The sequence below is a fragment of the Campylobacter gracilis genome (genome assembly GCF_018374135.1).
Lineage (GTDB): Bacteria > Campylobacterota > Campylobacteria > Campylobacterales > Campylobacteraceae > Campylobacter_B > Campylobacter_B gracilis_A.
Genome location: NZ_JAHAFS010000006.1, coordinates 56,354 through 98,355, shown reverse-complemented (window position 1 = coordinate 98,355; position 42,002 = coordinate 56,354). Strand labels below are relative to the sequence as shown.

Annotated in this window: 33 protein-coding genes, 1 tRNA gene and 1 pseudogene (1 of these 35 cut by a window edge); 14 read left to right on the top strand and 21 right to left on the bottom strand. The window is 46.8% G+C overall.

Annotation, left to right across the window (positions count from 1 at the left end; translation table 11 throughout):
• Positions 1-109: 109 nt before the first annotated feature.
• From selD to nspC, 4 genes are all read right to left on the bottom strand, one after another.
• Positions 110-1,132: a selenide, water dikinase SelD gene (gene selD, locus KH703_RS04365; protein WP_304294472.1), complete on the bottom strand. Its 1,023-nt coding sequence runs from the start codon at positions 1,130-1,132 to the stop codon at positions 110-112.
• Complete coding sequence (gene yedF, locus KH703_RS04360) at positions 1,129-1,725, bottom strand: sulfurtransferase-like selenium metabolism protein YedF (protein ID WP_304294470.1); 597 nt, start codon at positions 1,723-1,725, stop codon at positions 1,129-1,131. Before yedF ends, selD begins: the two co-directional genes overlap by 4 nt.
• A gap of 84 nt (positions 1,726-1,809) precedes the next feature.
• Positions 1,810-2,769: a formate dehydrogenase subunit gamma gene (locus KH703_RS04355; RefSeq protein ID WP_304294467.1), complete on the bottom strand. Its 960-nt coding sequence runs from the start codon at positions 2,767-2,769 to the stop codon at positions 1,810-1,812.
• Positions 2,770-2,864: 95 nt separating this feature from the next.
• Complete coding sequence (gene nspC, locus KH703_RS04350) at positions 2,865-4,019, bottom strand: carboxynorspermidine decarboxylase (RefSeq protein WP_304294465.1); 1,155 nt, start codon at positions 4,017-4,019, stop codon at positions 2,865-2,867.
• Between the two features lie 87 nt (positions 4,020-4,106).
• On the opposite strand from nspC, the gene KH703_RS04345 reads away from it, so the two are divergent.
• Both KH703_RS04345 and KH703_RS04340 read left to right on the top strand, forming a co-directional pair.
• Complete coding sequence (locus KH703_RS04345; RefSeq protein WP_304294463.1) at positions 4,107-4,328, top strand: MoaD/ThiS family protein; 222 nt, start codon at positions 4,107-4,109, stop codon at positions 4,326-4,328.
• Between the two features lie 15 nt (positions 4,329-4,343).
• Positions 4,344-4,853: a molybdenum cofactor biosynthesis protein MoaE gene (locus KH703_RS04340; RefSeq protein WP_304294461.1), complete on the top strand. Its 510-nt coding sequence runs from the start codon at positions 4,344-4,346 to the stop codon at positions 4,851-4,853.
• Between the two features lie 433 nt (positions 4,854-5,286).
• Here KH703_RS04340 and KH703_RS04335 read toward each other — a convergent pair whose 3' ends face one another.
• The 5 genes and pseudogenes from KH703_RS04335 to KH703_RS04315 form a co-directional block, all read right to left on the bottom strand.
• Positions 5,287-7,089 (bottom strand): hypothetical protein, encoded by a 1,803-nt coding sequence (locus KH703_RS04335; RefSeq protein WP_304294460.1) that lies wholly within the window; start codon positions 7,087-7,089, stop codon positions 5,287-5,289.
• Between the two features lie 156 nt (positions 7,090-7,245).
• The gene (locus tag KH703_RS04330; protein ID WP_304294459.1) at positions 7,246-7,881 is read right to left on the bottom strand and encodes a protein-L-isoaspartate(D-aspartate) O-methyltransferase; all 636 of its coding nucleotides are present in this window, start codon (positions 7,879-7,881) and stop codon (positions 7,246-7,248) included.
• Positions 7,882-8,028: 147 nt separating this feature from the next.
• Positions 8,029-9,051 (bottom strand): ribonucleotide-diphosphate reductase subunit beta, encoded by a 1,023-nt coding sequence (locus tag KH703_RS04325; RefSeq protein ID WP_304294457.1) that lies wholly within the window; start codon positions 9,049-9,051, stop codon positions 8,029-8,031.
• A 319-nt stretch (positions 9,052-9,370) separates the two neighbouring features.
• Positions 9,371-10,093 (bottom strand): anaerobic ribonucleoside-triphosphate reductase activating protein, encoded by a 723-nt coding sequence (locus KH703_RS04320; RefSeq protein WP_304294455.1) that lies wholly within the window; start codon positions 10,091-10,093, stop codon positions 9,371-9,373.
• Between the two features lie 17 nt (positions 10,094-10,110).
• Positions 10,111-12,423: pseudogene (locus KH703_RS04315) on the bottom strand (ribonucleoside triphosphate reductase).
• A gap of 171 nt (positions 12,424-12,594) precedes the next feature.
• Here KH703_RS04315 and KH703_RS04310 point away from each other — a divergent pair.
• The 5 genes from KH703_RS04310 to KH703_RS04290 all read left to right on the top strand — a co-directional run bounded on the left by KH703_RS04310 (position 12,595) and on the right by KH703_RS04290 (position 16,647).
• Entirely contained in the window at positions 12,595-13,227 is a 633-nt protein-coding gene (locus KH703_RS04310) for a hypothetical protein (RefSeq protein ID WP_304294453.1), read from the top strand.
• A gap of 51 nt (positions 13,228-13,278) precedes the next feature.
• Complete coding sequence (gene rpsU, locus KH703_RS04305) at positions 13,279-13,491, top strand: 30S ribosomal protein S21 (protein WP_005869392.1); 213 nt, start codon at positions 13,279-13,281, stop codon at positions 13,489-13,491.
• Positions 13,492-13,761: 270 nt separating this feature from the next.
• Positions 13,762-14,355 (top strand): hypothetical protein, encoded by a 594-nt coding sequence (locus KH703_RS04300; protein WP_304294449.1) that lies wholly within the window; start codon positions 13,762-13,764, stop codon positions 14,353-14,355.
• A gap of 76 nt (positions 14,356-14,431) precedes the next feature.
• The gene (locus KH703_RS04295) at positions 14,432-15,421 is read left to right on the top strand and encodes a hypothetical protein (RefSeq protein WP_304294447.1); all 990 of its coding nucleotides are present in this window, start codon (positions 14,432-14,434) and stop codon (positions 15,419-15,421) included.
• A gap of 68 nt (positions 15,422-15,489) precedes the next feature.
• Positions 15,490-16,647 (top strand): hypothetical protein, encoded by a 1,158-nt coding sequence (locus tag KH703_RS04290; protein ID WP_304294445.1) that lies wholly within the window; start codon positions 15,490-15,492, stop codon positions 16,645-16,647.
• A gap of 576 nt (positions 16,648-17,223) precedes the next feature.
• On the opposite strand, the gene KH703_RS04285 is transcribed toward KH703_RS04290, so the two are convergent.
• From KH703_RS04285 to KH703_RS04270, 4 genes are all read right to left on the bottom strand, one after another.
• Complete coding sequence (locus tag KH703_RS04285; RefSeq protein WP_304294444.1) at positions 17,224-17,604, bottom strand: CrcB family protein; 381 nt, start codon at positions 17,602-17,604, stop codon at positions 17,224-17,226.
• A 384-nt stretch (positions 17,605-17,988) separates the two neighbouring features.
• Positions 17,989-18,720, bottom strand: coding sequence for a sulfite exporter TauE/SafE family protein (locus KH703_RS04280; protein WP_304294442.1), 732 nt, complete (start codon positions 18,718-18,720; stop codon positions 17,989-17,991).
• 694 nt (positions 18,721-19,414) lie between these two features.
• Positions 19,415-19,618 (bottom strand): hypothetical protein, encoded by a 204-nt coding sequence (locus KH703_RS04275; RefSeq protein WP_304294440.1) that lies wholly within the window; start codon positions 19,616-19,618, stop codon positions 19,415-19,417.
• A 57-nt stretch (positions 19,619-19,675) separates the two neighbouring features.
• On the bottom strand, positions 19,676-20,407 hold the full coding sequence (locus KH703_RS04270; protein ID WP_304294438.1) for a YaaA family protein: 732 nt from the start codon (positions 20,405-20,407) through the stop codon (positions 19,676-19,678).
• 126 nt (positions 20,408-20,533) lie between these two features.
• Here KH703_RS04270 and KH703_RS04265 point away from each other — a divergent pair, with 126 nt between their 5' ends.
• From KH703_RS04265 to KH703_RS04240, 6 genes are all read left to right on the top strand, one after another.
• Entirely contained in the window at positions 20,534-22,216 is a 1,683-nt protein-coding gene (locus KH703_RS04265) for an anthranilate synthase component I family protein (RefSeq protein ID WP_304294437.1), read from the top strand.
• 284 nt (positions 22,217-22,500) lie between these two features.
• Complete coding sequence (gene trpD, locus KH703_RS04260; protein WP_304294435.1) at positions 22,501-24,114, top strand: anthranilate phosphoribosyltransferase; 1,614 nt, start codon at positions 22,501-22,503, stop codon at positions 24,112-24,114.
• On the top strand, positions 24,115-25,236 hold the full coding sequence (locus tag KH703_RS04255) for a DNA adenine methylase (RefSeq protein ID WP_304294433.1): 1,122 nt from the start codon (positions 24,115-24,117) through the stop codon (positions 25,234-25,236).
• A complete protein-coding gene (locus tag KH703_RS04250) occupies positions 25,220-27,028 on the top strand; it encodes a hypothetical protein (RefSeq protein WP_304294431.1) in 1,809 nt (602 codons plus the stop codon). Before KH703_RS04255 ends, KH703_RS04250 begins: the two co-directional genes overlap by 17 nt.
• Before the next feature lie 62 nt (positions 27,029-27,090).
• A complete protein-coding gene (locus KH703_RS04245; protein ID WP_304294429.1) occupies positions 27,091-27,999 on the top strand; it encodes a hypothetical protein in 909 nt (302 codons plus the stop codon).
• A 16-nt stretch (positions 28,000-28,015) separates the two neighbouring features.
• Positions 28,016-28,897 carry a hypothetical protein gene (locus KH703_RS04240; protein WP_304294426.1) on the top strand — a complete coding sequence of 294 codons (882 nt, stop codon included), beginning with the start codon at positions 28,016-28,018 and terminating at the stop codon, positions 28,895-28,897.
• A 284-nt stretch (positions 28,898-29,181) separates the two neighbouring features.
• On the opposite strand, the gene yedE is transcribed toward KH703_RS04240, so the two are convergent.
• A complete protein-coding gene (gene yedE / locus KH703_RS04235; RefSeq protein WP_304294424.1) occupies positions 29,182-30,243 on the bottom strand; it encodes a YedE family putative selenium transporter in 1,062 nt (353 codons plus the stop codon).
• 478 nt (positions 30,244-30,721) lie between these two features.
• Here yedE and KH703_RS04230 point away from each other — a divergent pair, with 478 nt between their 5' ends.
• Positions 30,722-32,812: a TonB-dependent receptor domain-containing protein gene (locus tag KH703_RS04230; protein ID WP_304294422.1), complete on the top strand. Its 2,091-nt coding sequence runs from the start codon at positions 30,722-30,724 to the stop codon at positions 32,810-32,812.
• A gap of 220 nt (positions 32,813-33,032) precedes the next feature.
• Here KH703_RS04230 and KH703_RS04225 read toward each other — a convergent pair whose 3' ends face one another.
• From KH703_RS04225 to uvrC, 7 genes are all read right to left on the bottom strand, one after another.
• Positions 33,033-34,184 carry a hypothetical protein gene (locus KH703_RS04225; protein ID WP_304294421.1) on the bottom strand — a complete coding sequence of 384 codons (1,152 nt, stop codon included), beginning with the start codon at positions 34,182-34,184 and terminating at the stop codon, positions 33,033-33,035.
• A 10-nt stretch (positions 34,185-34,194) separates the two neighbouring features.
• A complete protein-coding gene (trpA, locus tag KH703_RS04220) occupies positions 34,195-34,941 on the bottom strand; it encodes a tryptophan synthase subunit alpha (protein ID WP_304294420.1) in 747 nt (248 codons plus the stop codon).
• Positions 34,934-36,115 carry a tryptophan synthase subunit beta gene (gene trpB / locus KH703_RS04215; RefSeq protein WP_304294418.1) on the bottom strand — a complete coding sequence of 394 codons (1,182 nt, stop codon included), beginning with the start codon at positions 36,113-36,115 and terminating at the stop codon, positions 34,934-34,936. Before trpB ends, trpA begins: the two co-directional genes overlap by 8 nt.
• Before the next feature lie 249 nt (positions 36,116-36,364).
• Positions 36,365-36,441, bottom strand: a tRNA-Arg gene (locus KH703_RS04210).
• A gap of 12 nt (positions 36,442-36,453) precedes the next feature.
• Positions 36,454-36,834 carry a PleD family two-component system response regulator gene (locus KH703_RS04205; protein ID WP_304294416.1) on the bottom strand — a complete coding sequence of 127 codons (381 nt, stop codon included), beginning with the start codon at positions 36,832-36,834 and terminating at the stop codon, positions 36,454-36,456.
• A gap of 14 nt (positions 36,835-36,848) precedes the next feature.
• Complete coding sequence (locus KH703_RS04200; protein WP_304294414.1) at positions 36,849-41,402, bottom strand: ATP-binding protein; 4,554 nt, start codon at positions 41,400-41,402, stop codon at positions 36,849-36,851.
• 165 nt (positions 41,403-41,567) lie between these two features.
• A protein-coding gene (uvrC, locus tag KH703_RS04195) for an excinuclease ABC subunit UvrC (RefSeq protein WP_304294412.1) crosses the window boundary here: on the bottom strand, positions 41,568-42,002 show its end. The gene runs 1,368 nt beyond the window's last position; 435 of the gene's 1,803 nt are visible here — the last part of the coding sequence; its start codon lies off the right edge, out of view — the gene reads right to left on this strand; its stop codon occupies positions 41,568-41,570.

Here is a 42,002-nt window from a genome sequence, read left to right as displayed (position 1 = left end):
GCTAAAACTACTAGGACTTAAGAGTTAAGAAAGCAGGTTCGGCTCGGTGCGAAACAGAATTGTGATTATACAAGAGCGATGCTTAAAGGGGGCTGAATAGATAAAGATTTTAAACTAAATAAATTTTATGCTCGGCACGCGCTACTACTTCGCCGATGATAGCGCTACTAGCGTAGCCTGCGTTTTTTAAATTCGCAAGCGCTCGCGCCGCGTCCTTTTCCGCTACGGCAAGCAGAAGTCCGCCGCTGGTTTGCGCGTCGCAAAGCGTTATGTCCGGCTCGGAATCGACGCCAGGTGCGATAAATTTTAAATTTTTATAGCTTCCGGCGGGGATCAGCCCCTCATCAAGGCATCTGAAGGCGCTTTTTAAAAGCGGAATTTTGCTAGGATAAATTTTAAAACTCACGCTCTCATTTATCATTTCAAGCGCGTGTCCGAGCAGCCCAAAGCCCGTTACGTCGGTTGCGGCATGTATTTTTAAACCCGCTAGCGCGCCCACGGCATAAAAATTTAACAAAATCATGCTCTCTATCGCGTCACGAAATTCTTCAAATTTAAGAAATTTCGCCTTTATAGCCGTAGCGATGATGCCCGTACCGAGGGGTTTTGTTAGGATCAGCAGGTCGCCTTCGCGCGCAGTGTTATTGCTCCAAAATTTACGCGGATTTACGCGCCCCGTGACGCTAAGCCCATAATAAATTTCGGGGGTAGAGATGGTGTGACCGCCCACCAAAGCCCCTCCGCACTCTTTGATTTTGTCTTTGCCGCCGCACAGAATTTCGCGCAGAATTTCGTTTGAGAAATGACAATCGTCAAAACCCACGATGTTTAGGGCATTTATCACTTCGCCGCCCATTGCAAATACGTCACTTAGGGAGTTTGCCGCCGCGATCTGTCCGAAGATAAACGGATCGTCCACCAAAGGAGTGATAAAATCGAGCGTCTGCACGAGCGCAAGATCGTCGCTTATGCGAAATACGCTCGCATCTTCGTTGCTGCAGGTGGACGAAAGCAGGCTTGCATTGGGCTCGATTAAATTTCCAAGATTTTCGGTTAGACCCGCCGGGTCAAGCTTGGCGGCTCAACCGGCGGCTGCAATAAATTTCGTGAGGTTAAAATCTCTGTAGATCATAGCTTGATTACTTCGTATTTTGATAGGACGTCCATGATTTCGTATGCGTTTGAAATCTCGCCGATCGCGAGCTTATCGACTAGTTTATAGCTCTCCAGACAGCTTCCGCAGCTTAAAATTTCAGCTCCCGCTTCGCTTAGCTTTTTAATCGCTTCGAAGCATTCGTGGCCGCGGTTGGTGGTTATGCGCACGGCGTTGTTTACGCAGATGACCTTTACGGGCTTTTCATCTAAGCTTAGCGCCGCACCTAAAAATTTAGCAAGCAAGCTCTTTCCGATCGGGCCGCTTCCGCACTGCTCCTCGTTTAGGAATATCACCTTGCCTCTTTTTGGCGCCGTGACATTACAATAAATATCGTCGATACTTTCATCTTTTAGCTCGTCCGTTTTTACGGTTTTTATAAGCGTGTCGGCGCCTGCTTGTGAAATTTGCGCCTCAAAGCCGTTTTTAGCCAAAAAGCGTTTTATATTTTCGCGCGGCGCTACGTCGTTTACTAAAATTTCTAAATTCTCTCCGATTTTTAGCTCGCCGAAGGCTTTTTTAGCGCGCAAAAGCGGCTCCGGGCAATTTAAATTGCGACAATCTAGTTGCATATGTAATCCTTAAAAATAAAATTCTTTGAACCTCAAAGCTAATGCGAGCCGCGCGCAAGCAGGCCCGCATAAAATTTACCCAAGTTATAAGCGCGGGTACTTCGCTTCGAATTGCGATTTAGCGATCTGCCCCTTATCCAACAGCTCGCGATACCAGTAGTGGTGAAGTACGTAAACTTCCTCCTCCGGCTTGTGTCCATCGATCATCGAGTGGATGGCACCGCTGATCGCAAAGACCGCCATGTAGATATGCACGAGCAAAAATACCGCGCAGACCGCGCCCAAAAAATTATGAATAATCGCGCTTGCTCTTAAAATTTCGATCTGACTCATACCTAGCGCACTTCTCATTGCGGGGATATCGTAGTCTAAGAAAAACATCGACGCGCCCGTTGCTATCATCACTATACCACCTAAAGTCGCGACCCAAAACCACGCCTTTTGGCCTGCGTTAAATTTACCCGCAGGGATCGTGCGCTTCTTTTTGCTTAAATAGCCGCCCACGATCATCATCCATTTGATATCGTAAGCTCGCGGTAGCATACGCCAAAACCATAGTAAAAACATCGGCACGACGGAGATTGCAAACGCTATCGTAGCCAGTCCGTGAGCGTTTTTACAAAACCTCACGAAAGCGCCGCCGCCGAATTCTTCGCCAAACATCATAATCAAGCCTGTCGGAACCAAGACCGCCCATGCGACGGCCGCTACAAGATGGTATAGTCGTTCAAATTTATTAAACGCATAGATCGGCTTGCCCGCATGATGATCGAAGTGCTTCGGTCCTATGATCGCGTAGTGCCCAATAAAAGCTATGATTACGCCCAAAACCGCACCCAGCGCCAACCAAGCAAAGAAGCCCGAGCTTTGCAGATGTCCTTGAAATTGCAGAAAAATCGGACCGAAGCCGTTGCCGTAACTATCGATGTTTTCAAGCCTTGCATTGCCCCAAACATCGCTATTCCCCTGCACGATATCGGCATATTTTTTCTCCTCAGCCTGCGCATAAATACAGGCGAAAAGCGCGAGAAACAATCTTTTCATGGATTTCCTTAGATATAAAATTCGAGCCGATTATATCATTTTTTGCAAAAAATTTTCTTACAAAGCAAAATTACATTTTTGCATTAAGTGCGGCGCTAGTTTCGCCTCGCATACTCGTCGTAGCCGAATTTTTTGATTGCCAAAACCTCTCCGCGCTCGTCCGCTAAGACGAGATCGGGCAGCTTGATGCCGTTGAAGGTCGTGTTTTTAACGATCGTATAGTGGATCTGATCCTCGAAAATGACCCGATCGCCGATGTTTAGCGGCGCGTCAAATTTATACTCGGGCTGCCCGCTCTCAAGCCCCGCGACGTCGCCTGCGAGGCAGGTATTGCCGCCGAAGCGATAGCTAAATTTACCGCTCTTACTCTCGCCGCGTACCGCAGGACGATACGGCATCAGCACGGTATCGGGCATATGAGCTTCAGCGGAAGCGTCTAAAATAGCGATTTTAGCGCCGTTCTCTACTATGTCAAGCACACTAGCGACCAAATATCCGCACTCCCAGCCTACCGCCTCGCCGGGCTCGAGATAAATTTCGACTTCGTATTTTTCGCGAAATTTTTTGATCAGATCTATCAGTAGCTCCACATCGTAACCTGCGCGCGTGATATGATGACCGCCGCCGAAATTTAGCCACTTTAGAGCTCTAAAATACTTGCCGAATTTCGCCTCGAAAACCTCAAGCACCCGCTCTAGGCTCTGAGCGCTTTCTTCGCACAGCGCGTGAAAATGCAGCCCAGAGATGCCGTGCAAAAACTCGTCGTCTTGCAAGATCGCCCGCTGCAGCGCCTCAAGGCTCATCCCTAGCCTGCTAAAGCTGCCGCACGGATTATAAGCGTCTTTAGGCGCGAAGGAGGTCTGCGGATTTATCCGCAAGCCGCACGATGCTCCTGCAGCAAGCGCCTTTGCGCGGTATTTTTGCCACTGCGAGGCACTATTGAACACGACATGGTTTGAAATTTTTAAAATTTCATCCAAATCATCCTCTTTAAACGCGGGCGAGTATGTGTGGATTTCGCCGTTTTTGATAAATTCCGCGGCGAATTTCGCCTCGTGCAGGCCGCTGCAAGTAGCACCCCAGAGGTATCTGTCAACGTAGGGCATCGCTAAGCTAAACGCAAAGCCTTTTAGTGCGCACAGAATTTTTGCGCCGCTTCGCTCACCTACGCCGCGTAAAATTTCTAAATTTTTTACCAGTTTTTGCTCCTCGCACACGTAAGCGGGAGTCGAAATTTCATCGATTTTCATCGTTTTTTCTCATTAAATTTTTACGCAATTATATAAAATTTTATGAATTTTTGGTTAAAATCGCCCAATCTTTAAAAAAGGATAAAAATGGTAGAGGTAGAATTTCTAGGGCCGATCGGGCGCGAGCCACTGCGTCTAAACGCAAGCTCCTTGCAAGAGGTAGAAGCGGAGCTGCAAAAGGATGAAGGCTTGCGCGAGTGGCTTGCAAACTGCGCCGTAGCGGTAAATGATAAGATGATTTATGATGCGAATTTTGCGCTTAAATCCGGCGATCGCGTGAGCCTTCTGCCTCCCGTTTGCGGCGGCTAAGCTTAGAAGGCGGCTATGAACGAGGCTAAATTTAATCCGGAAATTTTAAGCGGGATCAAGCCTGAAATTTATGAGGGCAGCTTGGACGTGAACGCGATTTTATCGCGCTGGTACGCTAAATTTAAGGACGCAAATTGCGGCGCGTTCATTACTTTTGTAGGCATCGTGCGCGAAGAGGGCGGCATCTGCGCGCTGAGCTTCGATATCTACGAGCCGATTTTGCGGACCTGGTTCGAAGCGTGGCAGCAAAAGGCCGCGGCACAGGGCGCATTCGTGCTTTTTGCGCATTCAAACGGGGGCGTGCCGATCCACGAAAGCTCCTACGTCGCAGGCGTCGTAAGCCCGCAGCGCAAGGTCGCTCTGGCGCTAATAAACGAGTTTGTGGAGGATTTTAAGGCGGCCGCGCCGATCTGGAAATACGACGTAAAGGGAGGCAAAATCGAGGGCAGCAAAGTAGTAGGCGGGAAGAGGATCTACGCGGCGGATCGCTCGCAGAGGATAAAAGGCGCAGGGCTTTTGAGCTAAATTTAAAAGCACGCGCTGTTTTAGCCCCACAGGTTTGCTTCAATTCAATCAAATTTAATCAAAACAGAAATTGCACCAGCAATCAAAATTCCGTGTAGAAAATACTGCAGAATTTCAAAATAAAGATTTTGTGTAAATTTAGCGGCTGAGGCTAAATTTAAAGCTCAAAATTTCAATCCAACTCCGTGCCCGCGCTCCGATAAACATGGCAAGCGAGAACTAAAATTTCAAGTCTAAATTTACAGCAAATTTAATCAATCCAATGGGTGTGTTGCACAACAAATAAAATGGCGCTACAATCGTCTTGCAATCCCGCGCAGCATAAAATAAAATTTAAACCCAATTTCGCGCGCCGTATCTGCAAGCACAAACGAAACGCAGTGCAATGAAATTTTAAAATTTCATTGCAAATAGCATCTCCGGTAAGCGGCGACTAAAATTTAAACACGCTCCTGGCTTCAGTGATGCGCTCGCTAAGGCTCGTAGCGGTATCTTCGCCGCTTGACGCACACCTAAAGATCGGATCAAGCACCTCGGCGAAAAAGCCGTTTAGCCCCTCCTGCATGATCTGCGCGCCACTTTGATAGCGCGTAAGCCCCATAAATACGCCGTGCCCGATCGCACACAGGCCCTTTGCCTCATCGGCGATAAATTTATTCAGCGCCTTGCAAACCGCAACGACCGCGCTTGCATTTACGATCTCGCGATCTCTTAAATAATCCTCAAGCACGCCGTAATCACACTCGCATCTGATCCATCTAAACGCCTTCGCAATCGACGGCGAAACGCATTTGTGCTCATTCAGAGTGCATAGGACGTATAAATTTTTAGGTACCGCAAAATATGAGCGGCCGTCCTTTAAAACGACGCTAGCGCGCGCTTTTTCGCCCTCTTCAAAGCTGTCGATTACGTGGGAATTTTTCGTGCGGATCAGTGAAAGCTCATCTTTCTCGTCGTAGCGGCGATCCAAAAGCACCGCGGCTTCGCCTAAAATTTTATCCAAGCTCGCGGCACTTACATTGTCGATCAGAAAATAATACTCACCCTTCGGATCGTTTAGCGCCTCTTTGCAAAGCGCTTTAAACTCGCCGTCTATGAAACTTTTGCCGTAAAATCCGTCGATGAAATCGCGGTATTCAAAGCCTTCGTGCAGGCAAACGTAGCGGAAATTTTTTGTCGCGAGCTTCTTTTCGGTGATCAAAGATCGCAATCTGCGGGTCTTGCCGGTACCGATCGCGCCGTAAAATATCGTATTTTTCGCGACCTCTTCGCTTTTGTAGTTTTTGATGTATTCAAAAAATAGCGACGAATACACGATCCTAGCCGCTCCCACGACGTCCTGCGGATACGGGGTAAATTCCGCGATAAATCGCGAACTTACTTCGTAAAATTCTTCAAAAATTTCAACTTTTTCGTCGTAGAGCAAGGATAAAATTTGCGCGGTTTCATCGCGATAAATGAGAGTCGGGAACTCATCGTTGCACTGCGCAAATATGCTAGCTAGCAGATAGAGCTTCTCGCGCGAAATTTGTGCGAAATCGCCGCCCTCGGCAAGTCCTAAATTTAGCATCCCGTCGTCGCTTAGGTAGCTGTCGATCAGATAGAAATTATCGGCATTTATCGCGGATTTTAAAAATTCCATCAGCACGAAGGGCTGATTATGCAGAGCGACGTCGAAAAAATCGATTGCCAAAGCGCTATCCACCACCGTAAGAAGCCTGTAAAGCTCGTCGTAGAAATTGACTAGCTTTTGTTTAAAAATATCGCGCGCGGTGCGCTCTTGAGAGTAGCTATTGAAATTTTTAACGATATTTTCGATAAAAACATAAAGCGAGACGATGTTTTTATCCTCGCCGCTAAGCACGCTAGCTACGCTTTTTACGGCATTTTTAGGAAACAGCTCCTTTTTGCCGACGATGCGGTCTTTAAAAGCGAAATCGTAATAAAACGCGCTGATATTGGAATCAAAAAACTGATCCATAAAGAAATACTCGGCGTGCGCGAACTTCTCGCCCAAAGATAAAATTTTGCAGCTTCTAAGATTGCCGTCGCTGAGATTTATATACAGAGTTTGCAAAAACTCGTTCTCGGCCTCATCAAAGCTCGCCAAGCAGCGCTTTATCTCGCCTAAATACTTTGAGATCGCGGTTTGTTTTTTAAGCCAGAATTGGTTTTTGTTGTGATTTTTCCAGCTGGCGACCAGCGACTCTATCTTTTCCTTGCTAAAATCTTGCATGACTCATCCTTGAAAGATTAAAAATTGTGTATTGTACTTGAATTTAAATAAATAATTAATAAAACTCTGATCTCGCAGTGGAGCGCGAAAGCAAATTTTATTAAATTTACGCGCTAGGAAGCGGTAGGAAATTTTAAAATTTACTGCGCGCTAGATCTATCCGCGACCCTGCACCAGCGGGACGAATTCGCAGGCGCCAAGCTCCTCTTCTTTGATCTCGCTTGGCGAAATTTTACTAAATCTAACGATCTTTTGCGAGCCGCCTCTATTCATCGGAGCGACCAAAATTCCGCCGATTGCCAGCTGCGCAAATAGCCGCTCGTCTATCCGCTCGGCGCACGCGGAGAGCAATATCCTATCGAAAGGGGAGAAATTTTTCCATCCCGCGTTACCGTCGTCATGACGCAGGCTGATGTTTGAAATCCCAAGATTTGCAAAGTGCCTTTTCGCCTCACCCACCAGCCGCTCGACGCGCTCTACGGCAAAGACGCGGTGAACCATCCTGCTTAAAATCGCCGCTTGATAGCCGCTGCCGCAGCCGATCTCTAAAATTTTCTCGACCTTCGGATCCACGCTTAGCGCCATCGTCATGCGCGCGACCGTCAGCGGCGAGCTGATCCACTGGCTGGCTAAAATGGGCTGCGCGTTAAGGCTGAAAGCGTGCGCGCCAAGCGGGGCAAACTCGCTTCTAGCGACGCTACAAAACGCCTCAAAAAGCGCCGGATTTAAACTTACCTGCTCGGCGATGTCGTTCGCCATCTTTTCGCAGCGAAGTCGCTCTAGCGAGACCATGGCGCGCTCCCGCCCAGCCAGGCGTTAAATTTAAAGCCGCGAAAGTTTCTGCCATGCCTAAATTTAAGGCTGATAAAATTTTTAAAAATGCCGTCCAAGCGCGGGCGCCGCGATGCGGCGGAGCAAAATTTCAAACCGCAAAATCCGCTAAAAATCATCGAAACTCAAACTTCCTTTGCTGTAGTTCGTGACCTTGCTCTCGAAAAAGTTGCTCTTCTGATCGTTAAATTTAGAAAAATCATCGACCCATTTTATCGGATGTTTCGCGCCGTATCGCTTCTCAAGCCCGATAGCAAGCAGGCGCTGATCGACCAGGTAGTGGATGTATTCTTCGATGATATCGTCCGTAAAGCCCATGATTTGGTTATCCGTGATATATTTGCCCCAATCGATCTCTAAGTTTCCCGCCGTCTCGAACATCTCGTAAATTTTATCCACGTTGCGCTTGTTAAACAGATCGGCGCGCTCTTTGCGGACGGAATTTATCATGTTTTGAAAGAGAAGCAGATGCGTGATCTCGTCGCGCTGTATGAAGCGGATCATCTGCGCGCTGCCTAGCATCTTGCCCGCGCGCGCGAGCGCATAGATCGACGTAAAGCCGCTATAGAAGTAGATCCCTTCTAAAATTTGATTCGCCACCATCGCTAGCAGCAGCTTATCGTCGCTAACCTCGCCCGCAAGCTCCTCATAGACGCTTGAGATGTAGTTGTTTTTCCTGCGGAGCATATCGTCGTGCTTCTCCATCTCGTAAATGAGATCGGTATTTTCACAGATCGCCTCGACCATGACAGCGTAGGACTTGCTGTGGTTGGCCTCCTCGTAGGCTTGGCGAGCGAGCACGGCGTTGATCTCCGGAGCCGTGATGTAGGGGTTGATATTATCGGCGAGATTGTTGGTCTGAAAGCTATCCATCGATATCAGCTGGCTCCATACGAGATCATACATCCGCTTCTCGGCGCTTGTGAGATTGAAGTTATAATCGCGCACATCGTCCGTGGTATCAACCTCTTTTGGAAACCAGGTGTTGGCCTCCATCAGATCCCAAAGCTTCAGCGCCCATTGATATTTTGCCTTGGTAAAATTTAAAATTCCCTGCGGATTGCCGCTGAAGACCTTGCGATCGGTAAGCGTCTCGTCGGAGAAGGGGTTGTAGATTTTTTTCCTATCCATTTTTTGCCTTTTTAAAAATTTCGGCGTATTTTAGCCAAAGCAAGCTAAATTTACCTTTTGTTTTGAAGCGGCAATGGCTACGTGGCATGAAATTTTACGGGGAGCTAAATCTGCGCGGTATAAAATTTTAAGCGCTTGATAAAACAAAATTTTACGCTGCGAACGGAGTGAAATTTAAACATGGCAAGCGGCGGCAAGGCAAATTTTAAAGCTTTCGGCGGGGCGAAATTTTATCGCAGCTCAATATACGCCGGACAATGCGCGCTAGATTAAAATTTCATCGCATTCATCGCGGCAAGACGCGCGCGATGGCGCAAATTTAATCAAAATTTCGAAGTTCGATCTTTAGATCTGTGCGGATTTTGCTCGGATCAAAACTCGCAAGCGGCGCGTTTAAATTGCCGAAATTATCGCCGGTAGACAGGAAGTTTTGCAGATAATAGACGCCGCGGTAGCCCTCGCTGTATAGAATTTGCGCCATCTGCTCGATCTTTGCTTCGTTTAAAAAGTCGGCATGCACGGTCGTGCGCACCTCAAATTTAAAATTTCGCCGCAGCAAAAGTCTAAGAGTTTGCAGAAATTTATCGTATAAGCTTGATTTCGTGACGAGCTCAAAATCCTGCCGCGGCGCCTTAAAATCAAGCGCGATATAATCGATCAGCCCTAAGCTTAGCGCCTCTTCGATCTTTTGCGGATTTGAGCCGTTGGTGTCGACCTTGAGCAAAAAGCCGCGCCGCTTAACTTCGTGCGCCAGCGAGATAAAATCGCTCGCACAGGTGCATTCGCCGCCGCTAAATACGATGCCCTGAAGCTTGCCCGCGCGCGCATCCAAAAAGCGCAGAAACTCTTCGTTTGAAATTTTACCCAGTGAAGTAACGATTTGTGGGTTGTAGCAGTATATGCAGCGCATATTGCAGCCGCAAAACCACACAATCGCGGCGATGTGATCAGGAAAATCAAGCATCGTAAACGGCGTGATCTCGTAAATCTGCGCGTTATGCAGGTTTAAGGCTTGCGGCGGCTTCGTATGCGTTTGTTGCATTTGGCCGGTAACGGCGACTAGGCGATCTGCTTTTTGTCTTTTTTCTCTTCAAAAAAGACGCGCTCTTTGTGTTCGCCCTTCTTTCCGATATTAAAGCTCTCTACCGGGCGCAAATAGCCCATCACTCTTGTGTAAACGACGCATTTTGTGCGTTTTGCTTCTAACTCTTTTGGAAATTCCATTCTCCATCCTTTCATTAAGATTAAAATTTAAATCACTATTTAGGCGCCCTTGCTCTGCTTGGCCTTGTATTCCGCCAGTAGCTCCTCATCGCATTTCGGGCAGTATTCATGCTCGCCGCTGATATAGCCGTGCTTATGACATACGCTGAAAATCGGCGTGATCGTGATATAAGGAAGTTTGTAGTTTTGCACTACGCTTTTTACGAGCTGTTTGCACGCCTGAGCCGAGCTGATGCGCTCCTTCATATACAGATGCAGCACCGTGCCGCCTGTATAGGAGCTTTGCAGCTCGTCCTGCATCGCCAGCGCCTCGAACGGATCGCTTCCGAAATTTGCCGGAAGCTGCGTCGAATTGGTGTAATATATATTTTTATCAAATCCCGCTTGGATGATATCTGCGTAGCGCTTCTTATCCTCTTTGGCGAAGCGATACGTAGTTCCCTCGGCAGGCGTGGCTTCGAGATTATATAAATTTCCGGTCTGCTCCTGAAACGAGCGGATCTTCTCGCGCAGATACTCAACCATTTTAAGGGCAAATTTACGCCCGAATTCCGTCGTAATATCTTCTTTGTTGCCGCTGAAATTTCGTATCATCTCGTTTGCGCCGTTAATACCTATAGTGCTGAAATGGTTGTTAAAGCCCGGCAGATAGCGCTTCGTATATGGATACAGGCCGCGCTCGAACATCTCGGTAACGAATTTTCGCTTCTTTTCAAGCGTCGATTTGGCAAGCTCCAAAAGCTCATCCAGCCTCGCATACAGCGCCTCTTCGTTATTTTTATACAGATAGCCTAGGCGGGCTAAATTTATCGTTACGACGCCGATACTTCCCGTCATCTCCGCGCTTCCAAAAAGTCCTCCGCCGCGCTTAAGAAGCTCGCGCAGATCAAGCTGCAAACGGCAGCACATCGAGCGCACAGCGCCAGGCTTATACGCCTTTGGATTGGGTACGCGCTCACCCTTTTCGTTCGTGATATATTGCGAACCGATAAAATTTTGAAAATAGCTAGAGCCTACCTTAGCGGTGTTTTCAAAAACCGCGTCGGCCGCAGGCGTATCCCAATCAAACTCCTCCGTCAAATTTACCGTAGGGATCGGAAAAGTAAAGGGTTGACCGCACTTATCGCCCGTAGTTAAAACCTCATAAAATGCAATCACGATGCGGTTCATCTCAGGCTCGAAATCGCCGTAAGTCATTGCTTCGAGCGAGTCCTTGCCACGCCTTTTAGCCTCAGCCAAAAGCTCCTCGTCGCGTAAATTTTTAAACAGATGCTCGTTATTATGCGTAGGAATCTGAGTCTTTAGATCATCCGGGCAGGTCATATCGATGGTGACGTTGGTAAACGGGCTCTGCCCCCAGCGCGCCGGGACGTTTAGGTTGAACACGAAGCTCGTGATCGCCTTTTTAACCTCATCGTCGCTTAATTTATCGCGGAAAACGTATGGCGCCAGATATGTATCAAAGCTACTAAACGCCTGTGCGCCCGCCCATTCGCTTTGTAAAATTCCAAGGAAATTCGCCATCTGATACAGCGCTTCGCGGAAATGCTTCGGCGCCTTGCTCTCGACTCTGCCGCGCACGCCGTTAAAGCCCTCATTTAGAAGCACGCGCAAGCTCCAGCCCGCACAATACGCCGTAAGACAGTCCAGATCGTGGATATGATAGTCGCCGTTTCGATGCGCCGCGCCCTCCTCGCGAGAGTAAATTTTATCTAGCCAGTAGTTTGCGATAACCTTGCCGGCAGTGTTATTGATCAGGCCTGCGTTTGAGTAGCTGGTATTGGAATTTGCTAAAATTCGCCAATCCTGCTTGCTGATGTATTCATTGACCGTTTGGGTGCAGTTGATATAGGTCGTATCCTCCTCAAGCCCCAGGATGTGCTCGCGCTGCATCTTATGCGTGTGACGGTAGATCATAAAGCTTTTCAAAACGGCGAAATCGCCCGCTTCAAAGAGCTTTTTCTCTATGAGATCTTGAATATCTTCGACGCTTAATTTGTCTTTAAAAACGATCGCGCTCATTACATTATCAAAGACTTTTTCGTCAAACTCGCTACCCACGCTTTTGTAGGCTTTTTTGATAGCATCTTTTATTTTGTAGGATTGAAATTCTTGAAAACTTCCGTCTCTTTTAATGATTTTTTTCATAAGCACCCCGAGAACTTTCTGAATAAATTGACAGAAAGTATATCAAGGAATCTTTAACTCAAAATTAAAGGAACGAGCGGAATATCCGTTACAAATTTTGCTTATAAAAAACGAAATTTAACCAAATCTCGCTATAATCGCGGAGTTTATTTTATAAAATTTGGAAATGCTATGAAAAATTTTAAAATAAGTTTTTTCGTGATCTTGCTGTGTGCCTTTTTAGCGGGCTGCGCTGCGCTTAAAGGCTCTAAAAGCACGGATAATTCAGCACTTACCGGAGGCATCGACCACGCAGGATATCCAAACGCGTATCTGGAGCGAATCGCGGGCGAAAGTATCGCTGATCTACTCTCAAAGCGTATCGTCGGTAAGAAAGGCGGTAGATTCAGCGTCGTCGGCATCGAGCCACTGGACGGAACAAACGCGCACGGCGTGGATGCGGAATTTTTGAGTAAAAAAATTAGAATTTCGCTGCTGCATTCAGGCAAAGCAGTCGTCACCGACGCCCCAAGTAAAGATGAACTCGTATTTAGCAACGATGGCGTAAGCCGTGGCTATCACGCCGTAGAAAGCGGCTCGATCTACGCGCCGGATTACATTTTGGTAGGCAAAATTTTACCGCAAAGTCCCGCTGCGGCAAACGACGGTAAGGCAGGATCTAAAAAAGCAAAAAGCTTAAATTCTGCAGCTAAAAATTCTACCGCACAAGCAAGCGAGAGCCTACTTTTAGAACTTTCGATGATAGATACTCGCAACAACAAAAGCGTGTGGAAGTATAAAAAAGCGCTTCAAAAGCAAATTTAAGGAATTTTTCGCTAAACTCACGACTTATTTTTTTGAAAGGCGGTGAGGAAAGTGCCTGGAGTAAAGGTATATCCGAACGAATCATTTGACGAAGCTTACAGACGCTTTAAGAAGCAGACCGATCGTAACCTAGTCGTTACTGAGGTTCGCGCGAGACGATTTTTTGAGCCGATGACGGAAGTCCGCAAAAAGCAAAAAATTTCAGCTCGCAAAAAGATGCTTAAACGTCTTTACACGCTACGTCGCTACGAGTCCCGCTTGTAGCAGCTTGCGCGGATTTGTAAATTTTAAATTTGCAGATCTGCGCGAAATCTATCTCAAATCTTTTTAAATTTAAAGCCCGTTTAAAATTTATCCGCCGTGCCAGCGCCGAAATTCCAATCTAAATTTTAAAAATTTACCTCTTAAATTTACCCGCCTTTACGCGGCGCCTGCTTTATACAACATATCCGCCTGCGAGCCACTAAATTTTGAAATTTATTTTTACCTATTCGTTTTTTAGATATACTTTTGCTAAATTTTAAAGGAGCAACCATGGACTTAAACGACTACCTCCACACTCAAGATCAGCAGCCCTCAAACCCTCAAGAAAAAGAGGTGGCACTCATCAAATACACCTTTATCGCGGCCTGCGCCTTAAAAGCTATAGCCGAATTAGTGCTATTGCTATTAGGAATTTACGGCGGATTAGGAGTACTACTAAGCGCAGCGGCATTCGTGCTTTTTATCTTTAGCATTTATAATATCTCTAAACTTACCGCAAGCCGCAGCCTTTTGCGTAACGCAGCCATTGCCTTTGCGGCAATATTTATAGGTGTATTGTTATTTATATTTTTAGCGGGCGGCATCATCGCTCAAATACTACTTGCATTGGGATTTATAGCATCGTTTCTGTTTTTTTATAGATTTTATCAGGAGCTTGCCGATACTAGCGGCGTCGCGATATTTTTATATTGCTTTATTGCGCTTGTACTTGCAGCTATTGCAAATGCATTTTTGGCGCGCTTTTCACTGCCTGCTACGGTGCTGCTCAGCTTAGCAGCTCTTGCACTTAATGCTTTTGCTATGTTCAGCGTAGAGGGTTTTTCTCGTTCGTATTATTCTTATGATCTTAGAGGCAAGAGATAAATTTTGATTGCTTGATCGGCTGATAAAAAATCGGCAGAGAGCTAAATTTTTAAAATTTAAAATCAAGGAACAAGCCGTGGTCTATTTCAAACACATATTTCTCGCGTTGTTTTGCGGGGTGCTGTTTTGCGGCGTACTTTACGGCGAAAATTCAAACAAAATTTCAAAACAAAATTTTAAATCTGACTTCATCTGGGGCGTTACGATCGACGACGGCTGGTACGAGGACGCGCAAGACGCCTCGGGCGCGAAGCTGCAAAGCATCGTGCGCGCCCTGCAAGCCCTACCCGTAAAGCCCACCGTGCGCGTCGTGATGTCAAAAGAAATTAGCCCGCGCGAGTACGAGCTCCTTTTTAAGCGGCTTAGCGAGGTTTCGTACGTGATGGCCTGCCCCGTGGACTCCTACGAGATGAGCTCGTACAAAAGCGTGAAAAGTTACGAAAAGAGGTTCGCGGACGCCTTCGCCGCGCTCGCGCCCTACGTCGCGATCTGGGAGATCGGCAACGAAATAAACGGCGAGGGCTGGCTGGGGGATGATGCGAATTTCATCGCCGCTAAGATGATCGCGGCATTCGAGTTCATCCACAAAAAGGGCGCTAAAACGGCGCTTACTGCGTATTATACGCCGAGCGGAGCGCAGAAAACGCAGATGCGCGAGTGGCTGCGAAAATTCGTACCGCAAGATATGAAAGAGGGGCTGGATTATCTTTTCGTAAGCTACTACGAGGACGATAACGAGGGCTTTGCACCTGATTGGAGCGAAATTTTTACCGATCTGCAAAGCGCCTTCCCTGCTTCGAAACTCGGCATCAGCGAGTGCGGAAACACGGCAGCAGACGCTACGCAGGCGAGCAGAAAGGCGATGATAAGGAGATATTATACGATGCCGCGCTACGCGAAAAACTACGTGGGCGGGTATTTTTGGTGGTATTTCGTGCAAGACTGCGTAAGCGGGGCGGGACTCGGCGCTTCAAACGGCAAAAATCGCAGCGCGCGCGATAAAGCGAAAGCCGCGGACGAACTGCTAAAAAGCCTTAGCGAAGCAATAGGCGAAGCGTACAGATAATGCGCGGAGGATTTCAAATTTAAAGCGAAATTTTATGCTTTTTAAGTGCAACGAGGTAAAATTTAGATATGAAAACTTTTATAAAAATTTTAAAAATTACCGCCTTGGTCGTGAGCGTTGCATGCGTGCTTTTTGTGCTGTATATATTTGTGATTTTAAATTTGCTTTTTTCATCCGATACGCCCGAGGGTTGCGATCCTAGTATGCCCACTAGCGCTTGCGATTATATCGATGAAAAATTTGAAAAAGAGCTACAAAATTTGCCTCCAGTCGCCGCTTCGCCGAACTTAGAAAAAAGACCCGTATTTTGGCTAGGTGAGAAAAAATTCGCAGGAGGCGCGAAGTTTGATTATCTATACATTAAGGACGATTTTGGAGTCTGGCTTAGGTATAAAGACAGCGATAGCGACGACTTTTTGCTACAAAAAGATATGCCAGAGCGCTACTATGGATACGACGAGATCGATCGTTCGCCGGACGAAAGGTGGGTAAGTAGAGAGCTTGGATATTATAGCTACGGCATCTACGATATTTCGCTTTTTGAAAACGAAGCCAAGATATTTTCTCAAACGGCGTATAAGGTCGTGAGAAAATTTATCGGCTTCTTTAATCTACACTCTATGGAGGGTACCTCTTTTGCGGCTCCACAAGGCACCGAGGAAAATTTAAACGCTATAAGCGAGCTTCAAACTCCGCTTGCGGATTTTCCGCAAAAGCAGAACTACTCCGCGCTCGGTTGGGCTGATCAGTCCGAAGCTGAAGGTTATGTCGGAGATGAAATAGCCAAAAAGCTCGCTCGCAATATCTTTGAGATCAAAGGCGAGGGGTGGCGACAAACCATACGTATAAACAGCAGCGCCAAAGATATAAAGGTAATCTGCGGAGATGAAATTTGCCTCGCGCTTGCCTTTGGCGAGAGCCAAATCAATAGCTGCGATAACGGCGCTGCATCCACGGCAATTTATACGCTAAATTTAAAGCAAAAATTTAATAATTTTCATACGCTTACTAGCGAAAATTTTAACTACGTCAAGCTACGCGATAAGTATACTTTAGACGATGTGGAATCCTTTAAAATAGTTTTATCGAGATTCAGATATATCAAGGGGTATAACAAAGATCGCGAAATCACGGACTACGAGGTTATCTTGCGAAATAGCGAGGGCGAGCAGGTTAATGAAATCTGCAGAAACGAAATTAAGAGGGCTCGCAGCCGCTTGCGATAAATCTAAGATAGCGCTACAGGATTTGACACATAAGGTCGTGATTTCGGCGCGCTTTAATTTAGCTTTTAAAATTTACGCGAGAATTTTAAAATTCTAAGCTTCAAGCTTTAAAATTTGCCCGCGGAGCTTTTAAAATTTATCGCTCGGCTTAGGTTTATTTTATCCGCGCCAAGACAGCGAAATTTTTAGGGCGTCGCGATAACTAAGCGCAAGATAGCGAAATTTCACAAAGCTGCGGCGAACAAGATGCGCAGAGAATGCACGCAAATTTCAAATTTATCTGGATTTTACCAGCCTGCCCGACGCCGAGCACAATTATTTAGCCACAATTCCTCTTGCTCGCTTTACTTTTTCGCTCGTCTTACGATTTGCTCGTCTTGATAGCTATTGAACTTTGCCGAAGCTACTGCGCGCCCTTTCGCAAAACTGCACTGCATGTCGGATTGTGCCCATCGCTCGCAAATTTTGCAGCACATGCGCGTGATAAAATTCCGTAGCGCAGGTATTTTAAATAAATTTTGATTTAAAAACGCAAGCTTAGAGGCGATTTAAATTTAAAGCTCACGTGCTCCACGGCTAGCCTGCAAGCGCTCTGCCCGCGAGCAGCCCAGCGTAGCAAAACAGCATACAAACGCATACGCTTAAGACCGCGTTTAGCACACCGATAGCAAATTCTCGCGCCAGCAACAATTGCAGCGTATCGTAGCTGAACGTAGAAAATGTCGTAAAGCCGCCCAGCGCGCCTGCGACAAAAAATACCCGCAGGCTCTGCGTTAAATTTAGCGCGAGTAAAAACCCTATCAGCAAGCTTCCCAGTGCATTTACGCAAAAAGTAGCGATCGGAAACGCGCTCCAAAACCCGGCGTGGTCCATTGCGCGCGCGATCGCTCCGCTTAAGCCTACTCGCGCCATCGCGCCTGCACAGCCGCCTAGACCTGCTAAAATCAAGTTTGTCAATCCAAGTCCTTTTAAATTTTGTAAATTTTATTTCGCTATCTAGCCTCCATAGGACGAAAGATGTGCGACTTCGCTATTTTAACGCGATTATTTAAAATTCCGCTTTTAAAATTTGCTCGCTCTTTTTGAAATTTCGTTTTAAAATTTTACTCGCGCGACGAAACGCGACGTTTTACGCGCCGCTGCAAGACGGCAATCAAACGCGCGCAATGTAAGAGGACGGCAAAGCAAAAACTACGAGACGCAAAAGGGCGGCATAGTAAAACAGCGCACATAGAATCGCTCTGACGCGCCCGTAGCAGGCGCCTAAATCACGCTTGTAGCGGAACGATCGCAAAGCAAAACAATAGCGCGGCAATCGCTGCAGCGCTACTACAGCGGGCGCTACTGCAGCACTTTTTTTAGTGCCAGCACAAATAGCACGACGTAGAGGACGAGCAGCCATTTTTTCTGCGTTTCGCGCCTTGCGCGGTGAGCTTGAGAGGTGCCGAAATACACGCCCAAAAGCCCACCCACGGCTAGCAGCGCGCCGCGTTCGTAATCCACATGGCCGTTGTACGAAAGGCTCAAAAGCGCGCTAAATGAGCCGAAAACGATGAAAAATAGCCCCATGCAGACCGCTCTTTTGATATCGACGCCCAAAAATCCGACCAAAATCGGCGTCAAAAATACCGCGCCGCCCACGCCCATGCTAAGCGCAATCGCGCCGATAGCAAAGCCGATAAAAAACAGCACCGCGCCGTGGGGATTGGCGTTGCCGCCGCTTGTTACGTTCGTGCTAAAGAGTTTGAGAAATGAGATCGCAAGCGTCAGCAGAAGGCCGATCTCAAGCACGATTTCAGGCGAGTATTTTACGATGAAGCCCGATAGGCTGGCGCCGCACAGCCCTCCGAGCCCCACCGCGATGCCGCTATCTAGGCGGAGTCTGCCCGCGCGGTAGTTCAGATATGAGCCGAAAAGCGAGACGATGAACATCTGCATCACCGAGATGCCCGCGGCGGTCTTGACATCATATCCCAGAGCCATCATCACGGGCATTACGACCGTGCCGCCGCCGATACCGAAAAAGCCCGATATGAAGCCCACGACGGCGCCGACAAAGGGGAGTTCTAGCATTTATAATCCTTGAAATTTGAGATGAAGTTTATAGCTTTAAAATTTAAAGCTTGCTAAATTTGCGGAATTTTGGATTTGGAAGCGGGGGATTTTGATCGCGGGATTTCGGTTTGAAATTTTATGTGTGGGATTTGTGAAATTTGGAAATTTACGGGATTTTAAAGCGTGAAATTTCAGAGCGTAGAATTTTAATTGCAGATTTCGGCTAGAAACTTTATGCGCTGGAGTTGCTGAAGTTTGCAGCGACGGCGTATTTTGCTGCGTTTGCGGATTTTTGGAATTTCAAAGCGTGAAATTTTGGCTCAAAATTTTATCGCAATGAAATATAAGTCATAATTTCGGCTTAAAATTTTATACGGGGCTGGCTCGATCTGCATTTGTTTGTGTTGCGGCTTCGAAGTATAAATTTTAGATCATAATTCTGCGCTTATACTGCGGCGGTTTAGCGTAAATTTGGATTAAAATTTCACGTTTAGATCGCGACGCAGTATTTTTGTCGCGATTAAATTTTCGATAGGATTCTATCGCGGCAAAATTTCATACGGCAAAACCCCGCACAGCAAAATTTTAGACAAAATTCTGCGGCGAAATTTCCGCGCTCCGTATCCTAAAAATCGCCGCGAAATCGGTGCAAAGTCACGGCAAGATCGCCGCAAAATTTTATACGGAGCGAGCAGACGCAAAGAGCGCGAATTTATTGCAAAAATTTATGACGAAATTTCGCCGCCAAAAGCCCGTCCCCCGTCCAAAGCCCGCTAAAAAAGAGGTAAAAGACCAAAAAAGCCGCCGCAAATTCCTCCCGCCAAAATTCCTCCCGCAAATTTCTCGGGGTAAAACCGCTTTGGATATGGGGCGGGATTTGAACTCGCAGCAAATTTTCCGGGCTAAATTTACGCAAAAATCCGCATTAAATCTGCAAAATTTATCGTAAATTTCTCCGAGCGGTTTTCGCGCCTTATGAAATTTCCAGCACGATCTCCTTTTTTATCCCGATCTGTTTGATCTCGAGCACGGAAGCGCCGCCCAAACGCAGCGCAAGCACCTCCGCCTCGCTGCAAGCGCCTGCCAGAGCTATTTCGCGCAGCACCTTGCCGCGCCAAGCCTTGGCGTAGTGGCTTAGCACCTTGCCGCCTTTTATGAAACTAAAACTCAAATATTGGCGCTTCATCTCATAAAATTTTTCGTAAAATCCCGCGCGCAGATCCACGACGCACTCATCTGCCAGATAGCGATCCAGCGCGGCGGAGAAGCTATTGCGATAAAATTTCGCCGCGTCTATACCGCCGAATTTTTCGCCCTGCTTGAGCTTGTAGTTCGGTAGCGCGTCGCCGCCCAGCACGGGGCCGAAAAGGTTTGAGAAAATTATCGTGTTTCGCTCCGCAAACTCCCGCGCCGCAGCGCTTAGCGACGCGTAGCCCAGCGCGCGATACGCAGTACCCGTATAACGCAAAAGTGCCTTGACGCAGCCTTTTTCAAAGATATTTTCGCGCAGGGATGCATCCCATTTTTTCAGTCCGAAAAGCTTGCAAAGCTCCGCCTCGCTCGCTCCCTCCGTAAAATCCGCGTAGGCGTGCAGCATCTGCAGGCGCTTTTCGTAAAGATCTGCAAAGATGAAATTTTGCTCGCAAATGCGCGGACCGCCGCTTTGCTCGCTTTTCATCTCGCTTGGGGAAAATAAAATTTTCATACGCTCTCCTTAAATTTCGCCCATTTTACTAAAATTTTGCTTGCATTCAAGCCTGATCTAGCTCGCGCCGCCCGCTAAATTTAAGCTAAGCAGCGTATAATGGCGCTAAAAATTCCAAGGACGAAAATGCTTTTAGAAGAGCCGCTTTTTTACTACCGCGAAATTTTAAAGACGCATCCGCAAAGCTACCTCGCAGAGGACGACGCTCAGGTCATCATCGGCATCGATTGCGATTATTTCGATGGATTTAAGATGAGCTTTGAGGCGCTAAAGCTTAAATTTGATGAGGTAAAAAGCGCGAAAGCGGGCGCGAGTGAGTTTAAAAACGCGAGCTTTGCCGGGCTTTTCGGCGTTTTGGGCTACGACATCGTGCGCGCGTTCGAAAATATCGGCGCGCCGAAGCAGGCGCTGTATGACTTCCCGTCGTTTTTTTACGCCGACGCCGCAAATTACCTGCACTACGATAAAATCAGCAAAATTTACGATTTTTACGGCAAAGACGCCCAAATTTATGAAAGCCTGCGCGAGCTTAGTTCTCAAGCCTCGCAGCAAGGCTTCGCCGAAGCGGCAGGCGCGCCGCAGAGCGCAGCAAGAACGGATGCCGCGATAAAAAACGAGGCAAAATCGCAAAACGCGGCGAAGCCCGCGCCGCAGAAAAAAGAGCTTAAATTTAAAATTTTAACCAATCTTGGCGCCGAGGAGTCGCATTTTAGCGCGATGGTCGAAGCCGCAAAAGAAAAGATAAAAAGCGGCGACGTTTTTCAGGTCGTGCTGGGCGAAATTTTAAAAATCGGCACGAATCTCGGCAGCTTGGAGTTTTACGAGCGACTCAAAAAGAACAATCCAAGCCCCTATATGTTTCACTTCCCGACGCCGTACGGCTGCGTCGCGGGCTCCAGCCCCGAGCTGATTATGGAGATCAAAAAGGACGAAATTTTTGTAGCTCCCATCGCGGGCACCCGCAGCAGAGGTGCGAATGCTGAAGCCGACGCGGCGCTTGAGCGCGAGCTTTTAAGCGACGAAAAGGAGCTTGCGGAGCATCGGATGCTGATCGATCTAGCGCGTAACGACATCGGCAAATTCGCCGCGCCAGCCTCAGTGCGGGTGCAAAACGCAATGCGCATCGTGCGCTACGAAAGCGTGATGCACATCGTAAGCGAGGTCTACGGCAGCAAGTCGCGCGGGGTAAGCGCATTTGAGGTGCTTAGCACGATCTTTCCTGCCGGCACGCTAAGCGGCAGCCCGAAGATCCGCGCGATGCAGATCATAAACGAGCTGGAGCGCTACGAGCGCGGTATATACGGCGGCGGAATCGGATTTTGGCACTTTAGCGGCGACGTGATGCAGGCGATCTTGATTCGCTCGGCGATCTTTGTAAATCGCGACGGGCAAGATTCCTGCTCGGACGAGGATTTCAAACGAAATTCCAACTTAAATTTAGACGCTGCTTTCGGCGGGATAAATTCCAAAGCGACGGAGCTTCGCGGTGCTGCGGCGCAAAAGGACAGCGGCGAGGCGCAAAATTTAGCTCGTGCGAGCGAGTGCGACGCGAGATTAAATTTAAAAACTCGCGCAGACCGCGGGACGCTAAATTTAGAAAGCGGGCCGAGCTTTAGCCGCGCGATGCGGTTTGAGGCTGCTAAATTTAATGCGGAAAATTTCGGCTGTGAAGGGCTAAGCAATCTCGTATTTATCGGCACGGGCGCAGGCATCGTTTACGACAGCTCGCCAAAGAGCGAATACGCGGAGATCTGCAAAAAGCGCAAAAGCCCGCTTAAAGCGATCGAGGAGCTATGCGAGGAAGTTTAGACGCTTTAAATTTAAGCAGCCAGACGCGCCGCTTGCTTCGGTACGCTGTTCGCTTCGGCTAAATTTAAAAGCGTGATCGCTACGAGAGCGTTAAAATTAACGGCTAGCTTCATTCGGCGCCGCAAAACGCGCAACGTCGCGACGCGGCAATGTCGCAGACGGAATTTTAAATTTAGCCCGCTAGCGGCGTTAAAGCGGCATCGGATTTGCTCGCCGCAAAGCGGCTAAATTTAAACTATTTAGAATTTTAAAGAGGCACAAATGCCCTAAAAAAGGATTAAATTTTGATTTTAATGATAGATAATTACGACAGCTTCGTTTTTAATATTTATCAATACATTTTGGAGCTCACGGGTGAGGAGGTGCGCTACTTCCGCAACGACGAGATAACGCTGCAGCGGGTGCGCGAGCTTGCCCCGTCGCACATAATCCTAAGCCCCGGGCCAAATCACCCAAAAGATAGCGGCGTTTGCTTAGAGATTTTGCGCGCGGATTTGGACGTGCCGATTTTGGGCGTGTGTTTGGGGCATCAGGCGATCGGATATGCGGCGGGCGCGGAGATAAAGCAGCTGGAGGTGCCGCTGCACGGCAAGAGCTCGGCGATCGAAATTTTCAATGACGGTGTGCTTTTCAGCGGGCTACCGCGTAAATTTGAAGTTATGCGCTACCATTCGCTTTATGTGGACGAAGCCACGCTGCCGCGCGAGTTTGAAATTTTAGCAAAGAGCGAAAACGACGGCATTATAATGGCGATGAAGCACCGAAGTAAGCCGGTTTTCGGCATTCAATTTCATCCCGAGAGCTTTTTTACTCAATACGGTAAAAAGATCATCGAAAATTTCATCAATTACGGCAAAAAGATAATTTTAAAGGAGAAACTCGTGGTAAATTTCGCCCCATTTATGCTGAAGCTACAAAAGGGCTTCCCGCTAGATAGCGACGATTACGCCGTCATTTGCAAGGCGCTTTACGAGCAGGATTACGACATCGTGCAGCTTGCGGGGCTGCTCGTGCTGATCAGCGAAAAATCGCTCTATCCAAGCAGCCTTACGGCGCTCGTGCGCAGTATCTTAAAATACTCGATCACCTACGACGATCCGAGTCCGATGTTTGACATCGTGGGCACGGGCGGCGATAGGCTAAAGACGATCAATATCTCTACGACCGTGGCCTTTATCGCGGCAAGCTTCGGCGTACGCGTCGCCAAGCACGGCAACCGCGCGATTACTAGCAGATCGGGAAGCTCCGATGCTCTGGATGCTTTGGGCGTGCCGCTACTTAGCGATCTTGCGCAGATTAGGGCGCTGCTAGATCGCACGGGGCTAGCGTTTTTTCACGCGCCGTTTTTTCACAAGATCACCGCCGAGGTCAAAGAGGTGCGAAACCGCCTAAAAATCGGAACCGTCTTTAATATAATGGGGCCGCTTTTAAATCCAAATTTAAGCCTAAGCAATCAGATCGTAGGCAATTATCTGGAGGAAGTAAACGGGCTCATCGCCGAAACGCTGATGATTTTAGGGCGTAAGCACGCTCTGGTAGTACACGGCATGGACGGCATGGATGAGATCAGCCTGTGCGACGAGACGCTAATCCACGAGGTCAAGGACGGTAAAATTTTAGAATACCGCGTAAGTCCCGAGCAGTTCGGCTTCACTCGAGCATTTCACAGCGATATCGAAGGCGGCGACGGCGAGGCTAATGCCGAGATTTTAAAGCAAATTTTAAAAGGCGAGCTTAGCGGGCCGAAATTTGATATCGTCGTGCTAAATGCGATGTTTGCGCTGTACTGCGCGGATGTCGTATCAAGCCCTGCGGAGGCTAAGCCGCTCATTTTAGAGGCGATCAGATCGGGCAAAACGTGGAAATTTTACGAAAACTACATAGGGGCGAGAGCTTAGATGGCTAGCGGCGAAAAGAGGGAGTTTTTAAGCGAGCAGCTCATCAGCTATCTGGGCAACAAGCGCTCGCTGCTAGCGCCGATAGAGCGGGCGATCCGCGAGATTAAGACGGAGCTTGGGCAGGGCAAGATCAGCTTCGCAGACGTCTTTAGCGGCAGCGGCATCGTCGCGCGACTGGCTAAAGCGCACTCAAACCTCGTGATCGCAAACGATCTGGAGGGCTACTCGCGCGCGATAAACTCCTGCTATCTTTCAAATTTCAGCGACGAGCTGTGGCGGGATTTGACCGAGCTACACGTTGAAATTTTAAGAAATTTTACGCCGAAGGAGAGCTTTTTTAGCGAGCTGTACGCGCCGAAGGACGATGAGAATATCAAGGCGGGCGAGCGCGCTTTTTACACGCGCCGAAACGCCCTGATTTTGGGCGGGCTTTGCGAGCAGATAAGCAAAATCCCGCAAGAATTTCGCGATTTTTTCACCGCGCCGCTACTTAGCGAAGCGAGCATACACTCAAACACGGGCGGCGTTTTTAAGGGCTTTTACAAGGACAAAGCGGGCGTGGGCAAGTTCGGCGGCAGCGGCGAAAACGCGCTAGCTCGCATAATGGGCGAAATTTCTCTGCGCCTGCCCGTGCTTTCAAATTTCGCCTGTGAAAGCGCGGTCTTTCAAGAAGACGCCGCACGCTTTGCACAGAGTGCACGCGAGCGCTTTTCGCAGCTTGACGTCGCGTATTTCGACCCCCCTTACAATCAGCACCCATACGGCTCGAACTATTTTATGCTAAATTTGATCACGGATTTTATAAACGAGGGCAAGAGCCCAAATGCTACGGGGCTTAGCAGGGTCTCTGGAATCCCCGCAGGCTGGAACCGCTCAGCTTACAACAAAAAATCAAGTGCTGCGGAGGAATTTTTTGCGCTACTGGCGGAATTTCCGGCGAAATTTTTAATAATCTCTTTTAATTCCGAGGGCTTCATCTCGAAGGCGGAATTTTTAAAAAACCTCGCACACATCGGCTCCGTGCGCACGATAGAGATCCGCTATCCGACCTACCGCGCGAGCAGAAATTTAAGCGCGCGCGAGCTTTACGTGACGGAATTTTTATATGTCGTACAGAAGTAAGATCAAAATTTGTGGTATCAAAACGCCTGCGGAAGCTCGTGCGGTGCTGGCGTGCAGTTCGGCTTTATGCGCAAATTTAGAGTGCGCGGACGACGCCAAAAATTTACCGCAATCGGGCGGCGAGAGCTCAATGAAAACTCCAAATTTTTGCGGCGAAAATTCTGGACGGAATTTTAATTCGGATGCTGAGAATTTTACGCGAAATTTCAATTCTGACGGCCAAAATTTCGCACAAAATTTTAATCAGGGCAGCAAGAATTTTACCTACCGCGCACAAAATCATGCAAATTTTACGTGCGAGCAAAATTTTGATTGCGATAAAAATTTTGGCAGCGATTCGCGAAATCTGGGCGACGGCTCGGGCGCGCGCGTGGAATTTTTAGGCGTGATATTCGTATCAAGCTCCAAGCGCCGCGTCAGCGTAGAAACAACGCGCGAGATCGCACGTATCGCGCACCAAAACGGCGCAAAGTGCGTCGGAGTTTTTGCTTTGAGCTCTGAAAAACACAGCGTCGCCGCGTGCGAATGTAAAAATTTTAGCGGCAAAACTCGCGGCGATGAAATTTGCAAAGATAAAATTTACGCGAGCAAGAGCGGCGGCGTAGAATTTTACGAAGCCGCGGAATTCTGCGAAAAGCAGCGCGAGGATTTGAGCGTAAATTTAAACGCAAACCCTGCCGCGCCTGCTTCGATAAAGGATCTAAATTCTAAAATTTTAGACGCGGAAACTCTAAACGAGGAGCAAATTTTAAAAATTTGCGGCCTTTGCAAGCTGGACTGCGCTCAGATTTACGGACGCATAAGCGAGGATTTCAAAGCGCGGCTTAACGCGGCGGGCATAGAGGCGTGGCAGGTGCTAAGCATTGGCGCCGAAATGCCGCCTCTTGAGGGTTTGAGCTGCGATCGGATCTTATTCGACGCCAAAGGAGCTAGCCTGGGCGGCAACGGCGTGAGCTTCGACTGGGATCTGTTGCGATGTGTAGGGCTTGGCTACGAAGGACAATACGGCGCGGCGAGCAGTGAAAAATACTGCGCGGGCAGCGTAACTCAAAGTATAGACGACACAAAATACGACTCGGCTAGCGGGCGATGCGATACGCAAAATGACGCAGCAAGTGACGAAAAATGCTATGTAGCAGGCACGGCTCAAGGCTCAGACGGCGCAAGGAGCCATCTTAAACATAGCGCGATCTGTAGCGGATATAGCGAGGGGAATTTAAAGCGCAACAAAAACAACGGCTACAACAATTCCTGCGCGGAGCATAACGAAAACGGAAATTTGAAGCTCCAGATGGTAAGCAACATGTGCTGTGCCTCTAATAGTAAGAAAGCGAGCGAGCGCGCACATGATATTGTTCGATCGAGCAATACGAAACAAGAAACGAACGCCGATCGTCGCGCCGCAAAGAATGACGATGAGTGCAAATTTAGTGCGTGTGCGTGTGCTGCCGCTCGGCTGAGTGGTGTAAGACCCGCAAGCGAAGGCGCCAATGATCGAGGCGCAAGCGACTATGAGACGAGCGCGCCAAATATTTCAAATAACGGCGGCGAAGTGGACAAGCTGAGTGCCACAAAAGATGATAGTGCGGATAAACATGGTGCTGCTGCTAAAAGCAGTACGATCTCTTCTTTCATCCTCGCAGGCGGTATCGGCGTGCAAAATATCCGTGAGGCGCTCGCGCTATGTCCTTATGCTATCGATCTAAACAGTCGCGTGGAGGATGCGCGAGGCATTAAAGATCCGCAAAAGATAAGCGAAATTTTGCAAATTTTAAAAAATGCGCAAGGCTGATCTCCGTGTGCAAACTCGCGCGAGAATTATATCTAAATCAAGCGTGTATAAGGAGGAGCCAAATGCATAACAACGAAATTGCTAGGTTTGGCATAAGCAAAACGCGGTATGATAAAAATATAAAGGATTTTTTACAAAATAAAAATTGCAATAAGCGAAATTTGGCGGGTGGTGGGCTAAAATTTACGAGCGATGGCGGGCAAAATTCTATAAATGCCAGCGAACGAAATTTTACGAATGTCGTTGAACAAAAATCGCAAAGGGGTCTCTCTTGCGCCACTAATACGCCTCTGCAAAATTTTAAAACTCAGGTAAGAGATTACGACAAAGAGCCGATAATCATACAAGACCATGCTATAATTTTAAATGCTATCATCGGCGCGATTTATATCATTACTACGATATTGATGGCGATCTGCGGTAAATTTTCCGCCCAGCAAATTTTATTTCTAGTTTTGCTGGATTGCTATTTTCCGCTCAGAGCATTAAATAAATTTTCAAATTTCGGCAAGTGCTATATATGCTTTAAAAACGACGATATAACCCTATACTCTAAAAAGACGGAAGTCGTTTTATATGAGACCAAAATTTCAGATATAGCTTGTATCAAACGAACCATGGGACCGTCATATCCAGAAATATCAAAAAAGACAAAATGCCTTATGCTGCTATTTGCTTTTATATATTTGCTTTTAGTTTTTTTCGTAGCGGTAGTGATAGACGGAAGGGAGGAAAATTTTTGGATAATTTTTGCGGTAATTATATCTATTAGCTTCTTTCCTTTATTGCTATATAGGCTTTTTAACGGGCTAGGCTTTGATATTATAAATGACAGCATATTGATATATGACAAAAGTTCTTTTATAGAGGTTTCGTTTCTAAGTAGCAAAGAATACAAAGAGCTAAAAGCCTATTTTCTACTCAAAACAGGGAAAAATTTAGATAAAATCCCGCCACAAATTTTTGTGTAGGCTATAAAGAATAAAGATGAATAAAAAACAGAGACTCGAAGAGCTAAAGAAAATCCTAAATGAACGGCATAAAAATTTAGAGCAAGGATCACAGGAAAATTCTGACGTCGAAAATTTTGACAGTAAGAATTCTAAATTTGAAAAACTCACGGATGACTCTACGATAAATACAAACGAAAAACCTAATAAATTTGAACAAAATCCGAGTTGCGCTCGTGATTACAATAAAGAGCCTTTAGCGCTCAAAGATAGGACGAATTTTTATATAGTTCTTGCTACGGTATGCACGCTTGCAATTATGATTTTTATGTATTCATACGAACCCAATCAAACTAGATATAATCAGCTTTTTATAGTATTTCCATTTTTCGGATTGCCTATAATAATGGAATATTTTACAAATTTTTACAATAAGAAACTTGTAAAATTTTATAATGATCGAGTTACTTATTATACAAATAAAATGCCCGAAAAAACTATATTCTTAGATGATCTTAAGGATGTAAAAAGAGCCTATTTTGCAAGAGATAATGAGTGGCTTAGGAGGCAAGGCGCTTTTTATAGATTTCTCTTTAAATTTGAACCATACACTACGATAATCGCTTTTTTATTAATCTGTATATTAGTATTGGCTATCGACGTAAGAAAATATATAGAAACAGGTAGTTTCAGAGTATTTTTCATATCTATACTTGCATTTTTGTTTTTATTCATCTCAAAATTTATATATTTTTTGGTTTTTAAATTTCAACTTAGATTTATATTCTACGATAATATAATAATCCGAGGCAAGGATAAAGATATCGCCTTTACGATAGAAACTATGGACGACTACGTTAGGATAAAAGACATTAATTTGGATAAGACCCAGCGTCACGTGTGGCTAGATTTTAATTAGTAATTAAAGAGCTTTAGATGAAAGAAGCCTTTAAATTTTAAAATTTAAAGGCGCGACTCTTAAAAATTGATCGTAATCTTTCTTGCGCGGAATATATTTTTATCATTTGCTTTATCGCGTTATGAATACGGCTACAAATTCTTAAATTCCACTTCTAACTGCTTGCGCCAATCTTGTAGCGAGCGCTCCGCTCCGGCAGCAGATTTCTTTATAAGTACGCTGCCGGAGCTTGATCAGATACGCTGCCTCTATATTCGATTGATCTCTGAAACTAAGTATCAGCCTTAGCCGACGCGTCTTTGAAAAATCCCTACGTAAAGCGCGAAAACAAAACCGATCGCGACCGCGTAAGGAGCGAACTCGGTGATGCCTTTAGCCGAGCTTGCGAGCAAGAAATTGTGCGCGATCGCGGCACCCGCCGCCATGCCGATAACGAAAACGCCCGAGCTTAAATTTCCCGTGCCGGCCTGCACTAGATGCTTGCCCGGGCATCCCTCGCTGAGGCTGAAACAAAGGCCTGCGAGCACCATGCCCAAGAAATTCCAAACGAAATCGTTGTGTGCGATAGGCTGGCCATCAAAGCCGAGTTTGTATTGCCCAAACGCGATATTTGCGATGCTCGCAAACACAATGACGCTTAGCACGCCCCAAAACATCGAGAAATCGCCGCGGAAAATTTTACCGAACGCGCCGACGCTGCAAAATTTGCTTCTGTGCATCACCGCGCCCACGATAATGCCCGCAGCCAGCGAGATGCCTACCGCGGCGTGTTGTGCGCCGGGGCCTTTAGCGGAGATAAAAAGCGCGCCGCCCTCGCCCGTTTTGAGTCCGAGAATCAAGGCCGCAAGCAGCGCAGCGCCCAGTAGCACGGGCAAAATTCCGATCGCGCCGCTAAGCCTTGCCTCTTTGCTCGCCTCATAGCCGCGCTTTTTCAGCAAAAACCCAATGAGTACGCCGCAGATCAGACCCGCCAACCCGGCTAGCGCGGTCAAATCGCCGCCGCCTAGGCGCAAAAACGCGCGCCACGGACATCCCAAAAACACAAGGCAGCCGATCATCGCGAAAATCCCTAGGAAAAATTTCGCAAACGGCGAGCTGCCCGTAACCGGCACAAACTCGCGCGTCCAAAGCACGCTTGCCAAAAAGCCGCCGAATACGAGCCCTATGATCTCCGGGCGGATGTATTGCACCGCGCTAGCTCGGTGAAAGCCCAGCGCGCCCGTGGTATCGCGCAAAAAGCAAGCGACGCAAACGCCCATATTGCCCGGGTTCCCGAAATGCACTAGCGTCGCACCCAGCACGCCTAGCACGGCGCCTGCGACGATGTACCATTTAACGTTATTCATGAAAAAATCCTGAAATAATCTAGATCGACCGATCTCTTAGGCGCGATTTTATCCTTTGTAAAATAAAAAGCAAATAAATTCCGATCTAAATTTACGAAAAGCGAAAGATTTAAATCGCTCGGACGATTGCCAAATTTAGACGCAAGTAAATCGCGGATGTTTAAATTTAGACTCTTTGTTGAGATAAAAACGCCAAATTTATCTGCCAGATTTCGGCACAGACGGATCGAAACAAAAAGCTAAAGCGTAGAGGTAGCGCGAACGTGATGTAGGCGGGTACAAGCGGAGCGGAGGGGGCAGAAACGGCGCGGGCAAGGTGCGGACAAGACAAAGTCAAAACGCGTAAGCGGCTCAGACGGAGTACAAGGCTTGCTGCCAATAAAAACAAATTTCAAATGTTTTTGAAATTAAATTTCAACCTTATTTAAGTATGTAGATATATAATAATGTATTTCAATTTTATTTTAAAGGTCGAGGCATGAAAAAGCAAATTTTATTGGTGCCGCTTGCGATAGGCGCGATAGGCGGAGCGAATGCGGCCGAAAACAACGCCACGAAGTCGCAAGATCTAGGCCAAATCGTCGTGCAAGCGACGGTAAGCGCGGTCGATAACCTAAAATACGCGGGCTCGGCCGGAATTTTAACCCCCAAGGATATGAAAGCCAAAACCAACGTGATCGATTCGATTATGCAGATACCGGGCGTTGACGGCAGCATGGATATGGGGCGTCAGATCGGCAGGCAGTTTCAGATCCGCGGATTCGGATATCAAAGCGACGAGCGCGTCATCATCAAGCAAGACGGCGTGCGCAGGAGCGCGGGGATGTACTCGAATATGATCTCATCCTTTCGCACCGATAGCGACATCCTAAAGCGCGTCGAGGTCATAAAGGGCGCCTCGTCCGTGCTTCACGGCTCGGGCGCAATCGGCGGTATCGTAAATATGCAAACCAAAAGCGCGAGCGATTATCTAAGCGAGGGTAAAAGCGTAGGTTTGATGCTAGGACAGAGGCTCGAATCAAACAATATGCATAGCACGCGCGGCGCAATCTACGGCAAGGGAGAGGAAATTCCGATCGACGTTTTACTCTACGGTAAGCGCGCAAGCTACGGCAACGTTAAGTTCGCAGACGGCGGCACGCACTACGCCCCGGACTACGACAAGAGCTTTAATAACGAGCATATCGATACCGGATTTTTTAAGATCGGCACAAATTTAGACGATCACCGCATAAGCTTCAGCGCCTTTGATTACGACGAAAATTTACACACGATGTGGCAGACACTATGGCAAAATGATGCAGATCTCTTCGTAAATGGAAATTTAAGCCAGAGAGATTACGTTTTTGATTGGAGCTTTACGCCGCAAAGCCCGCTAGTTGATATGTCTTTTAAGGCCTATAAAAGCAGAGCTGAGTATAAACGCGGCTATATCGACGGCGCAGATACCGGCAGTTACACGAACAAAGACGATCGTAAGGGGCTAGAGATCAAAAATATCTCGGAATTTGATACGGGCTTTTTAAATCATAGCTTCGCTTTCGGCGGCGATTACGAAAATAGGCAGGAGGATGCGATCTTTATCCAAAATGGAGCGCTAAGAGATTTCGCCTCCTTTCCGAACGAATACAATAGCTACGGGCTTTTTGCACAGGATCTGATCCGCTTGCACGATGATTTAGAGCTTACCTTGGGCGGTAGATACGATAGATTCGATCGCAACATCAAAGGCAAACCCGCGAAATTTAAAGATTCCAGATTTTCTCCGCGCGCGGCGATTGCCTACACTCTATTTGATAAATTTACGCTTTTAGCGGGATACAGCGAGAGTTTCCGCGCGCCTACGCCGCACGAGACATCGCAAGCAGGGCCTATCAACCGAATGTATTATTACATCCCAAATCCCGATCTAAAGCCCGAGACCGTCAAAGAGTATGAGGTCGGATTTAGCTTTAAACAGGATGAAATTTTTACGGACGATCACTTCAATATGAAATTTATCTACTTTAACGGCAATATCAAAGATATGATTGACGTTAAGCCGCTACCGCATCTTGGCGTGCCGCCGGGCGGCTTTTCGCAACAATACGGGCAGTATCAAAATATCGATCAAGCCAAAAGGCATGGTTTTGAGCTAAGCTCAAACTACCAAACGCAGGACTTTGATTTCGGCGCGAGCTTCGAGCGACTTAGAATTTACAATAAAAAGACGCACGAAAACATCAATAACCACGCCAAAAAGTTAAGCGCGAACATAGATTATTCGCCGCTGCAAGATTTGAGTCTAGGATTTCAGGTGAGCCATTATTTCAAACCTCACTCCAAACCCGCTTCATATTTTGCACGCGGGAGGGAGTATTTTTATGTAGATAAGTCCTTTACAATTGCTAATTTTAGAGGAAGCTACAAGATCAAAAACGGCGTTATTCCAGTCCTTGACGGCGCGGACGTAAGCTTTGGCGTAAATAATATTTTTGATCGCCACTACATCAACGCAAACCGCACGCGCGAAACTGTAGCAGTAGGCGCTGGACGAAATTTCTACGTCGATTTGGAAGTAAGATTTTAGATTAAGCTTATACGGGCGAGGCGCGGGTTAAATTTTAAAGCTTACCCGAGCTTGCGTTCTCTTTCTTTTTAAATTTAAGCCTCATCGCGACCTTTTGGCGATGAGGCTTGAATGTAGCATAAATTTCTAGCGTTATAAAATTCCACAATTTTAAAAATTTAACAAATTGCAAAAATTTTATGGGTCGCAAAGCCCGCAAGTTACGAAATTCCACGCCTCATCAATCGATAGCGTTGGAGCTTTTTAGCACCACTAGATGTTTTTTGCCCGCGAAGCTTAGCACTACGGCAGCATTATTTTCGTCGATTTCGCGCACCAGCTCTACTCGCACGTCGCTAGGTCTTGCAGTATCCGAGCTAAGCAACTCATTTTCTAAAATGCTTCTAAATGCCGAAACCTTGGGCTCTTTTGCATCCGATCTTTCTTTTGCTCCCTCGCGAAATTCCATCGTACCACTCTCGGCAGAGCTTACTTTAAGCGGCGAAATTTTATCCGCTGCTCTTATATTCTCGGCACTCTCATAGTTTTCGTCCGCCTCCGTAGATTCCGAGCGCTTGGCACGCGCAACTTCATCGTAAAATTTATCGTGTGCACTCTCTTCGCTCACGTTCTCGCCCCTGAAAAAATCTGCGCTATCTACGTTTTTTGAGTCGTTAGAATTGTTGGAATTTAAAGCAGAGGCTTCATCTTTCTTCGCAAACTCTTGCGCACCAGAATAATTGGTAAAATTTGCGTTCTTTGATCCGCTCTGATTTTTAAAAGAGGAGTCCTTTAAAATTTCATCGATGCCCGTCCCATCCACATCGGCATCCTCCATGCTAGCGTCGTCTTCAAAAACCCGCCATGTCTCGTCGATACTTTTTTGCGGCTTGTGTGATAAAAATTTTCGCACGCCGACGAAAGCCGCAGCCGCAAGCAGTAATGCTACGATTATCGGCATTACAGAAACTCCACTGCTGCTGCTTTGCGCCGTTTCATTCGCCTCGCTCTTTACACTCATCTTGCTCTGATCGAAAGCGGGATTTTTTACGCGCAAAATGAGCTTGAGATTGCCGTCTTGAGTAAGAGCATCGACCGATAGATCGGCTCCGGTGGGGAAATTTATCTCGATATCCTTGCCTTTGGGCGCTATCGTAAAGCTTTTTAAGACCTTTTGATTGGTGCGCATTTCGTTGAATTTCTCATCACCACCAAGCCCTTTTAAAATAAGGCTCATAGACTGCCCGTCGACGCGGCGCACGATGTCGGGCTTGTATGCGGAGTCAAACGCCAAGGCGATGTCGACGCTGTCGTCGTGGTTGAAAAGATCGTATTGCATTAGATTGGCGCCGAGACAAAAATTTGCGATTAAAATCAAAAATATCTTTTTCATACTCTTTCCATTAATTAAAAAGTTCGGCGATCTTGTCTTGCAGCTCGCGCCCGCCGTAGTTCGCGCATAAATTTACGATCGCAGTGCCGATGATGGCGCCGTCTGCGTATTCTTTCGTAACGCGAACTTCGCCGGCAGTGCGGATACCAAAGCCGATCGCTACGGGCAGATCGCTCATTTTTTTAAGATCTGCGACCATATTTTTAAGGCGCGAAATCGGCGTTTGCTTGCTTCCGGTCACGCCGATAGCACCCACGCCGTAGATAAAGCCTCGCGCGCGGCTCAAAACTCGCGCGGCGCGGTGCTCGCTCGTAACACTAATAAGCGGGATGAGCGCTATACCAAGCTCCTCGCAAAGCGCGAAAATTTCCTCATTTTCCTCATACGGCAGATCGGGGATTATTAGCCCGCTGATGCCGTAGCGCGCCGCCTGCACTACAAACTCGCGCGCGCCGTAGGCAAAGATCACGTTGTAATAGACCAAGAACACGAGCGGCTTGCGCGTTTGCACCCCTTTTAAAATTTCAAATACCTTCTCCGCGTTTACGCCGTTTTGCACCGCAGAAAAGCTCGCCTTAAAAATTTCCGGGCCGTCTGCGAGCGGATCGGAATACGGGATGCCGATCTCAAGCAGGTCGATCGCGCTTTCGTCTAAATTTGACAAAAACTCCTTCGTGTGCGCTGGACTCGGGTAGCCCGCCACGATGTAGCCGATGTTTGCCTTTTTGCCGGCGAAGGCCGCCTTGATCTTATCCATAAATCGTTCCTTTTTTGTAATTCATCACGGTATCCATATCCTTATCGCCCCTGCCGCTTACGTTTACGACGATCGTTTTTTTGCCTTTTAGCTGCGGGCAGAGCTTTTGCAAATACGCTAATGCGTGCGCGCTTTCGATCGCGGGGATGATGCCCTCAAGCCTACAGAGCAGTTTAAGCGCTGTGATGCACTCATCGTCGGTTACCGCTTCGTATTTTGCGCGACTTATCTCGTGCAGATGCGCGTGCTCAGGGCCTACGCCCGGATAATCAAGCCCCGCCGAGATGCTGTGAACAGGCTCGATCATGCCGAATTTATCCTGCAGTACGATCGTTTTCATACCGTGGATGATGCCCGCGCGCCCGTTAGTGATGGTCGCTGCGTGATAAGGGGTATGTGCGCCCAAGCCGCCCGCTTCGACGCCGATGAGTTGCACGCTAGGATCATCCACGAACGCGCTAAAAATTCCTATCGCATTGCTTCCACCGCCCACGCAAGCTAGGACGTAGTCGGCTTTGATCCCCTTGCTTGCGAGCTGCGATCTGGTCTCGGCGCCGATGACGCTCTGAAATTCCCTAACCATCTTTGGATACGGATGCGGCCCGACCGCCGAGCCGATGACGTAAAATACACTCTCAATCTCGTTCACCCACGCCTGAATCGCCGCGGTGGTCGCCTCTTTGAGCGTTTTAAGACCGGTGCCGATTTTGATTAAATTTGCGCCCAAAAGCTGCATCCTAAAGGCGTTGAGCTGCTGGCGCGCAGCGTCGGTCTCGCCCATATACACGTCGCACTCAAGCCCGAATAGCGCCGCTGCCGTCGCCGTCGCCACGCCGTGCTGACCCGCGCCGGTTTCGGCGATGATCTTTTTTTTGCCCATTTTTTTGGCTAATAGCGCCTGCGCTAGGGCGTTATTGATCTTATGAGCGCCCGTATGGTTAAGATCCTCGCGCTTTAGATAAATTTCATGCCCATAGTGCTCGCTAAGGCGCGCGGCGTGATATAGCGGCGTCGGACGCCCCGCGTATTCGCGCAGCAAGCAACCCAGCTCGTCTTTAAATTCCTTCGTCTGCGCTATGGTGTTGTACGCATCCTCCAACTCCTCGAGCGCGAACATCGCCGTTTCGGGCACGAACTGCCCGCCGAAACTCCCGAAATACGCCTTTTTATTCATCCTATCTCCTCGCATTAAATCGTGAGATTATATAAAATTTCGCGTTAAATTTCGCTTTTTTTACGGCGTCTTTTGCGGCGCTATTTTAAAATTTATCGGATATGCAGTCGCAAAAAACGCGCGGCGCAAGATAGTAAATTTTAAAATTTACAATTCAAGGTTTCACGAACTACAAGTAAATTTTATAACGTGATTCTATATGGAATATGAGGGCTTAAATTTGAAAGCAAAATATCTCAAAAAGAGCAATGGTGTCCCCGACAGGATTCGAACCTGTGGCCTCAAAATTAGGAATTTTGCGCTCTATCCTGCTGAGCTACGAGGACAAAATCGGCAATTTAATCGCCGATAATATTCATAACGTCGTCTAGTTTTTTGTGAAGATCTTTATCGTTGATGGGCTTTGTCATAAAGTCATAAGCACCTTTATTTAAAGCCTCTCGTTTAGCGGTCTCGTCCGTCGTAAGGACAATTACGGGGATATGAGCTATGCTCTCTCTAGCGTGAAGATTATCTAAAAATTCCAGCCCATTCATCACGGGCATTACGATATCTAATAAAATCAAATCAACGGGCCGAACTTCGAGTACAGCAAGGGCGTCCAAACCATTTTTGGCTTGGAGTATGGTTTGGAATTTGCCGTATTTTTTTAGCATAACTTCAAGTAGCTTTAAATTTATAGCGTCGTCATCAACCGTTAAAACTTTCAAATCTCTCATTTAAGACCTCATCCTTATATATATTTTTGTGCGAGTTTCTCAAGACCCGACTTGGTGATATTGTAACTAGCGACTTCGCTAAATAGTGGATTTTCATCGTTGTCGTTAGAAAACAACACTAGCTTTGTCGCAGACGTTTTTCGGCGTAAGCTCTCTAACGCCGCTAAGTCTAGCCCTGCTAGCTTTTTATCAATCAAAACAAGCTTATAACTGCCCGTAGCCGCCATAGAAATAAGCTGGTCGAAATTACCCGCAATTTCTACGTCTTTATACTGGTGTTTTAATATGCTGGCAAAAATTTTACTTTCCATAATGTTTGCCTTGCATATAAGTATATCTTTTGTCGGCACGCGCGCACCTTTAGCTTTCACTACATCATCGGAAACTATGCTTTTTTTAGGAACTAGCTTCATTACCGTCTTAGGCACTTTGACGGTTTTAATGACCGTCTTAGGCACCTGGCGTTTGACAAGCTTTTTAACCAGCTTCTTTGTAGTTCCACCGGCGGGCGCTGCATCAGATCGTTTATCACCAATAAAATTATCTAGCATTTGGGCTAAGATATCCTTTTTGATCGGCTTGGTGCAGTATTCGTCAAGCCCCGCCGCCATAAATTTCTCTCTATCGCCCTTTAGCGCATTGGCAGTAACAGCCACGATCGGGATGTGGCGGAGATTATTTTCGTGCTCGTATTGCTTGATCTGCTTTGTAGATTCGATACCGTCCATAACAGGCATCGAAATATCCATAAATATGAGATCATAGTCGTTATTGGCTTTTCTGGCTTCCAGCGCCAAAAGTCCATTTTCGACTATCGTTAAATTCATATTAAAGCTATTTAGTGTATGCTTCATAAGCTTTTGGTTGATCTCATTATCCTCCGCAATAAGGATTTTGGCGTTATATTTTCTATTGACCAAAGGTACATTTTCATCGGCAGGATTTCTCTCTACCGGCACTTCAACCTCTTCTTCGACTTCGACATCCTCTTCGACCATAATGGTTTCTTCCTGCTGCTCGTCTTCGTACACGGTGACGGGCACCTCGACCATCTCCTCTTCTTCAGGCTGCGGGATAACTACCGGTTCGACTTTTACGCTAACAGGCTCGATCTCGGGCTCTTCGACATGGACGTTTTGAGTAGCAGGCTCCACCTTTGAAATATCCACAGGCTCTGGCTCAATACTCGGCTCTTCGGCAGGAATATTTTGAGCTGCCGGTTCTACTACTGGCGTTACCGGTTCAGACTCGATATTTGACGGTCCCTGTTTAACCTCTTCAAGTTTTGGCTCTATAGGTTTTAATTTAGGCTCAATTACTACCGGTTCTGGCTCAACAGCGATAGGTTCTGGTTCGATTTTCTTTTCAGTTGGAATTTCAGGTTCTGAAAGTTTAACATTTGAAATTTCATCTTCATGAGCAGAAACACTTGAAGTATCAGGCTTCGAAGCTTTAGCGATAGGAATTTCAGGCTCAGTTTTAACGGCTACAGGAATTTCTTCTTCTACGCTTGGAATTTCAACCTTTTTGGCAGGCTCTTGCACCTTGGCGCTCGGTTTGATATCCGAAAGATCGATATCTATATCAGGAATTTCAATCTCAGCCTTAGGCGTCTCAACCTTAGCCTTTGGAATTTCTACTTTTGCAGGCTCAGCCTTTACTTCTTCTTCCTCTTTTTTAATCTTAGGAAGCTCTATTTCGATATCAGAAAGATCGATACTAGGAGTTTCGGCTTTAGGAGCCTGGGTCTGCGTCGCATGTGTTTTGAGCCCCACAAAATCATCAGGGATTTCCAAAGATATAGGCTCATCGATATCGGTCTGGGCATCCTTTGTGTTTGAAGGCTCTACCTTTGGCTTTTCTGTGTGTGGAATTACTATTTCAGGAATATCAATATCGATCTTTGGCGATTCAGGCTCTGTCTTTTCAATCTTAATATCGTTCATAGGCTCGATATCTATAGGCTTAATGACCGGCTCTTCTACCTTAGGAGCTTCTTTTTTGAGCTCTTGAGCAATACTAGGCTTACTAACAGTTTCCTCTTTATGCGCAGAATGAGCCTCGGCATCATGCGTACGTCTTCTGCTTTGCAAGATAGCGCGTAGCTCGTCTGCCGACGAAGTAGTAGCATGTCGTAATTCATCGAGCTTGTTGATGATAGGTCTTTCTTTTACTACCGGCTCTTCCATAATCATTTCATCAAGGGCGATAGGCTTTTCTACTTCAGCATCCAGCTTAATCTCATGCGTCTGTGGAGCAAAATCCGATCTGCTTAGAGCAATTCCGGATTTTGAAATTTTATCTAGCGTCTTAACGAATTTAGTTAAATTAAAAGGCTCTGTGAGGGTAAAAATTTTAGAATTTGAAATACTAATACTTTGAAGCTCTTTTGGCTTAAGAGTCAAGATCGTAGGCATACTCAATATATCGCTAACCTCGCCGTAATTCTTAAATCTAGTGATAAGGGCGTCATATTTGTTATTATTTTGCGCTGAGCGGAACTGCGCGTTCGTATTAAATATCGAAATTTTACCGCCTAGCTTGCTGATGTAGTTTTTAACGATATCATTATACATCGTATCAGCGCTATCAGCTAAAAGCGCAAAATTTAGCCCTTTGATACTTTCAAATACTGCGTCCGCATCAGTTTTTTGTGTCTCTTTAAAAGCAAGGGTGAAATAAAATCTAGTACCCTTTCCTACGGTAGATTTGACCTGAAGCTTACCGCCCATCATCGCTACGTATTTAGACGAAATCGTAAGTCCAAGACCTGTTCCGCCGTATTTGCGTGTGATCGTAGAGTCGGCCTGAGAGAAGGCGTTGAATACATTTGCAAGTTTATCTTCAGAAATTCCAATGCCGGTATCTTCTACGCTAAACGTTACGATCGCCTCTCCTGGAGCTTTGCTAGGCTCCCTTAAAATTTCAACCACGATAGTGCCGTGCTCAGGCGTAAATTTGACAGCATTTGACATGAGGTTGATAAGAACCTCTTTGATCTTCGTGATGTCTCCGTATAGGTGGTGCACGAGTGTAGGATCGATGTAAAGCAAGATGTCGATATTCTTTTCGGCAGCCTTGGCGACGTAAATTTCAACCGCGCTTTCGAAATCTTGGATAGGATTAAATAATATATCCTCAAGCTCGACCTTATTGCTCTCGATCTTGGAGACATCCAAAATGTTATTAATGATCGTTAGAAGGTTTTCGGACGATTTTTCGATGGTATCAACGTAATCGCGCTTCTCCTCGTCCAAATCGGTATTTTTAAGAAGCTCCGTAAAGCCGATGATGCCGTTAAGCGGCGTCCTGATCTCGTGAGACATATTAGCTAAAAAGATCGATTTTGCCTTATTGGCATCCTCCGCAGCGCCCTTTTGATACGCAATCAGATCAAGCGCATCCTCGATAAGCGAATATGCCTTGTTAACACCCTCACTAGTCCTAACGTCGATGTGTTCGTGCTGATTCGTCAAATCGCCGATTCGGCTAAGCACGTTGCCGAGGTCGGTAACATTCTGTCTTAAACGTCTTGTAATACCCAAGGCAAAAACGACCAAAATAGCCGCTAAAGCCCATATGCCAAGAGCGATAAATAGGTTTCTTAGCCTTTGCGCTAGATAAGTATCGGCATGCGCTGCAAGCTCAGCATTGATCTTTTCAGAAATTTCGCTTAGTTTTTTATATTTAAGTGTAGTAGAGGCAAACCACTCTTGAAAAGGCACGCTATAATGTCCCTCGTCCGCTTCTTGCTGCAATGTGGCTGAAATTTTAGCAGTTTCTCTTAATGCGTTTTGAAATTCCTCTCCGTCTAGAATTTTTAAAATTGCAGCTCTAGCATCAGATTCCGGCAAGAAGTAGTAATTAGGGAGCGAACTAGATAGGTTGAAGCTAGCCCAGGTCCTTAGCTGCGCCTGATTCATCGCCTTGCTGCCGATAATGTATTCGATAATATAGTCACGCTCCGATGCGGTGGCGTCCATCGCCTCGTAGGTATTAAGCAATGAAACCGTCCAAACGGTGATATTTGAGCTTACAAGACCCTCTCTTAGCACTCGTTGGATTGTTTTTACATCATCGTCGAATTTTTGAAAATATGAGCTGAAAAGCTCACCGAAGCTTTTACTTTGAGCATCGACATCCCTTCTTACCTGCGGAAGTTTGTCTAATAAACCGTCTATATCGGTCTCGGCAGCCAAAAGCTCGTCATTACCGGTGCCGTAAGCGAAAATATCAAAAATAGTCTTTTTTACGACATTTTCACTGATATTTTTGCTTTCTTTATACTTTGCAAGAGCATCGTCGGTTTTTTTGCGTTGACCCGATAGAAGGGTTCCCATACCGGGATTTCCCTCGCTACCCAAAAACGCCGAAGTGATACCGCGCTCTTTATCTACCTGCTCTACTAACGCCGCAAGATTGCTGTTTTTAGCAATCTGTTGCTGCAAAATTCCCACCCTGGCGTAATCCTGCAAAGAGATAAACAAGAAATATGATGCAAACGCGAAAATCAAAAGTAACGGGATACCGCTAACAAGTCTCAAAGCACTTGTAGTATTTAAATTCATACAAAATCCTTCAAAGCGCAGCTTACGCGACGTTAAATTTTATTCAACCGGAGAAACGAAGTCGCTTCCGTCACGCTAGGCGGAGACGATTTAGCCGTCCTGCAAAGTTAATGGGTGATTTTACTAAACAAATCTTTAAATATAGCTTTTTGCGTTAGGTTTTCGTTAATGATTGTTTAAAATTTTTTCCGCGGTTTGGATATTCGTAAGCGATCTGATCTCATCGAAGCTCGCCGCATAAATGCTCTCAAAATCGCCGTAAAAGTCCAAAAGCTTCTTCAGACTTCCCTTGCTAACGCCCAAGCTTAGCAGTTTTGAGCTTTGTAGATCGAGTTTGCGTTTGCTCTTTTGGTGAAACGAGATCGCAAAGCGGTGCGCTTCATCGCGCAGGCGCTGAAAAAATTGAAGTTTTTTATCGTCCGTAGGCAGCGAAAAAATCCCGCCCTTCGTGCAAATTTTATCTTTCGCAGCTCCCTTTGCGCGGTGAGCTTTAGCATCGATCTTCTCTTTAGAGATGGCGATTATATCGACGTTTGCTCCGACGCTGCAGATTATTTCCTCCGCCAAGTTTAGTAGAGCCGTTCCGCCGTCTATGAGCCA

Coding starts and splice junctions, on each gene's coding strand:
- yedF (WP_304294470.1), bottom strand. CDS start 1,725: ATGCAACTAGATTGTCGCAATTTAAATTGCCCGGAGCCGCTTTTGCGC.
- KH703_RS04355 (WP_304294467.1), bottom strand. CDS start 2,769: ATGAAAAGATTGTTTCTCGCGCTTTTCGCCTGTATTTATGCGCAGGCT.
- nspC (WP_304294465.1), bottom strand. CDS start 4,019: ATGAAAATCGATGAAATTTCGACTCCCGCTTACGTGTGCGAGGAGCAA.
- KH703_RS04345 (WP_304294463.1), top strand. CDS start 4,107: ATGGTAGAGGTAGAATTTCTAGGGCCGATCGGGCGCGAGCCACTGCGT.
- KH703_RS04340 (WP_304294461.1), top strand. CDS start 4,344: ATGAACGAGGCTAAATTTAATCCGGAAATTTTAAGCGGGATCAAGCCT.
- KH703_RS04335 (WP_304294460.1), bottom strand. CDS start 7,089: ATGCAAGATTTTAGCAAGGAAAAGATAGAGTCGCTGGTCGCCAGCTGG.
- KH703_RS04330 (WP_304294459.1), bottom strand. CDS start 7,881: ATGGTCTCGCTAGAGCGACTTCGCTGCGAAAAGATGGCGAACGACATC.
- KH703_RS04325 (WP_304294457.1), bottom strand. CDS start 9,051: ATGGATAGGAAAAAAATCTACAACCCCTTCTCCGACGAGACGCTTACC.
- KH703_RS04320 (WP_304294455.1), bottom strand. CDS start 10,093: ATGCAACAAACGCATACGAAGCCGCCGCAAGCCTTAAACCTGCATAAC.
- KH703_RS04310 (WP_304294453.1), top strand. CDS start 12,595: ATGAAAAATTTTAAAATAAGTTTTTTCGTGATCTTGCTGTGTGCCTTT.
- KH703_RS04300 (WP_304294449.1), top strand. CDS start 13,762: ATGGACTTAAACGACTACCTCCACACTCAAGATCAGCAGCCCTCAAAC.
- KH703_RS04290 (WP_304294445.1), top strand. CDS start 15,490: ATGAAAACTTTTATAAAAATTTTAAAAATTACCGCCTTGGTCGTGAGC.
- KH703_RS04280 (WP_304294442.1), bottom strand. CDS start 18,720: ATGCTAGAACTCCCCTTTGTCGGCGCCGTCGTGGGCTTCATATCGGGC.
- KH703_RS04270 (WP_304294438.1), bottom strand. CDS start 20,407: ATGAAAATTTTATTTTCCCCAAGCGAGATGAAAAGCGAGCAAAGCGGC.
- KH703_RS04265 (WP_304294437.1), top strand. CDS start 20,534: ATGCTTTTAGAAGAGCCGCTTTTTTACTACCGCGAAATTTTAAAGACG.
- KH703_RS04255 (WP_304294433.1), top strand. CDS start 24,115: ATGGCTAGCGGCGAAAAGAGGGAGTTTTTAAGCGAGCAGCTCATCAGC.
- KH703_RS04250 (WP_304294431.1), top strand. CDS start 25,220: ATGTCGTACAGAAGTAAGATCAAAATTTGTGGTATCAAAACGCCTGCG.
- KH703_RS04245 (WP_304294429.1), top strand. CDS start 27,091: ATGCATAACAACGAAATTGCTAGGTTTGGCATAAGCAAAACGCGGTAT.
- KH703_RS04240 (WP_304294426.1), top strand. CDS start 28,016: ATGAATAAAAAACAGAGACTCGAAGAGCTAAAGAAAATCCTAAATGAA.
- yedE (WP_304294424.1), bottom strand. CDS start 30,243: ATGAATAACGTTAAATGGTACATCGTCGCAGGCGCCGTGCTAGGCGTG.
- KH703_RS04230 (WP_304294422.1), top strand. CDS start 30,722: ATGAAAAAGCAAATTTTATTGGTGCCGCTTGCGATAGGCGCGATAGGC.
- KH703_RS04225 (WP_304294421.1), bottom strand. CDS start 34,184: ATGAAAAAGATATTTTTGATTTTAATCGCAAATTTTTGTCTCGGCGCC.
- trpA (WP_304294420.1), bottom strand. CDS start 34,941: ATGGATAAGATCAAGGCGGCCTTCGCCGGCAAAAAGGCAAACATCGGC.
- trpB (WP_304294418.1), bottom strand. CDS start 36,115: ATGAATAAAAAGGCGTATTTCGGGAGTTTCGGCGGGCAGTTCGTGCCC.
- KH703_RS04205 (WP_304294416.1), bottom strand. CDS start 36,834: ATGAGAGATTTGAAAGTTTTAACGGTTGATGACGACGCTATAAATTTA.
- KH703_RS04200 (WP_304294414.1), bottom strand. CDS start 41,402: ATGAATTTAAATACTACAAGTGCTTTGAGACTTGTTAGCGGTATCCCG.